Raw genomic sequence first — 48,364 nt, 5'->3', positions numbered from 1 at the left:
GGAAAATCTGTCAGGCGAATAAGTCTTATTTTTTATTCTTTAAATCATATTATGTTTTAAGTCGTTACTCTTATTTATCCACAGATATAATTCAGTTATAACTGGTCTAAAGAATAAAAAAACAAACTACAACCTCATTGTTTAAGCTTAGATATTAATGATAAAAGCCGGATGTTTCCATCCGGCTTTTTCTATCTGAATACTTTATATTAACCTAAATTTTTTCTTCCTTTTGACTTGAACTCTTGATGTTTTTTTACATCAGCAAGTTTTTCTTCGCTATCTTTAAGGAACTTTGACATTATATCTTCAAAACTATTTGAAGAAGCCTTCTTTTTTTCTGAGCTCCAGTCAATCTCTGCAGGCTTAACTGATTTCTTTTGAACATTAGCTTGCTTTATTGAAAGGCTTATCTTTCCATTGTCATCTACCGATATAACTTTTACCTTTACCTTATCTTGCTCTTTCAGGTGCTGTCTTATATCTTTTACAAACGAATCTGCTACCTCCGAAATGTGTACAAGTCCAGTTTTACCTTCCACTTCTACAAACGCTCCAAAGTTTGTGATGTTAACCACTGTGCCTTCTAAAATGTTTCCTGCCATTAAGGTCATGTTAAAAATGTTCCTCCTTAAAATAATTAGAATAATTAAATCTATGTTATTTTTATAATAACCTATTTTGTAGAACTTGAATCATTGTTTGTTAAAACTTTCTTTTCACCTGGTTTAATCATACCTAATTTCTCTCTAGCCATCTTCTCGCTATAGGCATCAGTTTTTGACATATTAACTTCGTCTTTTAATCTATCATTAACCGCTTTAACTTTATTGAGTTCTAGTTGTCTTTCACTTACCTGCGTACTAATTTTGTGCATAGTAATCTCTTGTCTTATAAAACTAAATACAAATATTGATACAATTAGGAGTATAGCTATATTTTTAAGAGTAAATTTCTTTCTCATGACTAAAGCCCCTTCGATTTCCAAAAAAATTCATTTATACTCCTATTTTAATAACTATTCATTTTTTATTCAAGTTATTTTTTTATCTTACTACTTATTAATCCTATTCCTGAAGAATATAAGTTTAAATATATAAGATAAGTTCTTAAAAAATATTCTAATGCCTTTCCCCGCAACTCTCTCAGCCTTTTTTTCAGTTCTGAGCACTTTCTTACTAAATAGCTTAAGATAAATGAATGCTCCTATTATTATAAACAGATATACATACATTCCTAAGAAAGCATAATTGACATAAAGAAGGAACGTAAATATTATTATTGCAGTTAGTATCCAGAATAAAAAATCCTCTATAAAAACTATAAACTTAGGCGTTCCAATGCCTCTTATCGCTCTGTAAATATCAAAAAGAACACCAGTTAACATTCCAGCTGCAAGGCTAAATATTACAATCTCAAATTGAATTTTTAATGGAAGTAGCATGGTATCACCTATTTAAATATCTTCTTAAAGATATTTTCCTTTTCTTTTTTCACTTCACCTGTATATATCATAGCTGATATTTTCCCTATTATGACTACATCTCCATTCTGTACATCCAACTTATTCATCTTAAGCCCCTCACCCTTTACAGTAAGCATACCTAGACATGTATTTAATAATATTTTTTCTTCATCAAAACTTAAAACTTCCACTACTCCTGTCAAAACAATTTTCTTTCTATTTTCTAGTGCTAAGTTGCTTTTTCTTTCTTCAACTTTAAGCTCCTTCTTATTCTCCATAATATCCTCCTATATGTTTTTATAATAAAATATATGACTATAAATTTTGATATATTCAAAACGTAGATATTTTATTTATATAGTTGATATTATCGAGGCTTATATTGCTTATTAGTAAAACCCTAATCTATGTAAATTAAAATTCATTCTACTAATAATAAGCTAATTTTGCTTCCCCTATTTTTTTATAAAACAACATAAAATGACAAAAGGTCTCCTTGACTATTCGTCAAAGAAACCTTAGATTTCATCTTGATCTTCTTCACCTTCTAATATTTCATACATCAGCTTTGCATTTTCTTTCTTAACATGTTCTGCAATATTAGTTATCTTAGCTTTTAGTTTTTTGTTAGCAAATATTATTTCGATTACATCCTCTTCTTTTACATCTGTAGAAGGTTTTGCAACTTTGCCATTAATAGATACTCTTCCACCTTCGCATACTTCTTTAGCCACAGTTCTTCTTTTTATTATTCTAGATACCTTCAGATATTTATCTAATCTCATAATATATCTCCTTATAACTTTAAGAACCCGAGATTCCTCGGGTCCTAAAAATATATATCTATTACTTGTTAACTTTTTCTTTGAATTCTTTACCAGCTTTGAATACTGGAACCTTTGAAGCAGGTATTTGGATAGTTTCCTTAGTTCTTGGGTTTCTTCCTTCTCTAGCTGCTCTTTCTCTAGTTTCGAAAGTTCCAAATCCAACTAATTGAACCTTTTCTCCATTTTCTAAAGCTTCTTGAACACTGTCAATGAAAGATTTTAATGCAACTTCTGCATCTTTCTTTGTTAACTTACTCTTCTCAGCCATGCTTGAGATTAATTCTGCTTTATTCACTTTTACATCCTCCTTAAAACTCTTATGATATGTTTTATGGTACCATGATTATAATTATGTATTATAATCTACATTAACATATTATATAACCACTTTTTTATATAGTCTATAGTAAATTACTTATTTAACAGTACAAATATAATATGGTAATGATTGCTCACTTATGCTATATATTCTTCATAAAAGGGAAATTTCCTTCTTTGCCCTCAGTTTTTTTCAGTTTTTTTTGCTTTATTCCACAAATTATCCATTTCCTCAAGAGACATATTCTCTAAATTCTGTCCTTTTTTAAAAGCTTCTTGCTCAATATAAGAAAATCTTCGTATAAATTTTTCTGTTGTTTGAGTTAAAGCAAGCTCACCTTCTACCTTAAGGAATCTGGCAACATTAACACAGGCAAACAATAAATCTCCTACCTCTTCTACTATCTTTGCCCTATTTTCTCCATTATATACCTCTTTTATTTCATTTAATTCTTCTTCTACCTTAAGCATAGCATCCTCTACCTTATCCCAATCAAATCCAACCTTTTTAGCTTTATTTTGCACCTTTGTAGCTCTTATAATTGATGGCAATGACCTTGCTATAGCATTTAATTCCTCAGTTATGCTGCCAAATCCTTTTTCTTCTTTCTTGATGTCTTCCCATTTTTCTAATACTTCACCAGAAGAATTTACCAATTGACTGCCAAAAACATGTGGATGTCTATTTATCATTTTTAAACAAATTCCTTGAACTACATCGCTTATATTGAAGTATCCTTCTTCCTTAGCAATAGATGAATGGAATACTATTTGGAGCAATACATCTCCTAATTCTTCTATCATCCCAGCATCATCCTGGCTATCTATTGCCTCCAAAACTTCATAACACTCTTCTATAAGAGCTTGTTTCAGACTTTCATGTGTTTGTTCCCTATCCCAAGGACATCCACCTTCACTTCTTAAAGTATCTATTATATCTACCAAATCATAAAAATCTTTTTTATTTTCCAAGTCTTTTGGTACATATATCGAAGTTAAATAATCTATATCTTCTTGCATATCAATTTCGTAAAGAGGCATCTTCCTTATACTTTCTTGATTTTTTATACCTGCAGCTCTAACAAAATATACTTCTGTATCATCATTAAATTCTTCTTGAAGCTTCAATTTTACTTCTGACGCGATAAATTGATTATACACCTGAGTTATTATAATACCATTCCTCTTATCTAGAACTTGGTTTTCAATATCAAATGCATCAACAATTTTAAGTCCTTCCACCGGATCTATTTCTAACGCCTCCATCATTACATCAATAAAACTAACCGCTGGCAAAACTTCATATGGCAAACCTTGTTCTTTGCACAAGTTTACTAGATTTAAAACAGACCTCTCTGCCACTAAGGGATGCCCAGGAACAGCATAAATAATATCATTAAGTTTTTTATGCTGCTCAATCAAATCCAAAGCAATGCTTTCATAAACCTGGTCAAAAGTACTTGACTTCTCGTAAGCATCATCATAAGTATTAAACTTTACTCCCTCATCAATTAAATATTGAACAGTTGGATGCTTTTCTGTTCTAAGGAATATATTAGCACACCTCTTTAATTCTCTCATAGCTCCTAACGTTAAGGCTTCTTCAGATCCAGGTCCTAAGCCGATTATCTTGATCATGTTTTTTCTCCTTTTATCTATGTCTTTTTAGAAATTTACTCTTTATATAATCATATTTAAAGACACCAAGAATTACTATTAGTATCACATATATAATAATACCCAAAAAAACAGAAATCAAGCAAGCTATTCCATTACTAGAAGTCCTATTAAATACATTAAGATAGGTTATTAAAACTACTAATATCATTATAGTGGCTGCAGCTAAAGGCTTCATCACTGCTGCTCCGTAATCTATACTAACTTTAAGTTTTAAATGGAGATATATTAGATTCAAAGTAGAAGCAGCTATATATGCTAATATTGAAGCAGCTACAGCTCCATAAATGTTTAGCCACGATATCGGTATAAGATACAATGTCAAAACTACCTTAATAAAACATCCTATAAGAAGATTTATTACAGGCATAGCATAGGATCCTGTAGATTGTAATATAGCTGTAGTAGTCTGTGCTAATATTATAAACGGAATAGAAATGGCTAGATATTTAAGTATCTGATACCCCTCATATCTTCCTGGAAATATAAGCATCATTACAGGTTCCGCTAAAAAGTATAGTCCTAACGTACAAGGTATAGCTATAACCATTGACATTCTTATAGCAGAATCTACCTTAGAAGCAACTTCTCTAATATTCTTCAATATATAATTTTCAGCAATTATAGGTATTAAGGAAGTACTTAGAGCAACAGATAATGTTAAAGGTATATTTACTATTACTGAAGCTTTACCCGTTAATTGAGCGTAAAGTATAGTAGCTTGTCTATAATCAAAACCTGCGTTCAAAAGTTGTCTTGGCACCAATATCGAATCAATCAAACTAGCTATAGTTCCAACCGCACCACCTAAAGATATTGGAATTGCTATTCTAATCAACTGAGTAAGAAGTTTATCATTTGATTTTACTTTCCTTACGCCAAAGCTTTTCTTAACTTTAAAGTACTTTCTTATCAAGTATATTCCGCCTAAAAAGCCTCCAGCTGCTGCACCGAAGGCAGCACCACCTGCTGAATATTCTATTCCATAAGGGAGTAATAGAACTGCTAGTCCGACCCCTACAACTACTCTTCCTATTTGCTCAATTATCTGCGATATTGCAGATGGATTCATATTTTGGAGCCCTTGAAAAAAACCTCTAAAAGCAGACATTATAGATATGCATATCGGTGCAAAAGCAACTCCAATAATAGAATAATAAGACTTTGAATCCCATCTTAATGCGGACATTATTGGTCTAGCACCTAAGAATAAAAACAGCGACATGCCTGTCCCTAAAATTATCATTAAGAAAAATGATTCTTTCATTGTTTGAAACGATGTATCCAAATCTCCAACAGCATTACTTTCTGAAACCATCTTGGAAACTGCTACTGGAATTCCCGCTGCTATAGCTACATAAAACATATACAAAGGATAAGTCATTTGATAATATCCTATACCCTCATCGCCGATAAGCATTATTAAAGGCCAACGAAAAAATATCCCTAAGAATCTTGTGAATATTCCAGCAACACCTAATATTATACTTCCTTTTATAAGTGATTGTTTTTTCATAAAATACCTCCAAATTTTTTAACTACTTAATCTTTATTGCAAATTTGGAGGTATTATTACAGAATTTTTTATATCTAACTGAATAAATCTTTAAAACCTAGTCAATAATTAAAATGGTTTTGGGATGCAAGTCCTAGGAGATATTATTGTTCCATTTGTTTTCCTAGGAATGCGGCTGCTGTTTCAGCAAGCTTGATTTCTAAGTCTCCAAACTTTTCTCCAGCTTGTTTGGATAATATCAAAACAGCGCCGATTGCATCCCCCTCTGATATTATCGGTGATACTACTTGACATGAATATTTGTCATCAGCTGTATCTTCGCTGTATAATGGTACAACTTTAGCTCCAGTAGCTCCTAAACATACAGTTTTTCTTTCATCCATGATCTTTTCTAATTCATTACTTATTTTCTTTTCGATAAAATCTTTTTTAGAAGCTCCACTAACCGAAATGAAAGCATCTTTATCTGCTATTAAAACTATATGTCCTATTGCTTGTTGAAGGCTTTCTGCATACTCTTTAGAGAAATCTGTTAACTCTCCAATAGGAGAATATTTCTTTAAGATAACTCCTCCTTCTCTATCTGTAAAAATTTCTAGAGGATCTCCTTCTCTAATTCTCAAAGTTCTTCTTATTTCTTTTGGTATAACCACTCTACCTAAATCATCAATACGTCTTACAATACCTGTAGCTTTCATTATTATATTTACCTCCTTATATATCTTTCACTTAAAACTTTCATTATTATTATTTTTCAGAATAGAAATTTTATACATGCTTTGGCTATAATTATCTTTTTGTATAATTTCAATCCAATAAAGTAAAAACTCACATAAATTTGCGCAAACAAATTCATGTGAGTTTTATTATGTCATTAAGACCAAATTTTATTCAATTAATTAAAGTTTATCATCATATGTTTCAACTTTTAGTTCTTTTTTCCACTCTTCATACTTAGCTTTGAATATATCATTTTTCTTGTTTGTTTCTAATGTATCCTTAATTGAAGCCTTAACAGCTGATAATTCTTGAGTCTTTGATGTAGTTTGAATTCCAGTAACCTTTATTATATGCCATCCATATTGAGTTTTAACTGGTCCTGATACTTCACCTTCCTTAAGCTTTTTCGCAGCAGCTAAGAAGTCTGCATCATAGTTTTGCGCATCATAAGCAACATATCCTAAACTTCCACCTGTGTCCTTTGTTCCATCTGTACCATATTTAGCTGCTAATTCTTCAAACTTCGCACCTTTATCTAATTCTGTTTTTATAGTTTTAGCCTTATCTTCACTATCTACAAGTATGTGGGACATAGTTGCACCAGGTTGTTGTGTGTATTGAGTTTTATTTTCGTTGTAATACTTTTCTATATCCGCATCAGTAATTTTTAAATCTTTAAATAAGTATTTATCAAAAACTGCTTGCATCTTTATTTGAGTAGCTAAATATTCTTTTAAACTATCTAAAGTGTAGTTTGCAGATTTTAGCGCATTATTAAACTCATCATCAGTCTTATAAACTTTCTTTATATCGGCAAGTTTCGAATCAACTTCCTTGTCTAATTCAGCCTTTTCGGGTATCAATTTTAAGTCAGCTGCTTTCTTTAAAACTACCTTTTCTTGTATCATTTGCTCCAATTGTGTTTGTCTTTGTTGCTTTAAAGCAGCCTTACCATCAGTGCTTTTTTCTAAATCATTTCCATATTGTTGCTTTAATTGATCTATAGTAGACTTCATTTTTTCATCAACACCACCAAGTGTGATTTTTTCACCATTAACAGTCGCTACTACAGTTTTACTCACAGCTTCTGGAGTTTTTTGTATCATCTTACAGCCTGATAGTGATAATCCAATAACACCAATCAAAGCTATTGAAACTAATTTCCTTATGTTCTTCAAAATTCTTACCTCACTTTTCTTAAAATTAATTCCCCTTTATAACCAAAATTCAATAGACATAAATTAGTATATCAATTTATAACAATAATTTCAATTTATATTAGGTAAATTTATTTATTTATTAACATAATTTGGTTTATATAAATTATTTTTATTATCATTATACCTCTAACTTAGTTAATTTGCATTTAAATTCCAGTAATATTTAGGTATTTTTATTTAAACTGTCTAGCATATTTTTAAGCGCAGGCAATATATCCTCTCTCTTTATATCTCTTAACTTATATCCAAAAGAAGGTTTATCACCCATTCTTATTATTATATTATTCTTATATTGCTCAAGCAACTTTTTAAATATATCCTTATCAACTTTATCTCTGCTTTGGAATTGGAACAGAACCTCTCCATCTTTTTCTTTAACATCTTCTATCCATAAGTTTCTAGCCCTACTCTTAATATAGGCTATATCCATGAGATTATATACTGGATCAGGAATTTCAGAAAATCTATCTTCTAACTCTTCTTTTACATCCATATAATCGTGTATGCTTTCTATGGCTGCAATTTTTTTATATATTTCAATCTTCTGCAATTCATCTTCAATATATTGAGAATCAATAAACGCATCAACTTTAATATCAATAGATGTTTCTATAGGCTCCTGCTCTATTTCACCTTTTATTATCTTTATTGTATCTTCTAGCATTCTACAATATAAATCATACCCTATAGTAGCCATATGTCCATGTTGAGCTGATCCCATCATATTTCCAGCTCCTCTTATTTCTAAATCTCTCATGGCAATTTTAAATCCCGAACCCAATTCAGTGAAATCTTTTAGGGCTCTTAATCGTTTTTCAGCTACTTCAGTTAATATCTTATCTTTTTTGTATACAAAATAAGAATAAGCTATTCTATTACTTCTTCCAACTCTTCCTCTCAATTGATAAAGCTGAGACAATCCCATCTTATCTGAATCATATACAATTATGGTATTTACATTTGGTATATCTATACCAGTTTCAATTATTGTAGTACATATAAGGACATTATATTCATTATTCATAAACAACATCATTTCATTTTCTAGTTGTCTTTCTGTCATTTGCCCATGAATTACTGTTGTTTTACATTCTGGTACAAGATTCTGGATATAATCAGACATTTCCATAATATGTTCAACTCTATTATATACAAAGAAAACTTGCCCACCTCTATTTATTTCTCTAAGAATGGCATCTCTTATAAGTTGATCGTTTTGTTCTACAACGTAAGTCTGTATAGGATATCTATCCTCCGGCGGAGTTTCTATTACTGATATATCCCTTACTCCAGTAAGAGACATGTGGAGCGTTCTTGGTATAGGCGTAGCACTCAAAGTTAATACGTCCACATTTTTCTTTATACCTTTTATCTTCTCTTTCTGTGTTACACCAAATCGTTGTTCTTCATCCACAACAAGTAGTCCTAAATCTTTAAACTGTATATCTTTAGATACTAACCTATGTGTTCCTACAAGTATATCTACGTTTCCTTCTTTTACTGCTTGCAAGGTTTCCTTCTGTTGTTTAGCTGTTCTAAATCTAGATACCATATCTATTTTTATAGGAAAATCTGAAAATCTTCTCTTCATATTACCATAGTGTTGCTCTGCCAATATAGTTGTTGGAACAAGTAATGCAACTTGCTTACCATCCATTACAGCCTTAAATGCAGCCCTTAATGCAACTTCAGTCTTTCCATAGCCTACATCTCCACATAGCAGCCTATCCATAATCTTTCCAGATTCCATATCTGACTTTATTTCCTCTAACGCCGTCAATTGGTCTGGAGTTTCTTCATAAGGAAATTCTTGTTCAAACTGATCCTGCCACTGAGTATCATTTGAAAACTTATGCCCTTTTAATGTATTTCTAGTTGCATATAGCTTAACTAAGTCTTGAGCTATCTCATTAATAGACTTTTTCACCTTAGCTTTAGCTTTTTGCCAATCAGTTGATCCAAGCTTACTTATTTTTGGCGACTTTCCTTCACTACCAATATATTTTTGAACTAGATCCAATTGATCCACTGGAACATACAGTTTGTCACCTTTAGCATACTCTATATCTAAATAATCTCTCTTATGTCCACTTACATCAATTTGCTTAATTCCTTTATATACTCCAACACCATGATTGGCATGAACTACATAGTCTCCTAGCTTTAATTCCGCAAAACTCTTTATTTTTGAAACACCTTTTTGCTTAGGAGCTTTTCTCACTGACTTCCTTTTAGCCTCTCCAAATACTTCTTTATCTGATATAACACAAATCTTTAGATCTGTGAACTCAAATCCCTTTAACTGATTTCCAAAGGTTATTATAACTTCACCAAATTGTATTTCACTTATTATATCTTTATAGACACTTTCAATATCGCTGTCTCTTAATGTGTCTACCAGCCTTTCTCCTCTAGGTCTTGTTCCTGATAATATAATAGTTTTATATCCATTTTTCTTTTTCTCTTTTATCTCATCAATCAACATATCAATTCTTCCATGATAGCTACTCAAGGTTACTTGAGAGAAAGCTATAGAATCGACATTTTCAATAAAATCACCATTCCTAGCAAATGCATTTATTGTTATTAATCTTGATGAATTAAACTTTTGAACCAAAATATCTTTACCTAATATCAAGTTTCCCTGCGATGGCAAGATATCTCCTCTCTCAAGGAATGAGGAATAGTTTTCTTCAAATTCATATATAACACTATCTAATTTACCATTACATCTTTGATCATCATCCATAATCATTATATAATCTTCAAAATAGTCAAAGAAACTTGATACTTTTTGAAAGAAAAAAGGTAAATAACTATCAATTGTTTCAAAGGACCAGGTTTCTTTAAGATTTTCTATATTGGATCTAATATTGGATTTTATCTTTGATATTATATCTTTGTCACTACTATCTCTAGATTTTATAAAATTAGATAATTCTTCATTAATTCTATTTATAGCCTTCTGTATAGTTTCATCGTCTAATATCACTTCTTTCGCTGGAAAGATCTCTATTTCTTTAACTCTATCTATACTTCTCTGACTTTCTAAGTTAAAAAATCTTATAGAGTCAATCTCATCCCCAAAGAGCTCTATTCTATATGGCAACGCAGTATTAGGAGGATATATATCTAATATACCTCCTCTAACCGAGAATTGACCTTTACCATCAACTATATCCATTCTCTCATATCCGCATTCTATCAATCTTTTAGAAAAATCTTTAAAATTTATTTCATCTCCAACTGCAACTTTAAAAGTATGACTTATATATAAATCTTTAGGCGTATATACAGTTGCAAAACTCTCAATTGATACTACTATTATTTTCTTTCTGCTATCTAAAATCTCTTTTAAAACTTTTAGTCTAGCCCACCTTAAATCTCCTGAAATAGCGTCAATATTGTAAAAAACTATCTCTTTTGAAGGGAAGTAATAGACATCAGTAGTATACAGTGATAGGTCTTCGTATAAATTTTTAGCTTCAATATCATTATGAGTAATTACAACTATAGATTTATCACTATTTTCAAATATACCACTTATTAGATAACCTTTTCCTGATTCAGATACACCGTAAGTAGAAAACGGATATCGATCCCTATCAATATTTGATTTAACTTTCTGAAAGTTGATACTATTATTCAACGGCTCCATCAGGCCATTTAATCTCATAGAAACACCACCTGTAATACATTATTATTCCGCATTAAATCCATTAAATTTATTCATCGCTTCGCTAATATCATTCTTTATTATAACCTCAACAGCTTGAACAACAGCTTCTAACGTTTTTTCTAAAATCTTATTTTCTTCCACATTAAATTTCCCTAAAACATGTGAAACAAGATCATGTTTAGGTTGTCCTACTCCAATTTTTATTCTTTGAAATTCTTCTGTTCCCAAATTTGCTATTATACTCTTTATACCATTGTGACCTCCAGCACTGCCTTTAGGTCTTATTCTTAGTTTTCCCACTTCCAAACTGATATCATCATATAATACTATAATTTCATCAGTATCTAATTTGTAAAAGTTTACTATATCTCTTATGCTTTCTCCACTAAGATTCATATAGGTTGTTGGCTTCAGTAGGATGACTTTATTGTTGTTTATGTATCCTTCTCCATACACACCTCTAAATTTTTCCCTATTTATTTCTATATTATACTTATTAGCAATATAATTAATTGCATCAAACCCTATATTATGTCTAGTATTAACATACTCTTTCCCAGGGTTACCAAGCCCCACCACTAAATACATACGTTTACCTCCATTAGGTGCACTTTATTTTATACAGCAAATTTACTTGCATATCTATATACTTATTTATATCTATAATAATTCATATTTCCAGTCTAATGATCCCAATACTTTACCTAACCATAAGAAATTATATCCCATTTCCATTAGTTAAACCACATTAATTATCATTTCAGCTATAAATGATAACTTAATTATAAAACTAGGTTTTATTTGGAACTATTATATCTCTATAATACAAACATAAAATAAAAAATGCAACAAAGCATGCATTTGCTACTTCTTATAGCAAGCATGCTTCATATCACACCTTTTGTAAAAGTTTCATAGTTAACTCTACTGTATTTTTTCCTCTTAGTACCTTACACGATATATTATCTCCAACATTATGTGAATTAATTACATCATTAATTTCAGTCAATGTTTTTATCTTTCTGCCATCCATCTCTATAATGATATCCAAAGCCTTCATTCCTGCTATATCAGCGCTTCCTTTCGGAACTATACTTTCTACATACACACCCTCAATATCTTTGTTTTGCTTTGATGTAAGATTCCATCCTCTAAATCCAAGATTAACAAGCTTTACTTCATTATCACTTATTATTGAATCTATTATCTTCTTTGCATCTTGAATGTTTATAGCTATGCCTAGACCTTGAGAAGAATACTTATTAGTAGCAGGTAAATTATTTATTCCTATTACCTCTCCATATACATCAGTTAATACTCCCCCATTATTTTCCCTATTTATTATTGCATTTGTTTGGAATGTCCTAATGGATTGCTTACCTAACTCTGCATTTTCAAAATTAAATCTTATATTGGTCGAAGTAATTATTCCAGACGTAACAAGCCCTATATAATCATCTCCTATACAATTACCTAGAGCTATTGCACTACTTCCCTCTCTTACATCCGATAGGTCCGATATCTTTACAACTGGCAGCTTATCCGAATCAATTTTAATAACTGCCAAATCAGTTGTTTTGTCGTATCCAATCATCCTACCTTGCTCAATCTTAATACCCATACCTGCTCTTTTTACTAATATCTTATCAAACATTGATATAGCGCTATAATTTGTTACTATGTATCCATCTTCTTTATATATTATTCCTGTTACATTTGTATTGCTATTTATATTAAAGTTATCTTCTTTATTACTTATACTTACTATAGAAGGGGAAACTTTTGAAACAATCGAACTAATTTGACCATCCCCTGAAGTAATGGAACTACCCCTAGTATCTATAATCTGAAATATTGTCTTATTGCTGTCCTTCAACTTCAACCCATATTTTCTCTCAACAATATAAGCACCTGATATAGCGCCTGCCACTGATGCAACTAAAATTATTATAATACCTTTTGTTAATCTCTTTATATTATTTCTTCTTTTATTTTCCTTAAACCTAATCATTCCTTCTAAACTACTAGTATCATCTTTTTTAGAAGATTTTTCGATGCGTATAGTTTTATCCTCCTTCTCCATGTAGCACCTCCTACGGTATTAAAACCATACATTTTATACTTTTTTTAGTGAAAATGTGAAAACTACTCCTTTATCTGACGCCTTATTCTCCACCCAAATGTCTTCACCATGTAATGAAAGTATATGTCTAACTATAGGCAATCCTAAGCCAGTACTAATCTTATTTGTTCTAGACTTATCTGACTTATAAAATCTATCCCAGATATAGGCTTTTTCTTTTTCCGATAGCATAGGTCCATCGTTGTAGACACTAATTAATGCTTTGCTGCCTTTTGACCTAGTGGTTATCTTTACATTACCACCTTCATTGCAATATTTAATTGCATTATCAATAAGATTATTTACTACTTGGATTATTCTATCTTTATCACCAGCTACATTCAGATTTTGTCCTTCTAATACCACATCTACTTTTAATTTCTTCTCTTTTATCTTTTGCTCTAAACTTATTGTACAATGTTTAATAATTTCATTTATATTTATTTCAGAAACATTCAACTTCAGTTTACCAGCTTCCATTGCTGATAAATCAAGCAGATCATTTATAAGCCTTGTAAGCCTTTGTATCTCTTCATAAGCTATACCTAAATAATACTTTTCCTTATCTACAGGAATAATACCATCCAAAATACCGGCTATAAAACCCTTAATCGAAGTTATTGGGGATCTTAACTCATGAGATACATTAGAAATAAATTCTCTTCTATTTTTCTCAACTTCCTCTAAAGACTCTGCCATTATATTAAACGAATCAGCCAATTCACCTATTTCATCTTTAGCATTTATATAAACCCTATTCTCTATATCACCTTTTGCTAGCCTTTTAGCGCCAATATTTATCTTTGCTAGTGGAATTATAAGCATCTTATTACATACGTAATATATTATTATACTAGATAATATCAAAGCGATTAAAACTGTTATCCATATAATTGCATAAACTTGTTTTAATTGACCTTTTATCTGCTCCAGAGGCGTGATCATAACTATAGCACCTGCAAAAGTATCTCCGTACATTATGGGTTTGTAATAAATGTATTGTGATTCTCCAAGCGTCTTACTATCTGTATTTCTCACTTCTATTGATATACCATTTTTAAGCTCATTAAGATTCTTACTATCAATCACTTGCATTCTCATAAGACTACTCTTATCTTCGCTATATGCTTTAACTATACCATAATAATCTGTGACTAGAATATCTGACTTTATAGATTGGCCGCTATAATTTACAAACCTCTCCAAGTCATTGAAGGTAATTTCCTGATCTTCAAACTTAGCTTTCTCTTTAGCTATCAAACTAGCCTGTATATCTAGTTGCTGTTTTTTTTGATTAAAATGATAATTTTCAAACCAAAAAGATAACACTATAGCTATTATTACTAGACATCCTGCTATTATCAAAGTAAATGTTCCTAAAAGCTTAGAAACTAAACTGTTTCTTTTCATCTACTTCACCTCAAACTTGTATCCTACACCCCATACAGTTTCAAGCTGCCAATTAGAACCTCCGTGTAATTTTTCTCTGAGTCTCTTAACATGAACATCAACAGTTCTAGAGTCTCCTGGATAATCGTATCCCCAAACCTCACATAATAACTGTTCTCTTGTAAACACTCTGTTTTTATTACATGCTAGGTAATATAACAATTCAAACTCTTTAGGCGGCATCTTTATCTCATTACTCTTATAAACAACATTATAAGAGTTTGCATCTATAACAAGCTCTGAAAAATATAAAGTTTCCTTGTTAGTTGAATCCACATTATATCTTCTCATTACTGCCTTTACTCTAGCTATCATTTCTTTAGGTTCAAAAGGTTTTACAATATAATCATCTGCACCAAGCTCCAATGCAAGGACCTTATCAAATGTCTCTCCTTTTGCTGTAAGCATTATTACAGGTGTTTCATGTTCTTTCCTAATCCATTTTAAAACATCAATACCATCTATATGAGGCAACATCATATCCAATAACACTAAATCCGGTTTATAGTCTAAAAACATTTCTTCCGCTATTCTTCCATTACTAGCTACTCTAGTATCATAGTTTGCACTCTGTAAATACATCTTTATTACTTCGCATATATTTTCATCATCATCAACAATGAGTATCTTTCCTAATAGTCCATCCATAACTAACACTCCTCATTTCTTTATATATTAAATTTAACACACTTATACTATTCTTTTATATATCTTTTCAAAAATGTTACAAATTATTTACCACATATATATTATTCAATTGAATTTTTCCAATAAATATATCAATTATAGAAAATTTATTACAAAAAAAAGACACTATCTTATTTATTATTGCCAATAAATCGATAGTATCTTTCAAACGAACTATATATATTTTATATCAATAATTCTTATTTATGTATGGATAAATTTATCCTTCAAATAATTTGCTTAACGGCTTGTCATCATATATCCTATTTATAGCCTCTGCAATAAGCGGAGCCACTGATAATGACTTGAACTTATGTAAATCTTCTCTTTCAGGAAGAGATATAGTATTTAGCATAACTAACTCTTCAATAGCTGAATTATTTATTCTTTCAAATGCAGGACCTGAAAGAACTCCATGTGTACAACAAGCATATACATGAGTTGCTCCTAAATCCTTTAGAGCATTTGCAGCATTCGCTATTGTTCCTGCAGTATCAATCATATCATCTATAAGTATGCATCTTTTCCCTTTAACTTCACCAATTATGTTCATTATTTCTGAAACATTAGCTTTTGGTCTTCTCTTATCAATGATTGCAATAGGTGCATGCAGTCTATCTGCGAACTTTCTAGCTCTAGTTACGCTACCCAAATCTGGTGATACCACAACTACATCATCTCTATCAATTAATCCCTTTTCTATGAAGTACTTAGAAAGTATAGGAGCTCCCATCAAGTGATCTACAGGTATATTAAAATATCCTTGAATTTGCGCTGCATGCAAATCCATAGTTAATACTCTTTCAGCTCCAGCAGCAGTAAGTAAATCTGCCACTAATTTTGCTGTGATTGGATCTCTTGATTTTGCTTTTCTATCTTGTCTTGCATACCCGTAGTAAGGTATAACGGCTGTTATTCTTCCTGCTGAAGCTCTCTTAAATGCGTCAATCATTATAAGCAATTCCATAAGGTTATTATTAACTGGAGCACTTGTAGATTGAACTAAAAATACGTCAGCGCCTCTAACAGTCTCTCCAATATCTACTGAAATTTCTCCATCACTAAATGTACCTACCTTTGCAGTACCTACAGGCAAACCTAAAATACTTGCAATTTCATGTGCTAATTGAGGGTGTGAATTTCCAGTAAATATTTTGATATTCTTTCCATGGGTTATCATATTGTGAAGACCTCCTTAAAATTTGGGGTAGCTAATAAAACTATTTTTTTAGTCCTTTTTTATCCACCCAACCTTCTATGTTGGTTTGCTTTGCTCTAGCTATAGCAAGACTTCCTTCAGGAACTTCCTTAGTTATAGTAGAACCAGCAGCTATATAAGTGTTATTTTTAACTTCCACAGGAGATACTAAATTGGTATTACAACCTATAAAGGAATTATCTCCTATGATAGTTTTATGCTTATTTTCTCCATCATAATTTACCACTACAGTTCCACATCCGAAGTTACAGTTTTTACCAACTTCAGCATCACCTATATAAGTTAAATGTGAAACTTTAGTGTTATCATCTATTGTGGATTTCTTTATTTCTACAAAATCACCAATTCTTACTTTACTTCCAATCCTACTCTCAGGTCTTATATACGCGAAAGGCCCAACAGTAGTTTCATTTCCTATTGTACTATCTATTATTACAGAAGATTGTATTTCAACGCCGTTACCTATAGTACTATTGCTTATCCTTGAATTTGGATACAATATACACTCTTCTCCTATTACAGCATTTCCTTCTATATAATTTCCTGGATATATTACAGTATCCTGTCCAATCGAAACATCTGCACCTATATATGTGCTATTTGGATCAATCAGCGTAACTCCATTATCCATGTGAAATTTGTTTATTCTATCTCTAAGTATATTTTCAACTTTAGCCAACTCAACTCTAGAGTTTACCCCTATTGTTTGCTCAAACTCTGTTATCATTGCTCCAATTTTTTTATTTTCATTCTTAAATATTTCAATTATATCTGTAAGATAATATTCACCTTGAGCATTTTCATTAGATATTTTTTCTAATGCTTCACTTAAGCTTTGTATATCAAAACAGTACATTCCAGCATTGATTTCATTTACTTCGAGCTCCGCTTCATTACAATCCTTATGTTCTACTATCTTTTCTACACCTTCAGCACTTCTTATAATTCTTCCGTATCCACTTGGATTATCAATTACTGATGTCAAAAGTGTAGCATAATTATTTTCTTTTATATGAGTTTCTATAAGACTTTCCACAGTACAATTAGTTATTAATGGGGCATCTCCTGTAAATACTGCTACAACACCATTTTTATCCTTAAAAAAATCCTTCGCACATTTCACTGCATGGCCTGTTCCTAATTGTTCTAATTGCATTGAATAGGAGACTTCTCTGCTAGTTGTTCTTTCTTTAACAAGTTCTGCACCTTTACCAATTATTACATTAACATCATTTATTCCAGCATTTCTTATAGTATCAATAACATGATTAACCATTTCTTTTCCAGCAACTTTATGCAAAACTTTAGGTAAGTTGGATTTTATTCTTTTTCCTTGACCAGCTGCTAAAATTATAGCACATTTATACATTAAATCACCTCTTTATGAGTTACATTAAATTAATAGCATATTCAATTAATTTTATAATCTGAGCTTAACGCCTATTATATTATATTTTAAATAAATCACTATTTCAACTTTTTATAAAAAATTCGCTAAATTGATCTTTTATAGTAAAAAAATAAAAGGAAGTATCAACTTCCCTTTATCTACACTACTCCGCATCTTCAGTATCTACTTCTAATGCCTTTTCATATTCAGTTAAAATAGCTTCTTGAATCTTTTCTCTAGTATCTGTATTTATTGGATGGGCTATGTCTTTGAATTCTCCATCTGGAGTTTTTCTACTTGGCATAGCAATAAATAGACCATTTTGACCTTCTATAACCTTTATATCATGAACTACGAATTCATTGTCAAAGGTTACTGAAACTATTGCCTTCATTTTACCCTCAGCAGCTATCTTTCTGATTCTAACGTCTGTGATTTGCACTTCACTACACCTCCAGTTGCTTTATTGATTTATAAATTCTTCAAAAATTACTAAATTCCTCTTTTTTAAATTAAATTTTTTGAAAATTTTTTATTGTTTCTAAAATCAATCTAATATACTCTACTAAATTATATAAACTATTTTAATTATTAATAATTTTTATTGAAATAGAAGAGACGGATTCATTATAACCTCTCCAGTTTCCTCTACACCTTTTAACTCTGCTATTGCAACATAGTTATTTATAAGTTTCTTGTTAGTACCTACATTATCTACTAATACCCCTATACCGATTAGGTTACTATCAAATTCCTTTAACAAGTCAGTTATTCCTTTTGCTGTGCCTCCACCTTTCAAAAAATCATCAATAAAAATACACTTGCTACCCGTCTTCAATGATCTTTTTGAAAGAGACATCTGTTGCAGTCTACCTGAAGATCCAGATACATAGTTAATAGTAACCGTTGGTCCTTCAGTGACTTTACTATCCCTTCTTGCTATTACAAGTTGCACTCCAAGGTTTCTTGCAACTTCGTATGCTAAAGGAATTCCTTTGGTTTCTACAGTAACCACATAGTCTACTTCATCTTTGTTAAAAAATGAAGACAAAATCAGTCCAGCCTTACTGATTATTTCAGGATTATACATCACATCTGTCATGTATATAAAATTGCCTGGAACCACTCTATTAGGATCCTTTAACATTTCACATAACCTATTTGCAAAATCTTTTTTTGCTATCTCTCCTATTTCAGCTATATATCTGATACCACCAGCTGCTCCTGATATTGTTTCAACTCTTCCCATATACATTTTCTCTAAAAGCTCTCTTACTATCACTATATCCTCACTTATTGTGGACTTAGCGGCATTTAGTAATTCAGAAAACGTATTCAACCCAATAACTTTATTGGGATTTTCTATTAAATACTTAGTTATAGCTGCAATTCTACCATTTCTACTTATCTTCTCCAAAATATCACCTACATCATATACTTTACGAATTATATATATAAATTTTAATACTATCATTCATATTGTATTCAATATTATATCCAGAATCAATCTTTTTAACCATTTTATTATATATTCTAAACTACACCACCAAATTTATTGTAATATAATTGAACTTTTTGTAATTGAACAACCTAATTTTTTTATATTTTATACAAATACTATTAATTTTTCTATTAAATCCTAATATAATTATATGTATCAGCCGATATATAAATATGTAGCTTTATAATTAATATTTTTATTGATTTTTTATGTAATCATATAAAAAATATACAGGCCCAAATGAAGATTAATTAATTAAAATACCAATATAAAATACATTGTCCATCGTTATTATTAAAGGAAGGTATCTAATATGAAGATTGTTCAAGAAATATCATCTCCTGAATTACAAAATGGTATGATTATAGCTAAGGATCTTGTTGTTAACAATTCTGTACTTTTAACGAAAGGAACAGAAATTTCAGAAAATCTAGCTGAGAAAATAAAGCTGAACTTTCCACTTATACGTTTAGTTATTTACACAGAGACAAACCCTAGTAATTCAATTCTCTTTGAAACCCGAAATTCTGTGAAAAAGATCAAGATAGAAGAATCTTTCAATAGAATGTCTTCAGTTGCAGAAAATATTTTCCACTCTATCAGAGAAAGCGATAAATTTAACATGTCAGAGGTAAGAGAAATATGCGATGGTGTAATGGATGAATTAAATGAAACCGGTCTAGTAATAAAAAATATAATCGGAGAAAGAGAGGAGAACCTCTATCTTACAAGACATTGCGTAAATGTTGCTGCTATAAGTTCTTTAATTGGTAAGTGGCTTGACCTAACTAAAAAAGAAATAGTGTTTTTAACCTACTCCGCGCTACTACACGACATAGGAAAAGCAAAAATAAATCAAAACATTCTTAATAAGAAAACAAAATTAAGCAATGAAGAAATAAATCAGTGCCACTCACACTCTGTTTTGGGATATGAAATAGCTAAAAAAATACCTTACATTGATCAATCTATACTCTTCGGAATACTATTTCATCATGAAAGAGAGGACGGATCCGGTTATCCTCTTAAGGTAAAAGGCTCGCAAATACCTAAGTTTGCAAAAATAATAGCAATTGCTGATATTTTCGATGCTATGACTTCAAATAGAGTATATAAAAATAAAGAATGTGCACTTGTAGTTTTAGAGGAAATAAAAGCTGAGATATTTGGAAAACTTGATCCAAACATAGGGACAATCTTTATAAGTAATATATTAAATTATTATATAGGTGAGATGGTTGTACTTAATGACGGAAGGATAGGAAAGATAGTAAAAATAGATTTAAACTCCATAACGAAACCTTGGATATCTATTGATGAGGAAGTTATTAACTTAATGTCTAATTCTACATTAAAGATAATTGACATCTTATAAACTTATTAAGATTCAGCTAAAAATTATATTTTAGTTTTTAGCTGAATCTTATATTCTACTTTATCGGTTCACCATTGAAATTCTGATATTGAGGGATATTTTTTGCATCTCCCTTATTATTTTGATCTTTATGAAGCTTTTGTCTTCTTTTCCCATCATCAGTCACATTATTTCTTATTTTATTAGACATGTTCATCAACTCCTTTCAAAAATATTTTTCAACAATAAATCTCTTTTTATTCTTAGTAATATCTTTGAAATTAATCCTTATTTATAATATAAAGTTTCTATTAAGTAATAATTTTTAATATATTAAATTTTCAAATTGATATACCACTTCATAATAAAATTTAAAATTAATTTAATATTGCCATCTATAATGTGCATATATAGGACTCTTAAACCAAGAAAGTTTAACTTCACTGGCATTAGGATTAGTGTTATGAATAACATAAGGAATTCCGTCCTTGTCTCTTTTATCAGAAACTATAGCTACATGTTCATAATCTTGCAAAAAAACGACAATATCACCTGGTTGCCATTCTTGCAGATTTTCTGAATCTCTTGCCTTAAGTTCTGTAGTAACAGAAATGCATTTTCTCTGAAAAAACACATTTTGATTTGGAACTCTTCTAAAATCTATATTAGGATCTGGATTGTCTCCAACTCTTATATAACTTTTTTTGTGCTCTTTTATATCATTATCTATAAGAGTCTTCAAATCAATACCAGCCCCTTTTAACCCTCTCCATATTACATCAGTACAAACACCTTCACCTTCTGGAGGATATCCACCATAGTAATAATTACTTTTGTACTTCGTCTTAATTTCTACTTCTTTTCTTGCTGAATTTACTATATCAAGTGGATCTGCAATTCCATTATTATTTTTATCAACATTAGAATATTTGTTAGGCACTTCGAAGTCTTTTTTGAAGAAAAATTTTATTAAGTTATCATTCAATAAATTTCTGTATTTATTTTCTATAAAATTGATTACATAATATGTAGAAAAAATGGCTAAGGCAATTAATGCAACTAATATATATTTTCTAAACTTACCCAAACAAATCACCTCTTTCAAATACTATACGTAGAAGAGAAGTTATTAGTATCACTTTATTTGATTAAATTTTTTTTGAAATATAATTTTCACTCAAAAACTATATACCGCACTTTCTTATTTCTTATGCAGTAAAAAAGAACCATTACAAAACGAACTAATTTTGTTCATTTTGCAATGGTTCTTTTGATATACTATGCTTCTAGCAATTCCTCTATAACATTGTGCTTCCTAGAATATTTATAAACATAACCTTTATAAATTAACTCTTTATTTGGAATTTTTATTATATCATCACTTTTAATAAGTTCAGATTTTTTATCAAATTTATATATATTGCTATTTGACAACACTTGAGAAACAAATTGAGTACAAAAATAATGATTTTTCCTCTTTATCGGTCTATTAAACCAAACACCAAATAACCCTATAAAATTATATTTAAGTTCACTCTTAGAAATTATAAACTTATTGATTTCTGATATAATTTGATCATATTGTTCATCTGAAACTTTTATTCTGTAAATTATACATTCACTATCTTTAAATATACTATATACACCTTCATATAAGTTTTCTTGAACAAACCCACCAGAAAACGGATTTCTAGGACTTGTCCTCCCAAAAGAATACATCTTAGTAAAGGTATCATCAATACTCACCGAGGAGTGAGCATACTTATTTTTTGTTATTAGGTATATAATCTTAGAAAGCCATGTCCCTGTCTTTGAAAAGACCAAATATATATATCTATCTTCCATAATTTATGTGTGATCTCCTTTATTTAGGTTTTATTCTCTAAACCTTTCTAGGCTTTAATCTTTCAATTCTAAAAATTAATAACATTGAATTTACGTGTATCTACTATAAATTATAATAATACATATAATTATAAATATTAATTCTTTAGAATTTATGTTATATATATTAATTATTTTTTAATTTTTAGAAATGCGCCCCTTCATAATAAAATATAATATAAACTACAGTTTACTTTATGTATGGGGTCCATTTATGTGAACCTAAGTTATGTACATTGAAAAATCATAACCATATGTCTTTTAGCACACTTAACTTAATAGCTTAAATTAGATATCTATAGCACTTTACTCAGATTAATTTAATTAATATAAAATTCAAATTTCCAAGTAGAGACCTTTGAAAATTCAAAATTAAGAAAGATGCTCCTAAATATTTAGATCACTGATAAGATTGTCTATTATAATAAATGATACATTATTATTTCGGTAATAACAACAATTTGATTTTTTTAAATAACAGTAACATATTTACCCTTTTTTCATAAAATAATTATGAATTATGTTTTCATACGTGTGCAATTTTAAAAAAATGTATATAATTATAGATGGTAACTTATAAAGGAGTTGATATCTTGTCATTTAATTTTATAAAAGATAAAAATAAAAAAGTTCATTTTATAGGAATCGGTGGGATAAGTATGAGTGGTCTTGCCGCTATTCTATTAAGAGAAGGATATAAAGTATCAGGTTCAGATGCTAAAGAATCCGAAATAACAAATAGACTTAAAAATGAAGGTGCAGAGATTTACATAGGACATAATAGTGATAATCTTAACAATGTAGACTTGGTAGTATATACAGCTGCAATCCCTTCAGATAACCCAGAAATATTAGAGGCTAAAAGATCAAATATATCATTGATGGATAGGGCTGAGTTTCTAGGTAAGATAATGTTAGGTCATAAGTATGGTGTTGCTGTAGCTGGTACTCATGGTAAAACTACATGTACCTCTATGATTTCTCATATAACATTAGAAGCAGATTTAGATCCGACCATATTGGTTGGAGGAGATTTAGATATTATAGATGGTAACTTTAAGATAGGAAATAGCGAATATTTCGTAACAGAAGCTTGTGAATATAAAGAATCATTTTTGAAATTTTCACCATTTGTTGGTATTATCTTAAACATCGATGCAGATCATCTTGATTATTATAGAGATATTAATCATATCCAAGAAACATTCCAGAAATTTGCATCAATAATTCCTAATGATGGATATTTAGTGGGTTATGCAGATGATACTAGAGTAATGTCAGTAATCAACAATGCAAAATGTAATATTTTAAGCTACGGACTAGACAGTGGTGATGTAACTGCTAAAAATATATCATTTGATGAAAATGGTTGTGCTACCTTTGACGTATTCAGAAATGATTCTAACCTATTCTCTGTTACTTTAAATGTACCTGGAAAGCATAATATTTTAAATGCTCTTTGTTCAATATGTATTGGACTTATATTCGAATTGAAGTCTAAAGACATAATAGACGGGCTATATGCCTTCAGAAATGCTCATAAGCGATTTGAACTTAAAGGAAAAAAATCAGGTGTTACAGTAATTGATGATTATGCTCATCACCCAGTAGAAATTAAAGCAACCTTGAGCACAGCAAAGAATATACCTCATAAATCAGTTTGTTGTGTCTTCCAACCACATACTTATACAAGGACTAAGAGTTTATTCAACGAATTTACAGAAGCATTCAATGATGCAGACGAACTGATACTTATGGATATCTACGCTGCTAGAGAAAAAAATACCGGCTTAGTAAGCTCAGATGAATTAGGTGATGCTATAAGATCTAAAGGAATATCCTGCGTGAATGTACACTCTCATGAAGAAGCTGTTAATTACGTAAAAAATAAAGTTTCTAACGGAGATATTTTAATCACTGTTGGTGCAGGAGATGTTGTTAAGGTTGGAGAATTATTTTTAAACTCATAGATAATCTCAATTATAGCCACTATTTACAAATATTATAGATATATACTACTTCAATTCTTAAAATCCAAATAAAGATTTCGTTGGTTTTACGAATCTTTATTTGGATTAATTTCAATAAGAAATATTTTATCTATGGATGTACCACTTCATTATAAAATTTATATTTTTAAACTATTCTCTCATAGCCTAGAGGAATTTTAAAATACTTTTCATATTGAAATGGTACCAATCAATCTTTATAATCATTTCATTTAATACATATTAATCTTTCTTTAATATCCTAAAGTTCAATTTCTAAGATGATAGGCTTATTTACAAGTTCATGTTTTCCATCCACTATTAATACAGAACTATTATCAATAATATTACTATAAACCCCATCCCTCAAAGGTACTTCTATATTGCCTTTTTTCTTTTCTAAATTGAAAATACCTACTAATCTTGAATGTTCATTTTCATAAGATCCATATACAACACTGTCCTCTAAGAAATCAAGTGTATAAAATCCTTCTGCTACTATTTGCCTTCTCTTTAGACCAGCTAACTTTTTCATCAGGTTGATATACTCATCATTTATATTATTCCATTGAATTTTGTCCATATCAAAAAGGCTAGGGCATTTATCATCTAGTGCTTCTTCACCTGCATAAATTAAGGTTGCTCCTTTTTGAAAATAAAGGAAACCTGTCCAAAGCTTCAATGTTTCTTCATCAGGTATTAATTTTTTTGCTCTAGGCTGATCATGATTTTCTAAAAATCTAAGCTTCACAAAGTTATCAGGATATATTCCCTCCTGTATCTTAACCTTATTTATATAGTCACTTAAATTATTTTTCTTACTAAAATATCCTGTATATTCTACATTCACATCATAATCATAAGTTATATCAAAAGCTTGATATATTTCACTATCTGAAAGCCCTACAAATCCATTTTTTCTCATCTCAAGTAAAAAGTGAGGGTGTACGGTTTCAGAAAGCCAAATGTGATCCGGATTTACTTGTGCAACCGCTTGCCTTGAAGCCAACCAAAAGTCCAATGGAACTAATGGAGCTACGTCACATCTAAATCCATCTACCCCTATCGATGCCCAATATCTTAAAGTTTCTATCTGATAATTCCATAAATCCTTATTGTTATAATCTAGATCTACTATGTCCGTCCAATCTCCAACCTTGTTGCCCATTTTTCCATCCGGTTTCTTGTAGAAATACTCTGGATGATTGTCCACTAGCCATGAATCAGGTGAAGTATGATTATAAACTACATCTATCATACATAACATATCTAAAGAGTGAATCTTATCTATCAATCGTTTAAAATCTTCTAATGTTCCATACTCTGGATTCACACCTCTGTAGTCCTTTATAGCATAAGGTGAACCTAAAGATCCTTTTCTATTTTTTTCTCCTATAGGATGTATAGGCATGAACCAAACTATATCTGTACCTAATTCTTTTATCCTTTCGAGATCATCTTCTACATCTTTAAAAGTTCCATTTTCACCATGGTTCCTTACAAATACAGAATAGATAATCTTATTCCTTAAATTCTTTTTTGTATCTTTAGCCATATTTACCTCCTCAAAATATTACTGTAGTATAACAAAATATTAAACTATATAACTACTTTACTTCACTTTCTATAATATATCAATATCGTTTACATTTATTTAATAACCAGTTATCTTAACTACTTAAACATACAGCAAAAAGATCAGGCACATTAAACTTTGTTCCTGATCTAAATTACTAAAAAAATGAATTTTTACAACTCTTCTTCAATAAACTTATTTATTTTATGATCTAGTTCAATCAGACGATCTTGCTCTAGCTCTATTCTATATTGAAGTCTATTTGTGCAACGTTTTACTTCAGAATTTAGATTTTTAAGTTTATAATAGCTATCTTCAATCTTTGACTGTACTGCTATATCAGTAAATATATTATCAAAGAATATATCAAAAGCTTTAGTAAAAGAAGAAAAAGTAATAGTTTGTGAGATTTCATTTGAAACTATAGATACATCCGACAACTCTTTTTTAAACTTATCTACGAGATACGGTATGTTATTAAGCTTAACCTGTGCATCATCAATCCTTCGATGTTTTGCCATGGATACGACCATACTATCCATAAATATATCAGCTTTTCCCCAATTCATTGCACTAGATATACTCTCACTTGCACTATCAATAGCTCCAAGTAATCTTTCACCTGCAAAAATCGCTTCTTTTAATTCCTTTATATCCATAGAAATGATTAGTCTATCATTCTCCATACTATTCAGTCTTTCTTTTGTATCCGTACTTCCAAACTTTTTTATATCCGATTCCTTTTCTTCAATTAATCTTTTATATTTAATATCTGCGTCACGCACACTATTAAACTTTATTCTTAGTAAATTTACATCATCAAGTGCAGCTTTCATTTTCTGTTCACACTGATCAAATTCTATCTTAGCTTTAATATATTCCTGTCTCTCCTTATCTAATTTTTCTTCTTTGTTATGAAACAGTAAAGCTAAGAAATTCGATAAGGTTATACCTTCAAACTTTTTTATATCCATTTCTTCTTTATGAAGTCTTTCTTTAATATGTTTCAGTTCACTTTCATATTCCGAAAATAGGTTTTCAGCGGACTTAAGCTTCCTCTCAATATGCTCTTTTTCCTTAATTTCCTCTTTAGCCTTTCTTATCTTCTCATTTAATTCCCAATACATCCTTACCTCTCCATTACTTTTTATAATAATTTATTTTACTATTAGATCTTTAATTATACCTGGAATTTCTCTAACAGCACCATATATTTCAGTGATAGCATATGCTTTAACAAATACTCCTTTATACGTAGCTGAAACTTTATTTCTCTTACATAAGATTTGAGCTCTCCTAAGGTGAAACTCATTGGAAACCACAACTGCACTATTAAGATTTTGAGCTTTCATTATTTTGGATGTGAATTTTATATTTTCAGCAGTGTTAGTTGAATTATCTTCCATGATTATTTTGTTTTCATCTATTCCTTTACTTAATAAAATCCTTTTCATTCCTTCTGCCTCAGAAATGCTTTCTCCCTGTCCCTTTCCCCCAGAAACTATTATATATTTACCATAACCATGTTTAAAAAGTTCTGCTGCTTCTTCTGTTCTAGCGGTTAAGAAAGCACTTGGTGTGTCACCTCTCATGCTGCAACCTAATACTACTATGGCATCACTCTTATCAGGACGTGTAAAAAGGGGAATCCAAAATATAAATATTTCTGCTGCTATAAAAATTATTAAAATTATAGAAAGAAACATCTTAATCCTCTTTTTCATTATTAATACTCCTCTCTTTATTAATAGTAATAATCTTCAATATTTGTGCATAGAATTAACTGCACTCTCTATAATCAAACCAATCCTTCTCTAATTTACAATCTATAGATGTACCACTTAATAATTAAATTTATATTTTTAAATTGAACTGGTACGTATTTACTTACGTATTTAAAATTATATACGAAGTAAGAAGTATAATAGTTATTTTTAGGTTACGTATTTTAAAAAATTAAAAATATTTATTTAACTTCTAAAATTTTAATATCTAATTATAGAAATTTTTGGATATTCTTATAAATTTAAAAATATTGGAAAAAACCTTTGACACTTTCTGAGTAATCTGTATATAATGTTATTAAAGTAATTTCATTAAATAAATTTTAACGAAAAGGAGGTAGGACCATGTTAATAGCAAGATTTAGTTTTATGAATGGCAAATTTAGAAAATCAAATAACTTAATAACTATTAACAATAGCCCTATCTCTGCGAGTTTTATTGTCGAGTAATTATTGACAATTCTTAACTTTGTATGTATTTAGGTCATGGGCTATTGCTCATGACTTTTTATATTGTGTTTTTACGCAAAAAAGGTTGTGGGATATCCATGACCTTTTTTTGCATAAATGGGCACCATGTACAAACAAAAAGGGGGGAATAGATTTGAGAAGAATCTTAAATTATTTATTTAAACACAAGGCTATATTACTTATAGGCATTATATCTATGATTATAATTATAGCTGTAGACAACATTACGCCTTATCTTCAAAAGATAATAGTTGATAAAGTAATTACAGATAAACAATATTCACTTTTATATCCAGCACTTGGAGGAATCCTAGCAATTACTCTATGTAAGGCTCTTCTGGGATATGTTAAAGAATTTCTCTTTGACTTTATTGCAGCAAAAGTGCACAGAGATATTAAGAATGAATTATTCGAGCATATTCAAACTATGGAGTTTAAATATTTCGATAATATGAACACCGGAGAACTGATGTCTAGAATCGGTGAGGATGTAGAAAACATCTGGCAGACCATTGGATTTGGTTTAAGACTTTTCGTAGAAAACATTATATATTTTATTATCGGTACCGTTATATTACTAGCACTAAGTTGGAAGCTTGCTCTTGCATGTATAGTGATAATGGTTCCTATAGGATATATGGCTATAAAATTAGAAAAAGAGTTTGGATCAGTATACAGCAACATAAGCGACCAAACAGCAGAGATCAATACAACAGCTCAGGAAAATATAGCTGGGGTACGACTAGTTAAAGCTTTTACTAGAGAAAAACATGAGATTCTTAAATTCTTAAAAATGAATAGAACTTATTATGATTTAAATATGAATCAAGCAAAGATTGTAGGAAAGTATTTTCCTCCTATGGAATTTTTAACAAACATCTCATTAATAATAATGATTATCCTTGGTGGTGTTTTTGTTATAAAAGGTGAGATAACAATAGGAACTTTAGTAGCATTCAGTGGTTACTTAAATTCCCTTATCTGGCCGATGAGAAACCTTGGATGGTTAACTAATATGCTTGCTCAAAACCAGGCATCTGCAAAGAAAATCTTTGAAATATTAGATAGAAAACCTGATATTGCAAGTAAAGAAGATGCGATATCACCTGAAGAAATAAAAGGAGCTATAACATTTAATAATGTTAGCTTCAAATATAATGAAGAATTAGTTCTTAAAAATGTAAATTTAGACATCCCTGCTGGAAGTACAGTAGCCATAATGGGTACTACTGGTGCTGGTAAATCATCTATACTCCAATTGGTTGGTAGATATTATGATGTAGCCTCCGGTGAAGTTCTAGTTGATGGGATCAATGTAAAAGATATTGATTTGAAAAAGCTTAGGAGCAATATGTCTGTAGTACCACAAGATACCTTCTTATTTTCTGATACTATTGAGAATAATGTAAAATTCGGAAATAAGAACGCTTCAATGGAAGAAATTATAGAAACCTGTAAAACTGCTTGTTGCTATGACTTTATATCTTCTTTTGAAGAAGGCTTCGATACTGAAATAGGTGAAAGAGGTATTGGTCTTTCTGGTGGTCAAAAGCAAAGAATCTCAATTGCTAGAGCGCTTTTAAGAAAGGCTCCGATTCTTATTCTTGACGATTCTACATCTGCTTTAGACATGGAGACAGAGTATGAACTCCTTAAAAACCTTAATGATAAAGAAGAAAAAAGTACTACTTTTATAATTGCTCATAGAATATCTGCAGTTAAAAATGCTGATATGATACTGTTTGTTGAAAACGGTGAAATTAAAGAAGTAGGAAATCACGCTGACCTTCTATCTAAGAAGGGTAAATACTATGATATTTATTGTGAACAATTTAAAGATTTCGATTTAGTTGAAAGCGAGGTGGTATAATGGCTAAAAACACAGTAAGTCGTGATGAAGAAGGAATGCAAAGAAGTAAAACTGAACTTACTATAAGACTTTTAAAATATTTAAGCCCTTATAAACTTAAGGCAACAATAGTTATTATACTTCTATTATTTGTTATGATTTGTGGAATAATAAACCCTTATCTACTAAAGATAGCGATTGATAGTTATATCGGAGACAGTAATATAAAAGGTTTGATGTACATTGGTGCCCTCCTATTAACATTAAATGTTTTATCTATGGTCGCTTCTAAAATAAGAATTGTTATGATGTCCTCGATAACAAATAATATATTAGTAAATATACGACATGAACTTTACACTCATATTCAAAAGTTATCATTTTCGTTTTTTGATAACAGACCAGTAGGAAAAATATTAGCTAGAGTTATGGGAGATGTAAATGCTCTTCAAAATCTGTTTAATCAAAGTATACAAACTCTTATACCAGAATTAATGAGCTTGGTATGCGTTTCAATAATGATGCTTTTCCTAAACTTTAAGTTAGCATTAGCCGCTATTGCTATACTACCTTTTCTAGCAGTAGCTATGTTCTTCATAGAAATTCAATCTAGAAAAAGATGGGAAGTATATAGAAAGAAACGTTCAAACTTGAATGCATATAACCATGAAGATTTTTCAGGAATTAAGGTAGTTCAAGCTTTCGCAAAGGAAGGAGATACACTTTCTAAGTTTAAAGACCTAGTAAACGAACTAGTAAACTCTTTCGTTGCTGCTGTTAAATTTAATGACTTCTTTTGGCCATTAGTTGAACTTTCATGGGGTGTTGGTATTGTAATTGTGTTCTATGCTGGTTACTTATTAGTAAGATCTAATGATGTTACTATAGGTACTTTGGTAGCATTTTCAATGTATATAGGTATGTTTTGGAGACCTATCATGAACCTTTCAACCTTCTATAATACATTAATCACAAACTTCTCCGCCGCTGATAGAATATTCGATATCATGGAGATTGAGCCAGACATTGTAAGTGCTATAGACTCTATAAAGATGCCTAAGATAAAAGGTTCAGTTGAATTTAAAGATGTGACCTTTGCTTATGATGAAGGCTCAGTGGTATTAAATAACGTAAATTTTAAAGTTAACCCTGGAGAGACTGTAGCATTAGTTGGTGCAACAGGTGCAGGAAAAACTACTATAGTATCTTTACTCAGCAGATTTTATGATCCTACTTCTGGTGAAGTACTAGTTGATGGAAAAAATATAAAAAATGTAGAATTAGAATCCTATAGAACCCAGATGGGTATAATGCTTCAAGATACTTTCCTCTTCTCCACTACTATTAAAGAGAATATAAGATATGGTAAACTTGATGCAACTGATGATGAAGTAATTGCTGCTGCTAAGGCAGTAAATGCTCATGCCTTCATAATTAATATGGAAAAAGGTTATGATACAGAAGTCAATGAAAGAGGATCTAGACTTTCCTTAGGACAAAGGCAGCTTATTTCCTTTGCAAGAGCGCTACTAGCTAATCCAAGAATATTAATATTAGATGAAGCTACTTCAAATATAGATACTCATACTGAAAAATTAGTTCAAAAGGGTATAGAAAAACTTTTATTTGGAAGAACTTCTTTCGTTATAGCTCATAGATTATCTACAATAAGAGATTGTGATAAGATTATGGTAGTTGGAGATGGAAATATAAAAGAATGTGGAACTCACGATGAACTTTTAGCCCTTAAAGGTATTTATTACAACCTTTATAATGCACAATATAAGTTCTTAAATGAAGGAGCATAAAAACCTATTTAGATTTATATTAAAGGTGGTGAGGATTAATTATCCTCACCACCTTTACATTCATTATAATCATATATTTATAGCACTACTTCTCTCTATTTCATTATATCCTCGCCTAGCATTGAAAAAGCCTTAAGCACCATATATACTTTTATATCCATTTTGTGATTTGCTTTAAGTATTTCTTTAGCTTCAAATTGATCAATCATATGAACTTCGATATCCTCATCGTCCTCCAAATAGTCACTGCACACTTCTCCATCACAGTAACAATAGACTAAAGCTATGGATTCATCAGTCATTCCTACTGAAACATACAAAGATTTTATATCTTCCTTATTTACAATATCAGTTAAATTAAGCCCAGTCTCTTCATGAAGCTCTCTTTTTACCGCATTATTTATTTCCTCATCACCATCTATAAGCCCAGCTGGAAGTTCATAAACATAATCATTAATTGGAACTCTAAACTGTCTTATCATAACAAGTTTCTTGCTGTCTTTATGCATAGCTATTAATATTACTGCATCAACTTTCTCTTCTTTTTCTTTTTGTATCTGTAATTTTAAAGTTTCAAGATTTTTTCTAGATGCGATAGTCCAACTTCTAGTATTACCTTTTTTATTTGTATATTTTGCATCATATAAACTAAGATATTTAGTCTCAGCTAATGTTTCTATATTATTAATCTTAGGTCTTAAATTTTTCATGTTATCACCTTCATTTAATAAATTTGGTCATTTATTTAAAATTACATATGTATAATTCTATATGAAAAAAATTTTTATTTCAATTAACTTATAGTAACTAATACTATCTGCAATAATTTAGTTATTTAATTTAGATTTCTTATGGTGAAACTTAATTTAATATTAATTCTATGTTATTTTAGCATTAATTCTATACATCTTATATACTTTCACTACACACACATGAAAATTAAAGGTATAATTAGAAAAAAATAGATTTAATGAGATAGTATTATCCAATACATTATAAACCCTAAGAAACATTTAATTGTTATCCAAAACACTTTTTGCGTTATTTAATACCATATAATATAATTACAGCATGAGTTAAGACTTTAAGAAAAGATAAATATTAATACACTATCTTATTATTAAAGTTTAACAATAATAAAATTATTAAGGGGAGAGGTTTGTATGAACCACGAAACAATATTATTATTAATAAAAATAGGAGTCGGAATTGTAGCTTTCTTTTTCTTAGTTTGGTTGTCCGGTTTTAGGATTATTCCTAACTCCAAAGTAGCTATCATAGAAAAATGGTGGTCCTCAAAAGGTTCACTTAAGGAACAAATTATAGCCTTAAACGGTGAAGCAGGATTTCAACCAGTTGTTTTAAGAGGTGGTATTCACTTTTTAAGTCCTCTAGTTTATAAAATCCATACAGTTCCACTAGTAACTATCCCTCAAGGAAAAATAGCTTATGTATTTGCTAGAGATGGTAAACCACTAGAACCAACTCAAACTCTTGGAACAATAATCCATGAGGGTAACAACTTCCAAGATGTTAGAGGCTTTATAACAAATGGCGGACAAAAAGGTCCTCAAAGAGGTATAATCCGTGAAGGTACTTACGCCTTTAACTTAGCACAATTTATAATAATAACAGAAACCAAGACTTATTACCTTCCAATGGGAAATGATACTGAGCAAAAAACTATTATGGAGATGGCACAAAAAATTAGTGCAAGAAATGGTTTTGATCCTGTAGTTATTCAAGGTGAAAGTGATCTAGTTGGTATAGTTACTATACATGATGGTCCTTCTCTAGGAAAAGACAATATAATTTGTCCTACTGTTGGAGATGAACCTGCTGATCCAAATTATCATAATAATTTCCAAGACCCTGAAAAATTCTTAGCTGCTGGCGGTTACAGAGGTAGACAATATCAAGTCCTTGCAGATGGTACTTACTTAATAAACAGATTATTTGCCACAATAGAATATATACCTAAAACAGTTATACCTGTAGGTTATGTAGGTGTAGTTGTTTCATACACTGGTATGAAGGGAACTGACTCATCTGGAGATGATTACAAACATGGCGAACTAGTACAAAAAGGCTTTAGAGGTGTTTGGAGTGAAGGCCTTATGCCAGGTAAATATGCCTTCAACACTTATGCAGGAAGCATTATAAAAGTTCCTACTACTAACGTAATCTTAAAATGGATAAGCAATCAAAATGGTAATCATAGATATGATGAAAATCTTAAAGAAGTTAGCTTAATTACAAAAGATGCTTTTGAACCATCATTACCTTTATCTGTAGTTTTCCATATAGATTATAAAAAAGCTCCTATGGTAATTCAGAGGTTTGGCGATATAAAGATGCTTGTTGATCAAACACTAGATCCTATGGTATCCGCATATTTCAAAAACATAGGACAAACCAAAACATTAATTGAGTTAATCCAACAAAGAAATGAAATACAGAATCAATCTTCTGTAGAAATGAAGACAAAATTCTCTCATTATAACCTAGAACTAGAAGAGGTTCTTATAGGTACTCCTACAAGCTCAAAGAATGATACAAATATAGAACAAATTTTAACTCAGCTTCGTTCAAGACAAATAGCTAAGGAACAACTTGAAACCTATTCAACTCAACAGGCAGCTGCTGAGAAGGAAAAAGAACTAAAAGAAGCTGAAGCAGTAGCTAAGCAACAAACCTCACTTACTGAATCAGATATCAACATCAAGATTCAAGAAAATCAAGGTAAAGCTGATCTTATGAAATCAAGACAGGATGCAGAAAAGATACAAAGACTTTCAGAAGCTGATGCCTACAAAGTTAAACAACAAGCTGAAGCTGAAGCTTATAGATTAAAGCAACAAGCTGAAGCTAATGCTTATCAAGTTAAACAACAAGCTGATGCAGAATCATTTAGACTTAGACAAACAGGTGACGCTGAAGCATTTAAGATTAAAACAGTTGGTCAAGCAGATGCTGATAGAGAAGCTAGAGTTGGTATCTCTAAAGCTATAGCCGCAAAAGAACAAGTAAATGCTTTTGGTGGTGCTCAATACAAAGTAGTTCAAGAAATAATGAATAACTTTGCTGACGCTATTAAAACCTCTAAGATTGATATAGTACCAAAAACACTTATAACTTCTGGATCAAATGACGGAGAAAACGGTCTGCATAATGCATTTGAAAATCTAGTTATGTTATTATTAAGTGATAAGTTAACCTCTCAAGCTTCAAATGTTACTGAATTATCTGAGGAAGCTGAAATCTTAAAAAAAGAAATACTAAATAATGTTTCTCCTTCAGATATAAAAAATACTAAATAACATTAAGATAGACAAACTACCTTTAGTAGTTTGTCTATCTTTTAAATTACGTAGTATATTTTATTGCTTCATATACAACTGAACTTTTATTTTCTTCAGCTAGTATATATAATTTATTCATTGATTTAAATCTAGTTTCATCATCAAAATGCAAAATTATGTATCTATTATCTTCTAACTTAACAATTTCTTCTCTTACTGTTCTGAACTTTTTTTCATTTTTATGTTCAACAATTGATATAATTGCATCTATATCTTCTCTTTTAGAGGGAGCAACTTCCCACACAGACTGCGTATCTTTTAGATTTAAGTGCTTTCTTATCATCATCAAATCCGACATAATATATTTACTGTAAGCATTAGCTTTACTTTTTAAAATCCTATCATCTATGTAGTTATTAATTTTAACTACATTCTGTGAAAAAGTTCCTGTTATTAGTCCGGAACTTTCGTATATTTCATCTGTCATTCGTACCCAAAAAGTAGTTCCTGTAATTTCTCTAATCCTATCTTCAATTATCCCTAGATCAGTTCTAAAGTTTATATCCTTATCTATTAAATCAAATACAAGTACTATCTTTTGAGCAAAATCCATTAAAACTACATATCCTTTAAATCTAACTTGATATACTTCACGTTCAACATTTTTGACTACCTTTAAAATTTCTGAGCTTAATCCTTCACTAAGTGAAAATAACTTCAAATTATTTACCCCCTTAAAATCAAACTATAATAATAGTTCATATCTTTGGTTATAGTAGTTTTTATACTATCAATCTAAATGTACAATCACATAACAAAATCAATCTTTTCAATTGTACTTCTAAATATATATGAATTCTAAGAAATATTCTCAGTCGAAATTATATACCATTAAATACGCACAATATACATTATACATTTTTGTCAATTATATACAACATTTCTTTAAGCTATTTTATAATTTATCCGCTATTTTTTTTAAATGAATTTTAAAACAAGTAATTTTATATGAAAATAATATATAAAGAATAAATAATATTTATAATTATATATTTATATATTTATCTTTATAAATTATAATATATATAATTAGTTATTAAATAAGTATTTTCAACTTTTATTGTAAAAACAACAGCTTTATTATTTCTAAGATGTCTTTATGTAAATAGACATTTATATTTCTTATGATTTATTTTCGATTTAGACATTTAAGTAAGCGCTTTCATATTGTTTGCTTTTAATTAATTAACTAATGGACACAATATATAATATATTATTTTGCGAGGTGTTTTACTATGATAAAAAGAGTTATCTGGATTGTACTTGATAGTGTTGGCATAGGTGAACTTCCTGATGCTGCGAAATACGGTGATGTAGGCTCTAACACACTTGGCCATGTAGCTGAATTTAACAATGGATTAATTATACCTAATATGGAGAATATCGGTTTAGGTAATATTGCTGGAATTACTAGCTTAAACGAAGTAGTTTCTCCAACAGGTTGTTATGGCAAAATTCATGAAGCATCCAACGGAAAAGATACTGTTACTGGACACTGGGAGATGGTTGGAGTTAAATCAGAAATTGCTTTCCCTACTTATCCTGATGGTTTTCCTAAGTCTGTAATAGACAAATTTGAAGAATTCACTGGAAGAAAGGTTATAGGCAATAAGTCTGCTTCTGGAACAGAAATACTTGATGAACTTGGTGAAGAGCATATGAAAACAGGTGCTCTAATAGTTTATACTTCCGCTGACAGCGTATTTCAAATAGCCGCTCATGAAGATATAGTTCCTTTAGAGGATTTATATAAATATTGTGAATTTGCTAGAGAAATGCTTACTGGTGAAGAATCTGTAGCTAGAGTTATTGCGAGGCCATTCTTAGGAAACCCTGGTAGTTTTACAAGAACACCTAATAGAAGAGATTATGCTTTACTTCCTCCTCATGATACCTTATTAGATTTATTAGCTAAAAAAGGCTTAAATGTAATGGCTGTAGGTAAAATTGAAGATATCTTTTCCGGTAGAGGAATAACAGAAGCTGTTCACACTAAGGATAATATGGATGGAGTTGATAAAACTCTTGAGTATATAAAAGAAGATAAAGATGGTCTTATATTTACAAATCTTGTTGATTTTGATATGAAGTGGGGCCACAGAAGAGATGCAAAGAGTTACGGAAAAGGCTTAGAGGAGTTTGATGCTAGACTTCCAGAAATAATATCCTCTATGAAAGATACTGATGTATTATTCATAACTGCAGATCATGGATGCGATCCTACATTTAGAGGAACAGATCATACTAGAGAGTATGTACCTTTCTTAGCTTATGGTGCTCAATTGAAGAAAGGATTTAATCTTGGCACAAGAATTGGATTCTTTGATATGGGCCAAACAATAGCTGATATATTTGATGCTGGTGAAACAAAAAATGGTGTGAGCTTCTTAAATGATATAAAATAACAATTAATAATAATTAAATAATATTACTTGAGGTGAAATTATGGATTTAACTAAGAAAATACAAGATTCGGCTGAATTTATTTTATCTAAAAGCAAATACAAGCCGCAAATAGGATTAATTTTAGGATCTGGCTTGGGCAGTATTGCTGATATGATAGAGGATGCTGAATATTATAACTATAATGAACTACCAAACTTTCCAGTATCAACTGTAGAAGGTCATGCTGGTCGATTAGTAATAGGCATGTTTCAAGGAAAGCAAGTGGTTGCTATGCAAGGTAGATTCCATTATTATGAAGGCTATGCCATGGAGCAAGTGACTTTTCCTGTAAGAGTTATGAAACTTTTAGGTATAGACACAATCATTGTAACTAATGCGGCAGGTGCTGTAAATACAAACTTTAAACCTGGTGATCTTATGATTATAAATGATCATATAAATCTTTCAGGAACTAATCCTTTAATAGGTAAAAATCTTGATTCTTTTGGAACTCGTTTTCCAGATATGTCTGAAGCTTATAACGGTGAACTTATTAATAAAGCAAAAGAAGTTGCAAATTCATTAAATATAGATATAAAAGAAGGCGTATACGCTATGTTTAGTGGCCCAACTTATGAAACCCCTGCCGAGATAAAAATGGCAAGAATCTTAGGTGGTGATGCTGTAGGTATGTCCACCGTTCCTGAAGTTATAATAGCAAATCACAGCAAAATAAAGGTTCTAGGTATTTCTTGTCTTACAAATATGGCTGCAGGAATATTAAAACAACCATTAAGCCATGTAGAGGTAATGGAAACTTCTGCCCTAGTAAGAGATAACTTCATATCACTTATGACAAACATAATAAAAAATCTATAATACAAAACTTGCTGAAGTGACCTTCTTCAGCAAGTTTTTTTGCGCATCTGCCTTTCCGAATGCATATGAGGAAAACTTGGCAGGCGAATAAATTTTAATTTTTTACTGAATAGCAGTAAAAAAGGTTGATGGCTACAATTAATGCCATCAACCTTTTTGTTCATTAGGTGTTCTACTTATAAATCTATTGTATATATTTAGTGCTTCGTTAAATTCATTGCCAACTTCTATTATATCTTGAGATACAAGATCTTTTTCGCTAGCTTTAATTAGTTTTTCTAATTTTTCTCTAATATTAGTTATATTGTTTAGTAAAGTCTTCTCGTCCATCTAACTAACACCTCCATCTATATTTTTTACATTTAATGTAAATCTTAAACATAGTGGAGTGATTTTTATTTTAGCCTACTTTATGACAATTAAATCTTTTGGATAACCATTAAGTACTTCACATCCATCTTCTGTTACTAATACTAAATCCTCAATTCTAACACCAACATTATTATGAAGATAAATTCCTGGCTCAATTGAGAATATCATACCTGGCTTCACTTCCTCTTTATTAACAGAGCTTACGTCACCAAAATCATGAACTTCAATACCTATTGAATGTCCTGTCCTGTGAGTAAAATACTTCCCATACCCATATCCTTCTATCACATCTCTAGCAGCCTTATCTATATCACAAAATCTAGCGCCTGGTTTAACCTTTCTTATGCCAGCCAAGTTAGCTTCAAGAACAATTTCATAAACTTTTCTTGCTTCTTCAGAAGGCTCTCCACAGAAGAAAGTTCTAGTCATGTCTGAACAGTAAAATTCGTTTCTACAACCTGTATCTATTATTATACTATCTCCTAGCTTTACCATAGATGCATCAGTTTCATGATGAGGATCTGCTCCATTAGCACCATATGCTACTATAGGTGTAAAAGAAAATCCTTGAGTTTTTTCTTCTTCATATAGTTCACTTAATATGCTACTAATAGCTTTTTCACTCTTATCCTTTGAAAATCTGTTTACGACTTTGCCCATGACTCTATCATTTATAGCAGATGCTTTTCTCATAAGCTCAATCTCTTCCGCGTCTTTAATTGTTCTCGCTTTATCTATAATAGGTGATCCATTTACAAAACCTGCTGCTGCATCCTTTTCCATAAGTCTAATTAAGAAATGTGCCTGCCAGTTCTTGTCAATTCCTATTGAGCATGTTTTATCTATAATATTGCAAAGCGCTGAAATCGGATCTTGTGTGTCATTATACCAAACCAAATCTAGCCCTAAGTTTTCATGTATAGGAAAAAGCTCATTGATTACAAGCTTTCTATCTCCTCTTGTATTTATATATAAAGCTAATAGTCTTTCACCTGATTCTATCCATTTGCCAGTAAGATAAAATACCGCTGCTGGTGAGGTTATGATCATTTGATGTAGATTCTCTTTACTCATATCTTCTAATATTTTATTTAATCTATTTTCTTTCATTCTGCTCTCTCCTTGTATAATTATAAAATACTTATTTGTATATTTTTTGACTATTTTTATTTACACAGTCAATTGAGTATTTCTTTTTTGTTAAAGCTACATATTAATTATATACAAAAAGAACTAGATAATCCATTACCTTGGATCATCCACTATATGTATGTTATGTTACATAATATTTATCTTCATGTATTATGTACTTATATATTCACAAAAGGCATTTTGTTATAAATCAGTAATTAATTTTATATAGTAACAATCTTTAATACTTTATTAATATTGTTCAAATGAAGATGTGAATATACATTAAGTGGTATAATGTATTTAATGGAATCATACTTATGTTTTTTAATTAGGAGGAAACTAAATGAGAATTGCAGTTATATCAGATATACACAGTAACCTTTATGCTCTGATTAGAGTTATTGAAGATATAGATACTCAAAATGTAGACACAGTGATTTGCTTAGGAGACTTGGTTGGTTATGGGCCTCAGCCAAATGAAGTTATAGCTATGGTAAAAAGAAGAGGATTTTTATGTATAAAAGGAAACTATGATACATCTGTTGTAGATAATGGCTTCACATATATAAGAGACACGAATATAAATTCTTTTTCTCTGCCTTGGACTGTAGAAGAATTAAGAGCTTCAAATAAATACTATCTTGAAAACTTACCAGACAGTATATCTTTAAAAATTGATAATAGAAAAATACTTTTCGTTCATGGAAGCCCAAATAAAATAGATGAGTACTTATATGAAAATAATCCTGATTTAGATACTATAGTAGACGAAATAGATGAGGATATATTAGTATGCGCGCACACACATATGCCTATGGTAAAGCAATTGAAAAATAAAATGATAATAAATGGTGGTAGTGTAGGTAAACCTAAAAACGGTTCCCCAGATTCAACTTACGCAATAATAGATATATCTAAAGGTAGAAGCACTCGCGCAGAAATAAGAAAAGTGAGCTATGAATATAAAAGAATAATGAAAGACATGGAGATGAAGAAGTTTCCTTCAACCTTAATTCATTCTTACGAAACTGGTTACGAATAATGGGTCTGTGTCGAAATTAAGTAGTTATCCATCCGATGCTTCAATGAGCTTACGCAAAGAATTAATATGATCATGATATATAATGTATATCATGATCACTTAACTTAATCTCTTAGAACACCAACAATTCTTATATTATTCAGTAGCTGTTTGCTGAGTTTTCCTGAATTAAATGGTCCTGAAAGGTCAGTTCCTGGTCTAAAACCAGCAGCTAATACCTGATTTAATACCCTCTCTCCTGTAATATCATAAACTGTTCCATTAACAGCTATATAAGCCTGATTATCGCCTACGCCATTATATTCGGATAATTCCTTCATTGTAAACTCTCTAGTTCTAAAAGAAAAAACTGTTTCTACAGTATCTTTTTCTACTTGTTTTTCTGCGCTTTTTTCCTTATAATAATCTAATATACCTTCAATTTGTACTGTTAACCTTTCGATATCCTTTATAAGCCCTAAACTATTTTCTCTTGTACTTAATAAAATCATCTTTTTATAAAAATTTATCTTATTATACTTTTGTAATAATAGCTCTTCGCTTGAACTAGTCATAAGCTTTCCTCTTAAATATCAATATATCTGTATATTTTATGAGTGAATAATTGCATTTATTAAACTATTAGTGTAAAATAAATATGATTTAAGGGTTTAAGTGTTAAAATTACTAGGCTTAACCGGTTAAAACCGTTATATTAAAAGCACTATCGTGCTGTATGCAAAGTCATCTATTGTGACAAATTAGATGGTACCGTGGAAATATAGCCTTTCGTCCATACTAATGGATTGATAGGTTTTTTTATTTTAGTCTTAAATGTAAACTATACCTATAAAATACATTAGAAACGTAAATAATATAATTTAGAAAGTGAGGTCATATAATGGACACTACATTAGTTAGAGCTCTATACAGAAGCACAGAAGAGCATATTGAAAAAAGTGTAAAAATTTCAGGTTGGATAAGAACATTAAGAGCATCAAATGCTTTTGGGTTTATAGAAGTTAATGATGGCTCATTCTTCAAAAATGTTCAAGTGGTATTTGATAATAAGATTACGAATTTCAAGGATGTATCTAAGCTACCGATAAGTTCATCAATCTCCGTTATAGGTAAATTAGTGCCAACACCTGATGCAAAACAGCCTTTTGAAATACAAGCTGAAGAGATAATAATAGAGGGAATGTCCTCTTCTGATTATCCTCTACAAAAAAAGAGACATACTTTTGAATATTTAAGAACAATAGCTCATTTAAGACCTAGAAGTAATGCATTTTCAGCTGTTTTTAGAGTTCGTTCTGTAGCGGCTTATGCAATACATAAGTTCTTCCAAGATCAAAGTTTTGTCTATGTTCACACTCCAATAATAACTGGTAGTGATTGTGAAGGCGCTGGAGAAATGTTTAAATTAACTACTATGGATTTAAACAACATTCCAAAAACTAAAGAAGGAACCATTGATTTCAGCGAGGACTTTTTCGGAAAAGAAGCTAATCTTACTGTATCAGGTCAGCTAAATGGAGAATCTTACGCTTTAGCTTTCAGAAATATATATACTTTTGGACCTACATTTAGAGCGGAAAACTCAAATACAGCAAGACATGCCGCTGAGTTCTGGATGATAGAACCTGAAATGGCTTTTGCTAATCTTCAAGATGACATGGAATTAGCAGAACAAATGCTTAAATATGTTATAAAATATGTTATGGATGAATGTCCTGAAGAAATTGACTTCTTTAACCAATTCATAGACAAAGGATTAAAAGATAGATTAGATCATATAATCAGTTCTGACTTTGGAAAAGTTACTTATACAGAAGCAGTTGAATTACTTAAGAATTCAGGAAAAGAATTTGATTATCCTGTAGAGTGGGGTATAGACTTACAGACTGAGCATGAAAGATATTTAACTGAAGAAATATTCAAAAAGCCTGTGTTTGTAACTAATTATCCTAAAGAAATTAAAGCTTTTTATATGAGATTAAACGAAGATGGAAAAACAGTTGCTGCAATGGACTGTCTAGTTCCTGGCATCGGTGAAATCATAGGGGGAAGCCAAAGAGAAGAAAGACTTCAAATGCTCGAAGCAAGACTTGAAGAACTTGGACTTAACAAAGAGGATTATTGGTGGTATCTTGAATTAAGAAAATATGGTGAAACTGTTCACTCAGGTTTCGGTTTAGGATTTGAAAGATTAATAATGTACATCACTGGTATGTCAAATATAAGAGATGTAATTCCTTTCCCAAGAACTACAGGGCAAGCGGATTTTTAAAATAAATAACTATAAACTCAATTCTCAATTGTGAGATATGAATTAATAAAACAAATTTCATTATGAGATTTATGATAATCACAATACCCAGCAGGATTTCTGCTGGGTATTGTAATTATTCACTTACATTTGCCTTTAAGTAAGATTTATTATTTTCTTTTTTGCTTTTATTCCCATTGCCATTAGACTTATTTTCATTTGTATTTTTACTAGTTTTGTTGTCTGAATTTCCATTATTTTTTTTTATTTCTTCATTTGATTGATTTGAATTGTTGCTTCTATTGTTATCATTATTTTTATTGTTATCATTATTTTTTTTATTCCCATCAACATTTGTATTATTGCCTTTATCTACTTCGTTAGTAGATTTTTTATTTTCATCATTTGAAGGTTTACTTTCTTTATTTTCAGTTTTATTATTTATAGAATTCTTATCTTCATTTACATTGTTGTTGTTATCATTCTGATTTTTTTGTTGATCTTTCTTCTTGCCCTTATCTTCTCTTATCTCAAGTTTTTTCAATTCATTTATATCTTCAGTAACTTGTGCTATATCAACTTTCCCCTTAACTGGCGTTATATTTATATCCGAATATGAATCTATCAACTTCTCATTCTTAGCTTCACTTACAATCTCTTTTACAGCATCAGCTAAAATCATATTATTAAGCTTAACCTTATCTACTACAGCTTTAAAATTTTCATCATCTACTTCAACTTTAACAACTCTATTCCAACGATTAGCTTGTATTAATATTCTTGAATTTGCATCTAATTCGACTGCTTTTACAGGCTTATAATAATCTACTATTCCAAATGTAAATATCATTAGGAAGGTTGCAGCTAGAACTGCAAGTCTTTTTATTGTACTATTACTACTAACAATATTACCTTCGTAGATTTCACCCTTTATAGGTAAAATATTAGAAGCTTTTACAAGTGCAAACTCTCCAGTCTCAGTTAGCAATATGACTTTACTTCCTTTTGTTTCAACAACTACTCCATTCTTTTTCATTATACTACTACTCCTTCCTTCTTATATTTAAATAGGATTTGAGGTATATGTATTCATTACTAGAAAGTAGAATTATTAATGATATCATATATTTTCTCCACTTTTCTATAAACTTTCTATTTCTGCCTGTAAGTTCAATAATTCGTACTATAGGTAACTTTTTTGTTTCGTATAAGATATTCATTATTTCTTCATTCCTAGAGCATATTAGTGCTGCATTAAGCACATCTTCTCGAGTATCCTTATGGTTAGGTGAGCTTTTAGAAAGCTCATAGAAATTTATTTTAAATTCTTCCAACTTTTCTTTATATAAATTTATCTCTTCCACTCTGCTTTTTTGTTCTTGCTCTCTATCAAATTTATCTAAAGATATAGTATTATCTATATCTTTCATGCCTTCTTCTTCCTCAAAATATAAAATAGGAATATTTTTAGAACTTCTAAAAAAATCAATTAAAGAATTTCGCATTACTATTTTAGCGTAAGAGAAAAAATTCCCTTTTTCTTTAGAAAAATTATCACATGCCTTGTTAAAAGCCTCTATGGCTATACTAAACTCTTCATCATTTTTCCTATCTAACTGCTTTTTACATATAAAAGAAGCAGTTTTATATACGAAACCTAAGTTTTCTTCTATAAATCTATTCTTATCTTCAATCAAAAACTCTTCCTTCATAGTTTTTCACCATCCTGCTTGAGTTCATAATTTTTAAAGAGTTCCTATATGAAAGCTTCACATATACATTGTCGAAAATATTAAATTATGAATATTTTCGACAATGTATGAATCACCACATGAGCTAGGAGCCCTATAATATTATAGCTTATTAATTCAAATTACTTGTAAATTTCAACTTCACAATTGAGTAATACTAAAAAATATTCTCAAATTTCAAGAGTTCTATACTTATTTATACGTAAGAACTTTGATTTTTAAGGGGGCAATTACTTACCCCCCTAAAGCTTTTTTATGTGTCGTAAATTAATATGCAAGGCTAATTGCTAGCAAAATAATTACTTTTATTAAAATTTAGTCTTAAATAATATTATTTGAAAATAAGAGGAGGATTACTCATGAAGAAAAAATATATCTTAGGTTTATCATTAATGTTTTCATTATCATTTTCTGTTCCAGCTTTTGCAGCAGATACTACAACTAACAAGACTACGGATTATAAATCTTACGCTGGATTAACACCAGATAGCATATTCTATCCTTTAGATAAGGCTATAGAGAATATACAACTAAGATTCACGAAAGATCCTAATAAAAAAATACAAAAATTATTAGAAATCCAAAAGGAAAGACTAGGAGAAATTCAAACACTTCTAGAAAAAGATAAGAAAAACTTGGTTTCAATATCTCTAGAAGGTTTAGAAGATGTGACTTCAAAGACACAAGCAGAGGCAGAAGAAATTATTACTAATACAAATATCACCAAATCTTCCCCTGATTCAGATACTACAGCTTCCGACACTAATGACACTTCTGCTAGTACATCAGAACTAGACAAAGAAATATCTTCAATTGATTCAGCAGATAAATCTATTGAAGATACTGATTCAGATTCTATTGAAATTCTTGATTCAATAAAAGATCAAATTTCTGATGAAGATCAAGATAAATTATCTACAGTAATTGAAATGCAAAAACAAAAAAAAGAAGCAGTTAAGCAAATGGTATCTGCTATACATGATCTTAACACTGCTAGAAAGCAAGTAAATGAAGCTAATAAAGCTTTAAAAGATGCTACTAAATCTGGTGATTCTGATGCAATAGCAAAGGCACAGGAAGTATTAAACGTAGCTACTGATACATTTACACAAAAACAAACTGCTCTTGAGACAGCAAAGGCAAATAAGCAATCAGTTGTACATCAAGCAAAAGTAGGTAAGGGTTCTGATACTACAACTAAAGAAACTGATTCAGATGATGCAACAACTACACCAGCTACAGAATCAGGATCTTCAAATAGTAGCACAAGCACTGAAGGATCTTCTAACACAGCAATTACTTCTACTTCAGCTGTTAGAGCACCTGCTGCAACAGCTCAAAAAACTACTGACTCCAAGAAAAGCTCTACTTCTGAAGTAAAGAAAACAGAAGCTAGTGAAAAAAAAGAAACTAAAGGTTCAGATCAAGAAATAAGAAAAAATGAGCACTCAAATGAAAAAAGCAAAAAAGATAATTAAAGTAACTCTAAAATAAGGTCAATTAATATTAACTACCAAGATAATTCTACAAATACACAAATACACAAAAAATAATTCTATAAATACGCTCAAAATAAAAAGCCGCTAAAGTAACCTTCTTTAGCGGCTTTTCTATGCTAAGCCCTAGCTTTTGCTAATTCATATAGAATTCTTACTCCAGCACCAGTTCCACCCTTTATAGAGTAATCATCTGCAGTATCAGTCCATGCAGTTCCTGCTATATCAAGATGAAGCCATGGCTTATCTTCCACGAATTCTCCTATGAAAAGTCCTGCAGTTATTGTTCCTGCATTTCTTCCACCTATATTCTTAAGATCAGCAATATCAGACTTTATCAATTTTTTATAGTCCTCAAATGCAGGAAGCTGCCAAACCTTCTCGCCTGACACCTTTGACGCCTTAACAAGCTCTTCATAAAAACTATCCTTGTTAGTTACCACTGCTGTTGTTGTAGTTCCAAGAGCTACTAAAGCAGCCCCAGTAAGAGTGGCTAAATCTATAACTTCAGTTGCATTTTCTTTTCTTATTATATAAGTAACTGCATCTGCTAAAGTTAGTCTTCCTTCTGCATCAGTATTTAAAACTTCTATTGTCTTGCCAGCCATAGATCCAATTATGTCACCAGGTTTATAGGCTTTACCTGATATCATATTTTCGCATGCAGCTACCACAGCAATTACATTAATTTTAAGCTTACATTTTGCTATTGCACTTATTGCACCTATAACTGCCGCAGCACCGCCCATATCTGATTTCATTGTTACCATTCCATCATTTGGTTTTAATGAATATCCACCAGAATCATATGTTAGTCCTTTTCCAACTAATCCAAGGACATTGTTTTTATTTTGATTATCTCCAAAATATCTCATTACTATAAGTCTTGGTTTTTTCTTTGAACCTCTAGCAACAGATAAAAAAGCCTCCATTTTCAGATCACATATTTGTTCTTTTTCAAGAACCTCAGTCTCGAACCCATATTTAACTCCAGCTTTTACAGCTTCTTCAGCTAAAGTCTCAGGATAGATTGTGTTTGCAGGCTCGTTTACAAGATCTCTTGCTAATATTGTTGTTTCTACAAGCACCTTAGCTTCTTCTATAAATTTGTCTACATCTAATGCTTTAATATCATCTATGTTTGGACTTCCAATTGAGAATTCAAATTCTCTTTGGTCTTTATCATCA

The 48,364-nt window shown here is 30.4% G+C and carries 42 protein-coding genes and 1 pseudogene (1 of these 43 cut by a window edge); 10 read left to right on the top strand and 33 right to left on the bottom strand.

The window, feature by feature from the left end; translation table 11 throughout:
- Positions 1–209: 209 nt before the first annotated feature.
- The 19 genes and pseudogenes from J3477_RS23505 to purR all read right to left on the bottom strand — a co-directional run bounded on the left by J3477_RS23505 (position 210) and on the right by purR (position 19,706).
- Complete coding sequence (locus J3477_RS23505) at positions 210–614, bottom strand: S1 domain-containing RNA-binding protein (protein ID WP_183279279.1); 405 nt, start codon at positions 612–614, stop codon at positions 210–212.
- A 62-nt stretch (positions 615–676) separates the two neighbouring features.
- Positions 677–964: an FtsB family cell division protein gene (locus J3477_RS23500; RefSeq protein WP_206872675.1), complete on the bottom strand. Its 288-nt coding sequence runs from the start codon at positions 962–964 to the stop codon at positions 677–679.
- A gap of 90 nt (positions 965–1,054) precedes the next feature.
- Entirely contained in the window at positions 1,055–1,444 is a 390-nt protein-coding gene (gene yabQ / locus J3477_RS23495) for a spore cortex biosynthesis protein YabQ (RefSeq protein WP_206872674.1), read from the bottom strand.
- 8 nt (positions 1,445–1,452) lie between these two features.
- Positions 1,453–1,743, bottom strand: coding sequence for a sporulation protein YabP (gene yabP, locus J3477_RS23490; protein WP_200266140.1), 291 nt, complete (start codon positions 1,741–1,743; stop codon positions 1,453–1,455).
- Positions 1,744–1,983: 240 nt separating this feature from the next.
- The gene (locus tag J3477_RS23485; RefSeq protein WP_206872673.1) at positions 1,984–2,250 is read right to left on the bottom strand and encodes an RNA-binding S4 domain-containing protein; all 267 of its coding nucleotides are present in this window, start codon (positions 2,248–2,250) and stop codon (positions 1,984–1,986) included.
- 61 nt (positions 2,251–2,311) lie between these two features.
- Positions 2,312–2,611, bottom strand: a pseudogene (hbs, locus tag J3477_RS23480) (non-specific DNA-binding protein Hbs); the annotation flags it as partial.
- A gap of 182 nt (positions 2,612–2,793) precedes the next feature.
- On the bottom strand, positions 2,794–4,248 hold the full coding sequence (yabN, locus tag J3477_RS23475) for a bifunctional methyltransferase/pyrophosphohydrolase YabN (RefSeq protein WP_206872672.1): 1,455 nt from the start codon (positions 4,246–4,248) through the stop codon (positions 2,794–2,796).
- Positions 4,249–4,261: 13 nt separating this feature from the next.
- Positions 4,262–5,803, bottom strand: a complete 1,542-nt coding sequence (locus J3477_RS23470) for a putative polysaccharide biosynthesis protein (RefSeq protein ID WP_206872671.1) — start codon at positions 5,801–5,803, stop codon at positions 4,262–4,264.
- A gap of 143 nt (positions 5,804–5,946) precedes the next feature.
- Positions 5,947–6,501, bottom strand: a complete 555-nt coding sequence (gene spoVT, locus J3477_RS23465) for a stage V sporulation protein T (protein WP_206872670.1) — start codon at positions 6,499–6,501, stop codon at positions 5,947–5,949.
- A gap of 201 nt (positions 6,502–6,702) precedes the next feature.
- Positions 6,703–7,701, bottom strand: a complete 999-nt coding sequence (locus tag J3477_RS23460) for a peptidylprolyl isomerase (RefSeq protein WP_206872669.1) — start codon at positions 7,699–7,701, stop codon at positions 6,703–6,705.
- A 205-nt stretch (positions 7,702–7,906) separates the two neighbouring features.
- Positions 7,907–11,419, bottom strand: coding sequence for a transcription-repair coupling factor (gene mfd / locus J3477_RS23455; RefSeq protein ID WP_206872668.1), 3,513 nt, complete (start codon positions 11,417–11,419; stop codon positions 7,907–7,909).
- 24 nt (positions 11,420–11,443) lie between these two features.
- On the bottom strand, positions 11,444–12,010 hold the full coding sequence (pth, locus tag J3477_RS23450) for an aminoacyl-tRNA hydrolase (RefSeq protein WP_206872667.1): 567 nt from the start codon (positions 12,008–12,010) through the stop codon (positions 11,444–11,446).
- A gap of 304 nt (positions 12,011–12,314) precedes the next feature.
- Positions 12,315–13,505 (bottom strand): S1C family serine protease, encoded by a 1,191-nt coding sequence (locus J3477_RS23445; protein ID WP_206872666.1) that lies wholly within the window; start codon positions 13,503–13,505, stop codon positions 12,315–12,317.
- 33 nt (positions 13,506–13,538) lie between these two features.
- The gene (locus J3477_RS23440) at positions 13,539–14,954 is read right to left on the bottom strand and encodes a sensor histidine kinase (RefSeq protein WP_206872665.1); all 1,416 of its coding nucleotides are present in this window, start codon (positions 14,952–14,954) and stop codon (positions 13,539–13,541) included.
- Complete coding sequence (locus J3477_RS23435; RefSeq protein ID WP_206872664.1) at positions 14,955–15,641, bottom strand: response regulator transcription factor; 687 nt, start codon at positions 15,639–15,641, stop codon at positions 14,955–14,957. It abuts the gene before it with no gap.
- 259 nt (positions 15,642–15,900) lie between these two features.
- Entirely contained in the window at positions 15,901–16,860 is a 960-nt protein-coding gene (locus J3477_RS23430) for a ribose-phosphate diphosphokinase (protein WP_206872663.1), read from the bottom strand.
- Positions 16,861–16,900: 40 nt separating this feature from the next.
- Positions 16,901–18,268, bottom strand: a complete 1,368-nt coding sequence (gene glmU, locus J3477_RS23425; RefSeq protein ID WP_206872662.1) for a bifunctional UDP-N-acetylglucosamine diphosphorylase/glucosamine-1-phosphate N-acetyltransferase GlmU — start codon at positions 18,266–18,268, stop codon at positions 16,901–16,903.
- A gap of 184 nt (positions 18,269–18,452) precedes the next feature.
- Positions 18,453–18,731 (bottom strand): septation regulator SpoVG, encoded by a 279-nt coding sequence (spoVG, locus tag J3477_RS23420; protein ID WP_206872661.1) that lies wholly within the window; start codon positions 18,729–18,731, stop codon positions 18,453–18,455.
- 159 nt (positions 18,732–18,890) lie between these two features.
- Positions 18,891–19,706, bottom strand: a complete 816-nt coding sequence (gene purR, locus J3477_RS23415; RefSeq protein ID WP_206872660.1) for a pur operon repressor — start codon at positions 19,704–19,706, stop codon at positions 18,891–18,893.
- 397 nt (positions 19,707–20,103) lie between these two features.
- Here purR and J3477_RS23410 point away from each other — a divergent pair, with 397 nt between their 5' ends.
- A complete protein-coding gene (locus J3477_RS23410) occupies positions 20,104–21,165 on the top strand; it encodes an HD-GYP domain-containing protein (RefSeq protein ID WP_206872659.1) in 1,062 nt (353 codons plus the stop codon).
- A 55-nt stretch (positions 21,166–21,220) separates the two neighbouring features.
- On the opposite strand, the gene J3477_RS26340 is transcribed toward J3477_RS23410, so the two are convergent.
- The 3 genes from J3477_RS26340 to J3477_RS23400 form a co-directional block, all read right to left on the bottom strand.
- Positions 21,221–21,355 (bottom strand): clostri-philic family protein, encoded by a 135-nt coding sequence (locus tag J3477_RS26340; protein ID WP_284692029.1) that lies wholly within the window; start codon positions 21,353–21,355, stop codon positions 21,221–21,223.
- A 171-nt stretch (positions 21,356–21,526) separates the two neighbouring features.
- Positions 21,527–22,231: a DUF1287 domain-containing protein gene (locus J3477_RS23405; protein WP_228731351.1), complete on the bottom strand. Its 705-nt coding sequence runs from the start codon at positions 22,229–22,231 to the stop codon at positions 21,527–21,529.
- 191 nt (positions 22,232–22,422) lie between these two features.
- Positions 22,423–22,989, bottom strand: coding sequence for a hypothetical protein (locus J3477_RS23400; protein WP_206872658.1), 567 nt, complete (start codon positions 22,987–22,989; stop codon positions 22,423–22,425).
- A gap of 632 nt (positions 22,990–23,621) precedes the next feature.
- Here J3477_RS23400 and murC point away from each other — a divergent pair.
- Positions 23,622–24,998, top strand: coding sequence for a UDP-N-acetylmuramate--L-alanine ligase (murC, locus tag J3477_RS23395; RefSeq protein WP_206872657.1), 1,377 nt, complete (start codon positions 23,622–23,624; stop codon positions 24,996–24,998).
- A 280-nt stretch (positions 24,999–25,278) separates the two neighbouring features.
- Here murC and J3477_RS23390 read toward each other — a convergent pair whose 3' ends face one another.
- From J3477_RS23390 to J3477_RS23380, 3 genes are all read right to left on the bottom strand, one after another.
- A complete protein-coding gene (locus J3477_RS23390) occupies positions 25,279–26,571 on the bottom strand; it encodes an alpha-amylase family glycosyl hydrolase (RefSeq protein WP_206872656.1) in 1,293 nt (430 codons plus the stop codon).
- Between the two features lie 194 nt (positions 26,572–26,765).
- A complete protein-coding gene (locus J3477_RS23385) occupies positions 26,766–27,719 on the bottom strand; it encodes a hypothetical protein (protein ID WP_206872655.1) in 954 nt (317 codons plus the stop codon).
- Positions 27,720–27,749: 30 nt separating this feature from the next.
- The gene (locus J3477_RS23380) at positions 27,750–28,316 is read right to left on the bottom strand and encodes a YdcF family protein (RefSeq protein WP_206872654.1); all 567 of its coding nucleotides are present in this window, start codon (positions 28,314–28,316) and stop codon (positions 27,750–27,752) included.
- A 664-nt stretch (positions 28,317–28,980) separates the two neighbouring features.
- On the opposite strand from J3477_RS23380, the gene J3477_RS23375 reads away from it, so the two are divergent.
- Positions 28,981–30,717 carry an ABC transporter ATP-binding protein gene (locus J3477_RS23375; RefSeq protein ID WP_206872653.1) on the top strand — a complete coding sequence of 579 codons (1,737 nt, stop codon included), beginning with the start codon at positions 28,981–28,983 and terminating at the stop codon, positions 30,715–30,717.
- Between the two features lie 35 nt (positions 30,718–30,752).
- A complete protein-coding gene (locus J3477_RS23370) occupies positions 30,753–32,504 on the top strand; it encodes an ABC transporter ATP-binding protein (protein WP_503826903.1) in 1,752 nt (583 codons plus the stop codon).
- A 95-nt stretch (positions 32,505–32,599) separates the two neighbouring features.
- Here J3477_RS23370 and J3477_RS23365 read toward each other — a convergent pair whose 3' ends face one another.
- Complete coding sequence (locus tag J3477_RS23365; protein ID WP_206872651.1) at positions 32,600–33,214, bottom strand: NUDIX hydrolase; 615 nt, start codon at positions 33,212–33,214, stop codon at positions 32,600–32,602.
- A gap of 453 nt (positions 33,215–33,667) precedes the next feature.
- Here J3477_RS23365 and J3477_RS23360 point away from each other — a divergent pair, with 453 nt between their 5' ends.
- Positions 33,668–35,824 (top strand): SPFH domain-containing protein, encoded by a 2,157-nt coding sequence (locus tag J3477_RS23360; protein ID WP_206872650.1) that lies wholly within the window; start codon positions 33,668–33,670, stop codon positions 35,822–35,824.
- A gap of 46 nt (positions 35,825–35,870) precedes the next feature.
- Here the strand turns inward: J3477_RS23360 and J3477_RS23355 are convergent, their stop codons facing one another.
- Positions 35,871–36,527, bottom strand: a complete 657-nt coding sequence (locus tag J3477_RS23355; protein WP_206872649.1) for a hypothetical protein — start codon at positions 36,525–36,527, stop codon at positions 35,871–35,873.
- Positions 36,528–37,101: 574 nt separating this feature from the next.
- Between J3477_RS23355 and J3477_RS23350 the strand changes: the two genes are divergently transcribed.
- Both J3477_RS23350 and J3477_RS23345 read left to right on the top strand, forming a co-directional pair.
- Positions 37,102–38,271 carry a phosphopentomutase gene (locus tag J3477_RS23350; protein WP_206872648.1) on the top strand — a complete coding sequence of 390 codons (1,170 nt, stop codon included), beginning with the start codon at positions 37,102–37,104 and terminating at the stop codon, positions 38,269–38,271.
- Positions 38,272–38,311: 40 nt separating this feature from the next.
- Positions 38,312–39,130 carry a purine-nucleoside phosphorylase gene (locus J3477_RS23345; protein ID WP_206872647.1) on the top strand — a complete coding sequence of 273 codons (819 nt, stop codon included), beginning with the start codon at positions 38,312–38,314 and terminating at the stop codon, positions 39,128–39,130.
- A 147-nt stretch (positions 39,131–39,277) separates the two neighbouring features.
- On the opposite strand, the gene J3477_RS23340 is transcribed toward J3477_RS23345, so the two are convergent.
- Both J3477_RS23340 and J3477_RS23335 read right to left on the bottom strand, forming a co-directional pair.
- Positions 39,278–39,460, bottom strand: a complete 183-nt coding sequence (locus J3477_RS23340; protein ID WP_206872646.1) for a hypothetical protein — start codon at positions 39,458–39,460, stop codon at positions 39,278–39,280.
- 75 nt (positions 39,461–39,535) lie between these two features.
- Positions 39,536–40,612 (bottom strand): M24 family metallopeptidase, encoded by a 1,077-nt coding sequence (locus J3477_RS23335; protein ID WP_206872645.1) that lies wholly within the window; start codon positions 40,610–40,612, stop codon positions 39,536–39,538.
- 367 nt (positions 40,613–40,979) lie between these two features.
- On the opposite strand from J3477_RS23335, the gene J3477_RS23330 reads away from it, so the two are divergent.
- Positions 40,980–41,678, top strand: coding sequence for a metallophosphoesterase family protein (locus J3477_RS23330; protein WP_206872644.1), 699 nt, complete (start codon positions 40,980–40,982; stop codon positions 41,676–41,678).
- Between the two features lie 104 nt (positions 41,679–41,782).
- Here J3477_RS23330 and J3477_RS23325 read toward each other — a convergent pair whose 3' ends face one another.
- Positions 41,783–42,232: a cytochrome b5-like heme/steroid binding domain-containing protein gene (locus J3477_RS23325; RefSeq protein ID WP_206872643.1), complete on the bottom strand. Its 450-nt coding sequence runs from the start codon at positions 42,230–42,232 to the stop codon at positions 41,783–41,785.
- A gap of 326 nt (positions 42,233–42,558) precedes the next feature.
- Here J3477_RS23325 and asnS point away from each other — a divergent pair, with 326 nt between their 5' ends.
- Complete coding sequence (asnS, locus tag J3477_RS23320; protein ID WP_206872642.1) at positions 42,559–43,950, top strand: asparagine--tRNA ligase; 1,392 nt, start codon at positions 42,559–42,561, stop codon at positions 43,948–43,950.
- Positions 43,951–44,065: 115 nt separating this feature from the next.
- On the opposite strand, the gene J3477_RS23315 is transcribed toward asnS, so the two are convergent.
- Entirely contained in the window at positions 44,066–44,965 is a 900-nt protein-coding gene (locus tag J3477_RS23315; protein ID WP_206872641.1) for an anti-sigma factor domain-containing protein, read from the bottom strand.
- Positions 44,966–44,972: 7 nt separating this feature from the next.
- Entirely contained in the window at positions 44,973–45,641 is a 669-nt protein-coding gene (locus J3477_RS23310; protein ID WP_206872640.1) for a sigma factor, read from the bottom strand.
- A gap of 398 nt (positions 45,642–46,039) precedes the next feature.
- On the opposite strand from J3477_RS23310, the gene J3477_RS23305 reads away from it, so the two are divergent.
- On the top strand, positions 46,040–47,158 hold the full coding sequence (locus tag J3477_RS23305) for a DUF5667 domain-containing protein (protein WP_206872639.1): 1,119 nt from the start codon (positions 46,040–46,042) through the stop codon (positions 47,156–47,158).
- Positions 47,159–47,295: 137 nt separating this feature from the next.
- Here the strand turns inward: J3477_RS23305 and J3477_RS23300 are convergent, their stop codons facing one another.
- On the bottom strand, positions 47,296–48,364 hold the 3' portion of the coding sequence (locus J3477_RS23300; protein ID WP_206872638.1) for a leucyl aminopeptidase. It continues 416 nt past the right edge of the window; the window shows 1,069 of its 1,485 coding nt (coding positions 417–1,485); its start codon lies beyond the right edge, outside the window — the gene reads right to left on this strand; it ends in the stop codon at positions 47,296–47,298.

The sequence above is a fragment of the Clostridium zeae genome, from assembly GCF_017312485.1.
Taxonomy (GTDB): Bacteria; Bacillota; Clostridia; order Clostridiales; family Clostridiaceae; genus Clostridium_AR; species Clostridium_AR zeae.
Note: the sequence above shows the minus strand (reverse complement) of the source record. Positions and strands in the feature narration are given on the sequence as shown.

Coding starts and splice junctions, on each gene's coding strand:
- pth (WP_206872667.1), bottom strand. CDS start 12,010: ATGTATTTAGTGGTGGGGCTTGGTAACCCTGGGAAAGAGTATGTTAAT.
- J3477_RS23445 (WP_206872666.1), bottom strand. CDS start 13,505: ATGGAGAAGGAGGATAAAACTATACGCATCGAAAAATCTTCTAAAAAA.
- J3477_RS23440 (WP_206872665.1), bottom strand. CDS start 14,954: ATGAAAAGAAACAGTTTAGTTTCTAAGCTTTTAGGAACATTTACTTTG.
- J3477_RS23485 (WP_206872673.1), bottom strand. CDS start 2,250: ATGAGATTAGATAAATATCTGAAGGTATCTAGAATAATAAAAAGAAGA.
- asnS (WP_206872642.1), top strand. CDS start 42,559: ATGGACACTACATTAGTTAGAGCTCTATACAGAAGCACAGAAGAGCAT.
- spoVT (WP_206872670.1), bottom strand. CDS start 6,501: ATGAAAGCTACAGGTATTGTAAGACGTATTGATGATTTAGGTAGAGTG.
- J3477_RS23400 (WP_206872658.1), bottom strand. CDS start 22,989: ATGGAAGATAGATATATATATTTGGTCTTTTCAAAGACAGGGACATGG.
- J3477_RS23340 (WP_206872646.1), bottom strand. CDS start 39,460: ATGGACGAGAAGACTTTACTAAACAATATAACTAATATTAGAGAAAAA.
- J3477_RS23505 (WP_183279279.1), bottom strand. CDS start 614: ATGACCTTAATGGCAGGAAACATTTTAGAAGGCACAGTGGTTAACATC.
- J3477_RS23385 (WP_206872655.1), bottom strand. CDS start 27,719: ATGTATTGGGAATTAAATGAGAAGATAAGAAAGGCTAAAGAGGAAATT.
- J3477_RS23380 (WP_206872654.1), bottom strand. CDS start 28,316: ATGAAAAAGAGGATTAAGATGTTTCTTTCTATAATTTTAATAATTTTT.
- J3477_RS23390 (WP_206872656.1), bottom strand. CDS start 26,571: ATGGCTAAAGATACAAAAAAGAATTTAAGGAATAAGATTATCTATTCT.
- J3477_RS23410 (WP_206872659.1), top strand. CDS start 20,104: ATGAAGATTGTTCAAGAAATATCATCTCCTGAATTACAAAATGGTATG.
- J3477_RS23330 (WP_206872644.1), top strand. CDS start 40,980: ATGAGAATTGCAGTTATATCAGATATACACAGTAACCTTTATGCTCTG.
- J3477_RS23335 (WP_206872645.1), bottom strand. CDS start 40,612: ATGAAAGAAAATAGATTAAATAAAATATTAGAAGATATGAGTAAAGAG.
- J3477_RS26340 (WP_284692029.1), bottom strand. CDS start 21,355: ATGTCTAATAAAATAAGAAATAATGTGACTGATGATGGGAAAAGAAGA.
- J3477_RS23350 (WP_206872648.1), top strand. CDS start 37,102: ATGATAAAAAGAGTTATCTGGATTGTACTTGATAGTGTTGGCATAGGT.
- J3477_RS23470 (WP_206872671.1), bottom strand. CDS start 5,803: ATGAAAAAACAATCACTTATAAAAGGAAGTATAATATTAGGTGTTGCT.
- J3477_RS23345 (WP_206872647.1), top strand. CDS start 38,312: ATGGATTTAACTAAGAAAATACAAGATTCGGCTGAATTTATTTTATCT.
- mfd (WP_206872668.1), bottom strand. CDS start 11,419: ATGAGATTAAATGGCCTGATGGAGCCGTTGAATAATAGTATCAACTTT.
- yabP (WP_200266140.1), bottom strand. CDS start 1,743: ATGGAGAATAAGAAGGAGCTTAAAGTTGAAGAAAGAAAAAGCAACTTA.
- J3477_RS23370 (WP_503826903.1), top strand. CDS start 30,753: ATGCAAAGAAGTAAAACTGAACTTACTATAAGACTTTTAAAATATTTA.
- glmU (WP_206872662.1), bottom strand. CDS start 18,268: ATGTATAAATGTGCTATAATTTTAGCAGCTGGTCAAGGAAAAAGAATA.
- J3477_RS23310 (WP_206872640.1), bottom strand. CDS start 45,641: ATGAAGGAAGAGTTTTTGATTGAAGATAAGAATAGATTTATAGAAGAA.
- J3477_RS23305 (WP_206872639.1), top strand. CDS start 46,040: ATGAAGAAAAAATATATCTTAGGTTTATCATTAATGTTTTCATTATCA.
- yabN (WP_206872672.1), bottom strand. CDS start 4,248: ATGATCAAGATAATCGGCTTAGGACCTGGATCTGAAGAAGCCTTAACG.
- yabQ (WP_206872674.1), bottom strand. CDS start 1,444: ATGCTACTTCCATTAAAAATTCAATTTGAGATTGTAATATTTAGCCTT.
- J3477_RS23325 (WP_206872643.1), bottom strand. CDS start 42,232: ATGACTAGTTCAAGCGAAGAGCTATTATTACAAAAGTATAATAAGATA.
- J3477_RS23315 (WP_206872641.1), bottom strand. CDS start 44,965: ATGAAAAAGAATGGAGTAGTTGTTGAAACAAAAGGAAGTAAAGTCATA.
- J3477_RS23365 (WP_206872651.1), bottom strand. CDS start 33,214: ATGAAAAATTTAAGACCTAAGATTAATAATATAGAAACATTAGCTGAG.
- J3477_RS23435 (WP_206872664.1), bottom strand. CDS start 15,641: ATGGATGGACTATTAGGAAAGATACTCATTGTTGATGATGATGAAAAT.
- J3477_RS23430 (WP_206872663.1), bottom strand. CDS start 16,860: ATGATAACCCATGGAAAGAATATCAAAATATTTACTGGAAATTCACAC.
- J3477_RS23360 (WP_206872650.1), top strand. CDS start 33,668: ATGAACCACGAAACAATATTATTATTAATAAAAATAGGAGTCGGAATT.
- J3477_RS23500 (WP_206872675.1), bottom strand. CDS start 964: ATGAGAAAGAAATTTACTCTTAAAAATATAGCTATACTCCTAATTGTA.